Origin of the sequence: Microbacterium sp. NPDC086615 (assembly GCF_040686055.1) — a bacterium.
Classification (GTDB): domain Bacteria; phylum Actinomycetota; class Actinomycetes; order Actinomycetales; family Microbacteriaceae; genus Microbacterium.
The window spans coordinates 335,480-388,073 of record NZ_JBFBJJ010000002.1 but is presented as its reverse complement, the minus strand read 5'-3'; the positions used below and the strand labels follow the sequence as shown (position 1 = coordinate 388,073).

The window sequence follows — 52,594 nt, the reverse complement described above, 5'->3', positions numbered from 1 at the left end:
TTGCTGTTGTTGGGCTCCCTCGGGTCCCCGGCGCGGGCCGTCAAGGGGTGCCCCCGTCTCGGCCCGCTTGACTCCCCCCTGGGCGGCCCGTCGAGACCGCCGGGCGACGCGCGTCGCTTCTTTTCTGGAAGGTCTCATGCTCGTTCTCCTGCCTCCCTCGGAAACCAAGCGGCCCGGAGGGCACGGTGATGCGCTGCGTCTCGACGAACTCGCGCTGCCGGCGCTGCGCCCTCAGCGCGAGGCCGTCGTCGATGCGCTCGTGGCCCTGTCTGCCGATGAGGACGAAGCGGCGCGTGTGCTGAAGCTCAGCGCCAAGCGCCGGCACGAGATCGCCGACAACGCGGCTCTGCGCGACGCGCCGACGATGCCCGCGATCGACCGCTACACCGGCGTTCTGTTCGATGCTCTGGATGCCGCCGGCCTCGACACCGCGGCGCGGTCGTGGGTCGCGGACCACGTGCTGATCCATTCGGCGCCGTTCGGCCCGGTCGGTGCGCTCGACGGCATCCCCGCATATCGCCTGGCGGCGGGAATCTCGATACCCGGACTCCCGTCTTTGCGTCGGGTGTGGGCGGATGCCGTCACCTCCGCACTGTCCGCTCTCTCGACGCCGTTCATCCTCGATCTGCGATCCGAGGCGTACGCGGCGCTCGGGCCTGTGCCCGCGGATGTCGCGAGCGCCTACGTCCGCGTTGTGACCGGTGGGGGAGAGGCGCCGGTTCGCGCGTTGAACCACTTCAACAAACACGCGAAGGGCGACCTGGTCCGGTCACTGGCGCTCACGGCCCCGACGATCGGGTCGAGGAACGATTTCGTGGCGTGGGGACGTCGGGCCGGCTGGGACATCCGCGAGGCCGCGGACGGAGAGCTCGCCCTATTCGTCTAGCACACCCGCGCGGTGGGTGTCAGGAAACACTCAGGTTCGCTACCATGTCACCCACCGGGAAACTCCCGCTGGCGCGCGTCTGCGCCATCATCGTCCGAAAGGATCGACGTGGACACCCTTCACCTCGCATACAGCGACCCCTACGGGGCGTCGGATGCCGCCGGGCTGGCAGCCCTGGGCGCCCTGTACGCCTTCTCGGCCGTCCTCGGTCTCATCGGCTACGCCATCACCGCTTTCCTTGCCATGAAGGTCTTCGAGCGTGCGGGAGTCGAGGGCAAGTGGCGTGCCTGGGTGCCGGTGTACAACTACATGGTCTTCGCCAAGCTCGGTGACGTCTCGCCCTGGGTCATCCTCGGAATCGTGATCGCCGGGGTGATTCCGATCCTCAACTTCCTCGCGCTGCTCGCCGGCATCGTCGTGCTCATCATGGCTTCCGTGCGCGTCAACGCGAAGTTCGGCCGCGAGTGGCCGATCCTGCTGCTGTTCCTCCTGAACGGGCTCGGCGTCTGGATCTGGCTCGGCATCCTCGGCTTCAGCAGCAACCGGTGGAACCCCGCCGCTGCCTCCCCGTCGCCGTGGGGCAACTCGTTCCTCGCCGACAAGACGGTCTGGAACGGCGTGCCCGTGCAGCCCGCGCAGCAGGGCGTCGGTGCGAACGCCGCCCCGCAGGGGTACGGCGCGCCCCAGGGCTACTCGGCGCCGCCGGCCGGCTCGACCCCGCCCGCCGTGGGCGCCACCCCGCCGCCGCCGGCCCCGCCCGCGACGGGAACGACCCCGCCGCCGCCCGCACCGCCGGCCGGCCCCCAGGTCTGATCGTTCGATGGGCTCCTCACCCCGGTGAGGAGCCCATCGTCGTTCGCGCGGTCGTGCGGCGATCATCCCTCCGTGCCGCCCCGGGGTTAGCGTGGAGGGATGACGACTTCCCTTCTTCCTCAACGACCCGTTGGACGCTCCGGACTCCGGGTCTCCGCGGTCGGGCTCGGATGCAACAACTTCGGCCGGTCGGGAACCCCCACCGAGAGGCTCGAGGGGACCCGTGCGGTTCTGGACGCCGCACTCGATGCGGGCGTCACTTTCCTCGACACGGCCGACGTGTACGGCCGGGAGTACGGGCTGTCGGAGACGCTGATGGGCGAGGCGCTCCTGGGGCGTCGTGACGAGGTCGTGCTCGCGACGAAGTTCGGCCACGCCGATCTCGCGCCCGGCGTGCTCGGGGGAGCGAAGGCGTCACGGACGTCGATCCGTCGATCGGTGGAGGGCTCGCTCCGCCGACTGCGGACCGACTGGATCGACCTCTACCAGCTGCACACGCCCGATCCCTCGACCCCCATCGAAGAGACGCTCGCCGCGCTCGCTGATCTCGTCCGCGAGGGCAAGGTCCGGTACGTGGGCCACTCCAACTTCGCCGGGTGGCAGATCGCCGAGGCCGAGTTCGCGGCACGCGGCGTGAGGTTCATCTCGTCGCAGAACCAGTACAGCCTGCTCGCTCGTGCGGCAGAGCGGGAGGTGCTGCCGGCGGTGGGACGGTTCGGCCTGGGTCTTCTGCCGTTCTTCCCACTCCACAACGGCCTGCTGACGGGAAAGTTCTCACGGGAGGGAGGGCCCGAGGGAAGCCGCATCATGCGCCAGCGCCCTCACCTGTGGCGGGACGCGCCGTGGGATGCCCTCGAGCGGTACCAGGCGTTCTGCGACGAGCGCGGCATCACCATGCTCCAGGCGACGTTCGCGTGGTTCCTCGCCAATCCGCTGGTGTCGAGTGTCATCGCGGGAGCCACGAGCCCGGAGCAGGTGCGCGCGAACGCCGAGGCGGCGACCGCGTGGACGCCCACCGCGGAGGAGATCGCCGAGATCGACGGCATCCTGAGTCTTCCCGCCGACCCGGCGGCCGGATGACCCGGCCGTCTGCCGCGGCTGGGCGCGGCGCTGCCCGAGTCCGTGCGCGGGCGTCCATTAGGATGGCAGGGCCGCGCGCTCTCGCCGGCGAAGCTGTCGGCCAACCGGAGGATCTCTCGTGCCCGAGGTGACCACGCATACGCGTACCGTTCCACTCACGGGGGCGACGCTCGAGCTGGCGTGGGCTGCGGGCACCGACACCGGGAAGCGCCGTGAGGTCAATCAGGACGCGGTCCTCGCGGAGTACCCGTTGTTCGTGGTCGCAGACGGAATGGGCGGACATCTCGGTGGGGAGATCGCGAGCGCGAGCACGGTCGACCGACTGCGCGCCGTCGTCGACGGGGGGACGGTGTCGCCCCGGCACATCGAGAAGGCCCTGTCCCGCGCGGTCAAGGACATCGTCTCGCACCCCGAGACCACCGATGAGGGCACCGGGACGACGCTGACCGGGCTGTATCTCGAGACGACGACGGACGAGCCCCACTGGGTCACCCTGAACATCGGCGATTCGCGGGTGTACCTCCTGCGCGACGACGACATCGTCCAGGTGACGACCGATCACTCGGTGGTGCAGGAGTTGATCGCCGCGGGGCGGCTGAGCCCCGAAGAGGCGGAGAACCACCCTTACGGAAACGTCATCACACGTGCCGTCGGACCGAGCGACAGCGTCAAGCCGGACTACCTCCGCCTCGAAGTCGTCGACGGCGATCGGTTCGTCGTGTGCTCGGACGGGCTTACCAAAGAGCTCACCGACTTCGGTATCAAGCACTTCCTCGAGGCGAACGCCGACCCGGCCGCAGCCGTCGACGCGATGATGGCGGCGGCCCTCGAGAACGGCGGCCGCGACAACATCACGATCATCGTGCTCGACGTCAACCGCCGCTCTTCCTGAGAATTCACCCTTGACCGCGGTTGCCCGCGGATTCTACGTTCGGCATATGACTTCCGCTCCCGAACGGACGTCGGGCAAAGGACTGGCCGCCGGGACCCTCGGACTCTGGGGTTCGACCGTCATCGGACTGGCATCCACAGCCCCCGTCTACTCTCTCGTCGCCACCCTCGGCTTCGTCGTCGTCGCGGTGGGTGCCCAAGCGCCGATCGCGTTCGTCCTGGCGTTCATCCCGATGCTCTTCATCGCCTTCGCCTACCGTGAGCTGAACAACGAGGTGCCGGATTGCGGGACGACGTTCACCTGGGGGACGAAGGCGTTCGGACCGTGGGTCGGCTGGATGGGCGGGTGGGGGGTCGCCGTCGCGGGCATGGTCGTCCTCGCCAACCTGTCGCAGATCGCCGGCATCTACCTGTGGTCGCTGGTCGGTGACGGATCGCTCGCCGAGAACGTGCCTCTCGTGACCGCTACCGGCGTCGCGTTCATCGCCGCGATGACGTACGTGAGCTACCGGGGCGTCGAGATCGGCGAGCGCATCCAGAACATCCTGCTCGCCGTCCAGTACATCGTTCTCGCGCTCTTCGTCGTCGTCGCGCTGTGGAAGTTCTTCGACGGCACGGCCCCGAACCCGACCCCGTTCGACCTCGCGTGGTTCAACCCCCTCGGCTTCACCGACTGGAGCGGCTTCACCGAGGCCGTCCTGCTCGCGCTCTTCATCTACTGGGGATGGGACACGTGCCTCGCGCTGAACGAGGAGACCAAGGATCCGAAGCGCATCCCCGGACGCGCGGCCCTGCTCACCACGGTGATCCTGCTCGGCACGTACGTCACGGTCACCGTCGCGGCGATGATGTACGCCGGCGTGGGAGAGGACGGCGCCGGCCTCGCCAACGCGGAGAACGCCGACGACGTCTTCCTGGCGATGAAGGACGGGCTGTTCGGCCCGTTCGCGTGGGTGCTGGTGGTCGCGGTGCTCATCTCCGCGGTGTCATCGACGCAGACCACGATCCTGCCGACGGCACGCGGCACGCTGGCGATGGCTGCCTACAAGGCGCTTCCCGCCCGCTTCCAGACGGTGCACCCGCGGTTCCACACGCCGTCGTTCTCGACGCTCGTCATGGGGATCGTCGCGAGCGTGTACTACGTGGGCATGACCATCATCAGCGACAACATCCTCCAGGACTCCATCCTGTCGCTCGGTCTCGCGATCGCGTTCTACTACGCGATGACGGGGTACGCGTGCGTCTGGTACTTCCGACGCGAGCTCTTCACGTCCGGCAAGAACCTCGTCTACCGTGGCATCCTCCCCCTGCTCGGGGCGCTGATGCTCACGTACGCCTTCGTCCAGTCGGCGATCGACATGTACGACGTCGACTACGGCAATTCCGAGCTGCTCGGCATCGGCGGCACGTTCGTCGTCGGCATCGGCGCGCTGGCCTTCGGCGTCGTGCTGATGGTCGTGTGGTACCTCGTCCCGGCGTCCAAGCCGTTCTTCCGGGGCGAGAGCCTGAACCGGGACACCGAGGTGCTCGTTCCCGACGAGCCCATCACGTACCCGCGTTCGGTCGACGGCGGTATCTGACCACCCGGGCCGCTCTCCTGGCAGGGCGGCCCCGTCGGGGCGTCGCTCGAGCGGGGCGCGGCCCCGTCAGACCGTCGCGCGGATGAGACCGACCTCGCGGCCACCGCCCGAGATCGTCAGGGGCAGCAGGGCGAGGGTATCGGCGACCGCCTCGGGGGCGAGGGCTCCGGTGCGCTCGAGCAGACGCAGTGCCACCGCGTGCCCGGCGCGATTGGAGCCGTCGAGCATCTTCAGCGCGACCGTCGTGCCGTCGGGCGCCGTCATGACCTGGACGCCCTCGGCACCGAGCTTCGAGAAGACGCCGAGGCGCTCGATGACGACGGTGTCGGGGCGACCCGGGCCGTCGATCGTCCACGGGTGCTCTTTCACTGCGCGAACGAGCGTCCCGGCGCTGCGGTGCAGGGCGAACGGAGAGCGCTCCGACGAGGTCGCGATGCGCTGGATGGCGCGAGCGAGACCGATGAGGCTCATGGCGTACACGGGGGCGCCGCAGCCGTCGATCGCGGTCGTCGTCATGCGCTCGCCGACGAGGCGCTCGAGCACCTCGCGGATGTGTACCTGCAGCGGGTGCTCCGGGTCGAGGTAGTCCGCCGTGGACCAGCCGTTCGCGACGCACGTCAGCAGCATCGCCGCGTGCTTGCCCGAGCAGTTCATGCGCAGGGGCGAGGGCGACCCGTGATCGCGCACGAGTTCATCGCGCGCGGCGGTGTCGCTCGGCCACGCTGCGGGGCACCCCAGATCGTCTTCGGTCAGGCCGGCGGACTGCAGGATGCCACGGGCCGTCTCGACGTGGCGCTCGGTGCCGCAGTGGCTCGCCATCGCGATCGCCAGGCGCTCCTCGGCGAGGTCGGCGCCCGCGGAAAGGCACGCCAGCGCCTGCAGAGGCTTCATGCTCGAGCGGGGGAGGAACGGGGCTGTCGCCTCGCCGAGCGTGAGCTTCTCGGATCCGTCGGGAGCGAGCACGACAGCGACGCCGTGATGACGGGATTCGATGAAGCCGTTCCGTTCGACGACAGCGAGTTCGACGGAGGCGGGGGGCGTGGCGGGCATCCGTCCATTCTATGGCGACGGGACCTTCGTCCCCTGGCGTCGACGTCGGCGCTCCACGGGCCGGAAGTCGCCCTCCCACGCGGGCAGCACGGCAGACTGGGACCATGAACGGAGAGCACCACTACCGCCTGCGCTCGACCTGGACCGGGGACCGGGGGAGCGGCACCAGCGGACACCGCGACTACGACCGCGCGGTCACGCTGGAGGTCGACGGCAAGCCCGCGATCGCGGCATCCGCTGACAAGCCCTTCCGGGGCGATCCCGCCAAATGGAACCCGGAAGAGCTGCTGCTCGCGGCCCTCAGCGAGTGCCATCTGCTGTCGTACCTGCACGCGTGCGTCACGACCGGCGTCGTGGTCACGGCGTACGAGGACGACGCGTCGGGGACCATGCAGGAGGACGGCAACAGCGGCGGAGCCTTCACGGAGGTGGTCCTGCGTCCGCGCGTCCGGGTCGCTGACGAGTCGATGGTCGAAGCGGCCCGCGCCGCCCACAAGCAGGCGCGCGAGTGGTGCTTCATCGCGAACTCGGTGAACTTCCCGGTCCGACACGAGCCCGAGATCACCGTCGGCTGATCCTGGCGCGCGGTCGGGGTCCGGCGTCGTACAGTGAGCGCATGCAGCTCGAACCGGCCCTCCGTCGCCTCGATCGGATCGCGGGTGGACGCCAGGCGGACCACCGCGTGGATGTCCCCGAGGACCCGAGAGTGCATCGGGCGTTCCGCGCGATCACCCTTCTCCTCGGACTCGGGTTCGTACTGGGTGTCGCCACGGTCGTCGTCGCTCTGGTGATGACGCTGAACGGTGCCGATGTCGGGTTCGCGGTGTGGATGCGGTGCCTCGTGGTGCTCGCGATCACGACGACGCTGTTCTACTTCCTCTGGCGTGCGCGAGCCGGGTGGTACTGGGCGTTCCGGCGGTTGCAGCTGTTCAGCCGGATCTTCCCGATCGTCGCGCTCGTGCTCGCAGCGATCCCCGGCCTCTACCCGTTCTGGGTGGTGACCGAGCAGATCCTCTTCGCGATCCTGCTCATCGGGGTGTCGGACTATCTGCAGTCCGACGTGGTTCGCGCGGCGTATCCCAAGCCGCAGCGATGAGAGATCCCCTGCCGACGCGGAGACACACATCCGACTCGGCGATGATGCGAGCTTCACCGTTGCGCGCGCGAGCCGGGGGACCTGCCTCATGAGAATGACGTCGAGTCGAGCGTCGATCGCTGCCGTCAGCATCGCCGTGGCGGGGATCATCGCGGTCCTGCCCGACGGGATGCTGCGATGGACGTTCCCCAAGTACCTCGTCGTGGCCATCGCCGTGGGCGTGGCTCTCTTCGCGAGGAGGACCGGGAGGCTCCCGACCTGGGCATGGGTCGTCGCGGCTTCGGCCTTCGCCGCTCTCGTCGTCGCGGCCATCGCGGGCTCCGTCCTTTACGGCACGGACGTGTGGGTCGGCCTGATCGGCCGGTGGCCCCGCTACCTCGGTCCGCTGGTCGCGCTGCCCGTCGGTCTGGGCGTCGCTTGGCTCGCGGCTTCTCTGCTCGGATCGCGTGCCGACGGGACGTGTGTGCGGGCCTTCCTCATCTCCCTGTCGGGCGCCGCGACGGCGGTCGCCTTCGTCGGTGTCCTCGAGGCGTTCGGACTGCGTCCGTTTTCGAGCGATCTGGAGAGACCGGGATCGCTCTTCGGAAATGCGACGGACCAGGGCATCGTGTGCGCGATGATGCTGATGGTGCTCGCCGGTGCGGCCGCAGCGAGATGGGTCCGCGATGACACCGTGCTGAGGATCGTCGTCGCGGTGGGCGGTATCGGTGCGCTGATCGGCCTCGGCACGTCCGCGTCGCGCGGTGCCTATCTCGCCGCCGTCCTCGGTCTGATCGTGCTGGCTCCGCTTCTCTGGCGCACGGGCGTCCTGCGGGGCCGCACCATTGCGATCGGAGCAGCCTCGACGGGCCTCGCCCTGACGTTCGTCGTGCTCTCGGCGCCCGGTGCCCTTGACCGCCTCACCGGTGCGGACGCCGTGGCTGCGGCGACCGTCGGTGAGCGCTGGACGCTGTGGCAGTGGGGGCTGCAGGTCTTCTCGACATCCCCCGTCGTCGGGGCAGGATCCGGGAGCTTCATCGACCGCGTCCCGTCCTTTCAGGACGCGTCGTGGTACCTCGACCGCCCCCTCAACACGGTGCTCGAGTCGTCACACAGTTGGATCCTCGATGCCGCGTCCGACGGGGGACTCGTGCTGGTGGCGGTCATGGCCGTCGGCCTGGGCTTGGCCGTCCGGACCGTGACACGCAGACTTCGACGAGGCCACGATGTGAACGGCGTTTTCCTGGGGAGCATCGCGGGACTGATCGTCGCGATTGTGGCGCTGCTCGCTCACCCGACGGGCCCCGCGGCGTTCCTGCTCGTGGCGATCCTTCTCGGGATCGTCGTGGCGGAGCCCGCGTCCGTGCGCGAGGAACTCCGCGCCGTGCCGCGGATGATCGCGGCGCGCGTGGTCGGCGCCGCGGTCGTCGTGGCTCTCGCGCTGGCCACCGTGGCCGAGATCCCAATGGCCACGGCGGCGGCCCGGGTCGATGCGGGCGCGTCGCCCGACGCGGGCTTCGCCACGGCGGTGGCCTTACGACCATGGGACAAAGAGCTCGTGGCGCTGGCGGCTCAGGTGCTGACAGCCAGGTCGGATGCCGGCGACGCCGACGCCGCAGACGCGGCGCGGGTGTGGACGGCCCGAGCGGCTGCATCTTTCCCTCACACGCTCGCCGTTCTCGACGCGCGGGCCGTCACCCTCGAACTCGCGCAGGACTGGACGGCGGCGGCAGCGGTGAGAGAGCGGATGGCCGAAGTCGCCCCGCACGACATCCCGGCTCGGCAGGATCTCGCGATCGACCTCGCAATGGCAGGCGACCTCGACAGAGCGGTGCAGGTCGCCTCCGCCATCCTCGAGGAGAGACCCGACTTCGCCAACGCCCGAATTCTGATCACGCAGATCTGCGCGGATCGCCCCCGTGAAAGCTGCCCCGCAGCCACGGGATAACGGTCGCGTCACCTGTTTCGTTTTCCGGCCTTGAGCTGTGGTATTACTTGACCGCGGCTACACGAGTGTCGCCTTGGGGGAATGGTGCGGCAAGCCGCATCCGGGGGAGACGGGCGAAACGCCCGTCGCTGGAGAAGACGTGGCCACTGCAGTCGTTTCGCGCACCTTTCGTGCCATCGCCCGTGTCACGGTGATGGCCCTCTTCGTCGCCGGGGCGGTGATTGCTCCGACCAGCGCCTACGCGCAAACACCGCCGTCGCCCTCGGCAAGCTCGTCGGTCGCCGCGAGTCCCACGACGTCCGTCTCGGCGAGCCCGAGTCCCACCGCCTCGGGTCCTCGTCCTTCGGCGTCGGCGAGCCCGAGCCCTTCCGCTTCGCCCTCTGCGACTCCTCGCCCGTCGGCGTCCGCGTCGCCGAGGCCCTCCGCGTCGCCCTCCCCGTCGGCGACACCCTCCCCGTCAGCGACGCCGAAGCCTTCGGCATCCGCATCGCCGAGGCCCTCCGGGTCGCCGAAGCCGTCGGCATCCGCGACGCCGAAGCCGTCTGCGTCGCCCTCACCGACCCTCGCTCCGCCGCCTTCCTTGGTCCCCGTTGCGACGGCGGTGATCTCCGGGAAGGTGACATACCCGCAGGGCGTGAACCTCGCGGGCGGAACGACGTATGCGTCGATCCGGGCGTCGGACAACTGGTACTCCGCAACGGTGGGGAACGACGGATCGTATGCGTTCTCGGGATTGCCCGCGGGCACCTACTACATCCAGTTCCAGTCGTACGGACGCAACGTGCTCGATCAGTGGTACGGGGGGAACGGCGACTTCTCGGCAGCGACGCCCGTCACCGTCACTGCGGGCCAGACCAAGTCGGACGTGAACGTCGTGCTGGCCAAGGGCGGCGAGCTCTCGGGGACGGTGACCACGACGTCTGGCGCAGCGGTGACCTCTGCGAGAGTCGAGGTCTATCGAAAGTCCGACGGCTCGTGGATGTGGCAGAACTCGACGGGGACCGACAGCAACGGCTCGTTCTCTCTCTCCCGACTCCTGCCCGGTGAGTACACGTTGGCCTTCCGCAGCCCCGACGGTCAGAACCTGATCGGCGAATGGTGGAACGACAAGTCGACGCTCGCCGCAGCCACGTCGATTTCCGTCGCGAAGGGTCAGGCCGTCAGCGGCCTGAAAGCGCAGCTGGCGACGGCCGGCACGGTGACCGGCACCGTGGCGTATGCGGACAAGACTCCCGTGACCGGTATTGCGGTCACCGCCTACGATCGTTCCGGCAACGTGGTCGGCAGAGGGTCCACGGACGCGTCCGGCCGTTACACGATCCAGGGCCTGGGCGGCGGATCGATCGCCGTGGGTGCGTCGGCTCCTGGCGGGATGGTCTTCTCCGGCGGAACCTCATCGCTCACGGGCGCGACCTTCATCGCCGTCAAGGCCGGTGCACGGGTCAGCGTCGATATCGGTGTCGCTGGGGTGACGGTGAGCGGGAAGGTCACGGTCGCCGGAACGTCGACGCCCTTGACCTCAGGCACCGTCACGCTCACCGGGGCGTCCGGGCCGCAGGGTGCGGCCGTCGCCATCGCGGCGGACGGCTCCTACACGATCCGCGGAGTGACGGCGGGCAAGTACGTCGCCCTCGTGACGCCCACCTCGCCTTCGTACGTGCCGACGTGGTCGGACAGCGCGGCCTCGAAGGACTACGCCGATTACTTCGCCGTGTCCGCCTCGAGCGTGAAGAAGGATCTGTCCGTCATCCGCTCGGGGAAGGTGACGTTCACTGTCGCGAATGCCGGCTACGTCGGGCTGTATCGCTGGTCGTCGGCCGGGACGACGTACGTCAAGAGCGATTACGTGTCCGCGGGATCCACCTTCACGGCCGACGGCCTCGTGCCGGGCGAGTACACGGTGCTCATCGGCAGGTACTACCTCGGGGGCGTGACCGATGACGCGGCGGCGTCGCACTTCACGGTGTCGTCGGGTAAGACGAAGAGCCTCGGACTGGTCGACACCGCACCGAAGGACGGCGGGTCGATCTCGGGTCGAGTCACGGCACCCGACGCGACTTTCGCGTCCATCACCGCCTACGACGCGAAGGGACAGGCTTTCTCCTCGTACACCACGTCGTCCGGATCGGGGATGACCTACACCATCGCGAATCTCCCGGTCGGCACGTACACCGTGGCGGCGCAGATCACGGGGTACCCGACGGCCTGGTACGGGGGGCGCAAAGCGGCGACCGTCTCGGTGACGAAGGGGGCGAACAGCACGGCGAACATCGCGGCCACGCGCGCGGACGCCTCGCTCTCCGGCAAGGTCACCAAGGCCGGTGCCGCTGCCTCAGGTGCCGGGGTGCAGTTGCTCGAGGTCGTCTCGAGCACGCAGACCGGACAGATTTCGTACGCGACGGCCGCGCCCGATGGGTCCTACTCTTTCGGCAGTGTGCTGAAGTCGGGGCGGACGTACCGGATCACCGTGTGGGCATCGGGGGCCGCAGAGAAGTCGATCACTTTCACCGCATCGAGCGGGGCCATCACGAAGAACCTCGCGCTGGACGCTCTGGGTCAGTTGAGCGGTCTGGTGAGTGACCGCGGCACCGGGAAGGCCGTCGCCAACATTCCCGTCCGCGCTGTGCGGGACGGCGATGACGGTGAGGGGTACAGCACGCTCACGGATGCCGCGGGCGGATACGACTTCACCGGGCTCCGTGCCGGCACCTATCGCGTCCAATTCGGTGCGTACAGCAGCGGCTACGCCATGCCGACCGGGATCAGTGGATACGGTGCGTCCACGATGCCGTACTACGCCCCGGAATGGCTGGACAACTCCGGCACCCGAGAGGGTGCGACGGCGGTGATCGTGACCGCCGGGGGCAACACCGCGGCGAAGGCCGGCAAGGTCGAGCAGGGCGGGACCCTCACCGGTCGGGTCAGCGGGAAGACGGCATCCGGTTCGACGGTGTGGCTCAAGGATGCGACGGTGTCCGTTTACACCCTGCGGGACCAGCTCGTCGTGCGGACCAACGCCGGCGGGGGCGCCCCCGGCGGGTATGCCCTCTCGGTTCGGCCGGGCACCTACAAGATCTGTGCGTCACTGCCGGAGACGAGCGAGTACGCGGGTCTTCAACCTGCCTGTCGCACCGGGACGATCACCGTCACAGCGGGGAAGATCACCGGGAGCGTGGATCTCGCGCTGACCTCTCGGACTCCTCCGCCTCGGTCCAGGACCGGCCACTGAGACCGTCGGGATATCGGACGCTCCTCGACTCGGGTTGATCCCAGGCTTCGGGCACAGCGCGGCGCCGGTGGATGCCGAGGCTCGGACGCCTCGGCATCCGGACCCCGAGATCTCGACGAAACGACGGAACCCCGCCGGCGCGAGGCCGACGGGGTTCCGTTCTGACGGGGGCGCTCAGCGCACGTCGTCGTCGACCCAGTCCATCGACTTGGTGACGGCCTTCTTCCACAGACGCAGCTCGCGGTCGCGCTCGTCGGAGTCCATGTCGGGCTCCCAGCGCTTGTCCTCCTGCCAGTTGGCGCGCAGGTCGTCGAGGTTGTCCCAGAAGCCCACCGCCAGCCCGGCGGCGTTAGCCGCACCGAGCGCGGTGGTCTCGGCGACGACGGGGCGCACCACGGGCACGCCGAGGATGTCGGCCTGGAACTGCATGAGCGCGTCGTTGGCGGTCATGCCGCCGTCGACCTTGAGCTCGGTGAGGTCGACGCCCGAGTCGGCGTTGACCGCGTCGAGCACCTCGCGCGTCTGGAAGGCGGTGGCCTCCAGGGCGGCACGGGCGATGTGGCCCTTGTTGACGTAACGGGTCATGCCGACGATCGCGCCCCGGGCGTCGGGACGCCAGTACGGGGCGAACAGACCCGAGAACGCCGGCACGAAGTACACGCCGCCGTTGTCGTCGACCGAGCTCGCCAGCGCCTCGACCTCGGGAGCCGAGGAGATAATGCCGAGCTGGTCGCGCAGCCACTGGATGAGCGACCCCGTGACGGCGATCGATCCTTCGAGCGCGTAGCGGGCGGGCTGATCGCCGAGCTTGTAGCCCAGGGTGGTCAGCAGGCCGTTCTTCGAGTGGACGATCTCTTCGCCGGTCTGGAAGATCAGGAAGTTGCCCGTGCCGTAGGTGTTCTTGCTCTCACCCGGGTTGAAAGCGGCCTGGCCGAAGGTCGCGGCCTGCTGGTCGCCCAGGATGCCGGCGACGGGGGTCTCGCGCAGGAGCGACGACGACTCGACGGTGCCGTACACCTCGGACGACGAGCGGATCTCGGGCATCATCGAGCGCGGAACGCCGAAGTCGGCCAGGATGTCGTCGCGCCATTCGAGCGTCTCGAGGTCCATGAACAGCGTGCGGCTGGCGTTGGTGACGTCGGTGGCGTGCACGCCGCCGTCGATGCCGCCGGTGAGGTTCCACAGCACCCACGTGTCGGTGGTGCCGAAGATCAGGTCGCCGGCCTCCGCCTTCTCGCGTGCTCTCTCGACGTTCTCGAGGATCCAGACGATCTTCGTCCCCGAGAAGTAGGTGGCCAGGGGCAGACCGACGATGCTCTTGTAGCGTTCGGTGTCGCCGTCGGCGAGGCGGTCGACGATCGACTGCGTGCGCGTGTCCTGCCAGACGATGGCGTTGTAGACGGGCTTGCCGGTGTTCTTGTCCCACACGACGGCGGTCTCGCGCTGGTTCGTGATGCCGACGGCGGCGATGTCGTGACGGGTGATGTCGGCGCGGCTGAGGGCCAGGCCGATCACCTCCTGGGTGTTGCGCCAGATCTCGAGCGGGTCGTGCTCGACCCACCCCGCGCGCGGGAAGATCTGCTCGTGCTCCTTCTGTCCGACGGCGACGACGCCCCCGGACTTGTCGAAGATCATCGCGCGCGTCGAGGTTGTGCCCTGGTCGATGGCGAGGACGTAGTCGGCCATGGATGGACTCCTTTGTCTAGTAGAGGTGAGGAAGTGGTGAAGCGGAGCGCGGGGGCGGCGCAGGCCGGGTGGTTCGCACCGTCCCCGCTGAGGTGTTACTTGCCGAGGTGGAGCAGCACGGGCGCGAGCAGACCCGCGAGCAGACCGCCGACGAGGGGACCGGCAACCGGAACCCAGGCGTAGCTCCAGTCGCTGGAGCCCTTCCCCCTGATGGGGAGGATCGCGTGGGCGATACGCGGGCCGAGGTCACGGGCCGGGTTGATCGCGTAGCCGGTCGGGCCACCGAGCGAGGCGCCGATACCGACCACCAGCAGGGCCACGGGGACGGCGGCGAGGCCACCGATGCCACCGGGGACGCCGATGTCGGCGACGCCGTAGTCGGCGAACCCGAAGATCACGAAGACCAGGACGAAGGTCGCGATGACCTCGGTGAGGAAGTTGAAGCCGTACGAGCGGATGGCGGGGCCGGTGGAGAAGACGCCGAGCTTGTTCGCCGGGTCGGGTTCGTCGTCGAAGTGCTGCTTGTACGAGGCCCACGCCAGCACGGCACCGATGATCGCACCGACCATCTGCGCGGCGACCGCGACGAGGAACTGGACGAAGGAGATCTTGCCGGCGACCAGCAGGCCGATCGACACGGCGGGGTTCAGCTGGGCACCCGAGTAGGCGGACACGATGACACCGGCGAAGACCGCGAGTCCCCATCCCCAGTTCACCATCAGGGTGCCACCGGCGTTGCCCTTGGTCTTGGCCAGGGCGACGTTGGCGACCACGCCGCAGCCCAGCAGGATGAGCATCGCGGTGCCGACCACCTCCGAGAGGAAGTACAGCCCCAGATTGACTTCTTGCATGTCGTCATCGACCTTTCTGTTGTCGCCCGTCCACCTTCGGCTCGGGCGTCGTTGCGGCTCGGTGATCCGAACCTAAGACCGCCGTGCGGGCGCGCAACAGGTGACGCGCCCGCACGTTCTCTCAGATTGCGGCGACTCCGGCCTCGGCCAGATCGACGCGGTGCGCGGTGAGGAGAATCTCGCGGGTGCGCTCCACCTCGTCGTGGACACGGTCGGTGTCCCAGCCGAGGGGACCGGCGACCGCCTCGGCGACCTCGACCAGCGTGCGCTCGGTCATTCCGCCGACGAACGCGAGGTGCGTCCGGCGCAGGAGCACGTCGATCAGGTGCACGACCTGCTCGTTGCGGGCGATCCACTCGAGTTCCTCGACGTAGTAGCCGGGGGCGTGCTCGATCGGAGTGGGCTCGGCCGGGAGCGCTTCGAGAAGCAGGTCGGCACGGGTGCCGTAGCGCGTGAGGAGGGCTTCGACGAGCTCGCGGGAGTGAGCATTCGTGCGTGCGGCTACCCACCGACGGCGCGCCTCGGGGGTCGCCGGGAAGCCCGCGCCGCCGCCGATCGGCAGTCCCTGCGTGCTCACGCGGTGCGGACGACGCAGCTTCTGCAGCGTCTTCATGCTGAGGTGCTCGGCCAGCGCGCGGAACGTGGTCCACTTGCCGCCGACCAGGCTCATCGCGGGAACGCCCGCGATCTCGTCCTCGACGATGCGGTAGTCACGCGAAACGAAACCGGGAGCGGTGTCGTCGTGACGCGGGAGGGGACGGATGCCGGAGAAGGTGTAGACGATCTGCGAGCGGTCCACCGCGATGCTCGGGAAGACGTGCCCGACGAGGTCGAAGAAGTAGTCGATCTCGTCGTCGGTGCACACCACGGGCTTCGACGGGTCGGCGTCGATGTCGGTCGTGCCGACGAGGACGCGGTCCTTGAGCGGGTAGATCAGCACGATGCGGCCGTCGGAGTGCTCGAAGAAGATTTCGCGTCCACCCGTAGCGGCGAGCAGCTCGGGGTTGTCGAGGACGATGTGCGAGCCCTTGGTGCCGCCCATGAACTGGGTCTTGAGCCCCATGGCGGCGTTCGCGAGGTCGGTCCAGGGGCCGGCCGTGTTCAGGATGACCTTGGCCTTGACCGAGAACTCCTCGCCCGAGACCTCGTCGCGGACGCGCACGCCGTTCGCGTCTGCGCCGATGGCGGAGACGTAGTTGACGGCCTGCGTGCGGCCGGCTCCGGCGACGATGCCGTCGTGGAGCACGTCGAGCGCGATGCGCTCGGGGTCGTGCATCGACGCGTCGAAGTACGTCGCGGTGTAGGCGAGGTCGGGGTTGAGCTTGGGCAGAGCCTGCAGCGACTTCTTCTTCCCGAGGAAGGTGTGGCGGGGAACCGAGCCACCGTCTCGCGAGAAGGTGTCGTACATGATCAGGCCGACCTTGATCAGCAGGGCGCCGCGCTCATTGGGCTTGCCGCGACCGTGGGTCACGAGGAGGCGGAACGGCGCCGACAGGATGCCGGAGAACGTCTTGTAGATCGGGATCGTTGTCTCGAGGGGCTTCACGTAGTGCGGCGCGGTCTTGAGCAGATCGTTGCGCTCGGTCACCGCTTCCTTGACGAGACGGAACTCGCCGTTCTCGAGGTAGCGGATCCCGCCGTGCACCATGTGGCTGGAGGCCGACGAGGCGCCCGAGACGAAGTCGCCGCGCTCGACGAGGGCGACGCTCACACCCTGCAGGGAGAGGTCACGGAGAGTGGCGAGGCCGTTGATGCCCCCGCCGATGATGAGGACGTCGATGTCTTCGGCGTCACGAAGCGCCTGAACGTCGGCGCGGAGCGAAGTTGCGGGGGACGACATGTCGACTGCGACCTTTCGTAGTTGGTACGCCGACAGAATGCGCCCGTCTGCACGTTGTTGCAAGCCCCTTGAAAAAACGTGCACAATGGGGGCGGACGGGAGGGCCCATGGTGACCCAGGCAGAAGCCCGCAGCCGGGATGCTCTCCGCGCCGCGCAGCTGTATTACATGCAAGATCTGACGATGGACGCCATCGCCCATGAGATGCGCGTCTCGCGCTCCTCGGTGTCGCGCCTGCTGCAGCACGCCCGCGACGTCGGGCTGGTGACGATCTCGATCAGCCCGCCCGACGACGCCCGCGGGCAGATGGCGCAGCGCATCGCCGACCGCTTCGGCATCGCCGCGCACGTGGTGCCCACGCCCGCACGCACGACGGAGGCCGATCGCCTCGAACGCACGGCCCTGACCGCCGCGCGCATCCTCACCGAGCGGGTCGAGTCCTCGATGACGGTGGGGATCGCGTGGGGGTCGACGCTCTCGGCGATCGCCCGCCACGTCCCCGCCAAGGACGTGCACGACACCCACATCGTGCAGATGAACGGTGCCGCCAACGTCCGCACCAGCGGCATCCCGTACGCGGGAGAGATCCTGTCGCGGTTCGGGACCGCCTGGTCGTCGTCGGTGCACCAATTCCCGGTTCCCGCGCTCTTCGACGATCCCCAGACGAAGCGTGCGATGTGGCGGGAGCGCTCGGTGCGTTCCGTCCTCGAGATCCAGGACCGCGTCGGGCTCTTCGTCTTCGGCCTGGGTTCGCCGCAGGCCGACGTGCCCTCGCACGTCTACAGCAGCGACTACTTCGACGAGCGTGATCGGGCGGTGATCGAGCGCGAGGGCGTGGTCGGCGACTGCGCGACGGTGTTCTACCGCGTCGATGGGTCCAGCGACATCCCCGAGCTGAACGCCCGCTCGAGTGGCCCCGACCTCGACACCGTCCGGCGCATCCCGCGGCGGTTCTGCGTGGTGTCGAGTCTGTCGAAGCTCGACGCCCTGCGCGGCGCCCTCGCGGCGGGACTCGTCACCGAACTCGTCGTCGAAGAGGCCCTCGCGCGTCGGCTGTTGAGCGTCACGCGCTGAGCCTCACGCGCTGAGACTCAGCGCTCGCCGAAGCCGTCCTCGATCAGAGCCCGGAGGTCGTCCAGGGCCTCTCGCGCCTCGGGGCCGGTCGCGCTGACGCGGACGCGTGATCCCTGACGCACGCCCAGCGCCATCAGCGCCAACAGGCTGCGCGCCGAGATCTCTTCCGAACCCGTGTCGAGATCGATGAGACGCACGTCGGCGTCGTACCGCGACGCGGTCTTGACGAAGGTCGCGGCCGGCCGAGCGTGGAGGCCCGACGGGTTCGTGATCATCGCCTCGAAAGCCGCGCCTTCCGCGGCCTTCGCGGTTTCGGATGCCGCACCCGCACCGGCGCTGTCCGTGTCCGCCCCCAGCTGTCGGCGCTTCGCGTCGCCCGCCGTCGCGCATTCCGTCGCGACCGCGTCGAGTCCTGCTCCGCCCGCGGCCGTCACGACCGCCGCCACGAGACCCTCGACGAAGGGTGCCGCGCTGAGGCGGACACGATCCGGTTCGGCGACGAACTCCAACGCCGTCTCGGCACTGAGGATCGCGGAGCCGAGATCCATCAGAACGAGCACCCCGTCGCCGCCGTCGGCCTCGTCGATCGCGGAAGCGATGGCCACGGCATCCGTTCCGAGGTCTCCCTCGGGACCGCCCGCGGCGACGCGGACGGTGGGCGGATTCTCACCACCCATCTGCAGCGCCAGCTCGACCGCGGCCTCGGCGAGGACGCGCGAGTGCGAGACGGCCACGAGACCGATCACGCGGCATCCGTCAGCGTGTCGCGCAGGGCTTCGATCAGGAGCGTTGCCGAGGTGGCGCCCGGGTCGAGGTGTCCCGCGCTGCGCTCACCGAGGTAGCTCGCCCTCCCCTTCCGGGCGACGAGCGGCTCGGTGGCATCCCGGCCGCGAGCGGCGGCATCGGCCGCTGCCCGCGCGGCTCCGGCGGCATCGGAGCCGTCGGCGACGGCCGCATCCCACGCGTCGAGCGCGGGGGAGAGGGCGTCGATCATCGTCTTGTCGCCGAGTTCCGCCTTGCCGCGGGCGACGACCCCCTCCACGCCCGCGCGGAGCGCAGCGCCCAGGGTCGTGGCATCCACCTCGTCCGCGGACAGGGCCGGGCCCATCCGGAGGAAGAACGTTCCGTACAGGGGACCGCTCGCTCCGCCGACGGAGGAGACGAGCGTCATGCCGACGGTCTTGAACAGGTCGCCGGCGCTCGCCGGAGCGGGATCGAGCTTCGCGACGACGGCATCCAGACCCCGTGCCATGTTCGAACCGTGATCGGCGTCACCGATCTCGGAGTCCAGGCGCGTGAGCTCGTCCTTGTGCTGCTGGACGGCGTCGCGGAACGCATGGATCCAGGCGACGAGATCGTCGATCGAGACGGCGCCGCTCATGCGCCCCACCGCAGTCCCGGGGTCACGACCGGCGCGTCCCACAGGCGCAGCATCTCATCGTCGGCCTTCACCACCGTGAGCGACGCTCCCGCCATGTCGAGGCTGGTGATGTAGTCGCCGATGAGCACGCGCTGCACGACGACGCCCGCGTCGGCCAGCAGGGGAGCGATCTCGCCGTAGAGCAGGTATTGCTCGATCAGCGGCGTTCCGCCGAGCCCGGACAGCAGCACGATGGCCGGCCCGACCGGGTCGCGGAAGTCGTGGACGATCGGGTCGACCATGAGCTTCGCGATCTCGTGAGCGGATGCCAGCTTCACGCGCGACCGACCGGGTTCGCCGTGGATGCCGACCCCGACCTCCATCTCGTCGTCGGGCAGCTCGAAGGTGGGTCGGCCCGCAGCGGGGACCGTGCAGCTGGTCAGCGCCACTCCCATCGAGCGGCCGGCCGCGGACACGCGGCGCGCGAGCTCGGCGACGGTGGCGAGGTCGGCTCCCTCTTCGGCCAGGGCGCCGACGATCTTCTCGAGGATGACCGTGGTGCCGGTGCCACGGCGGCCCGCGGTCCACGTCGAGTCCTGGACCGCGACGTCGTCAGCCACGACGACCGCCTCGACCTGCACCCCCTCAGCCGCCGCCAGCTCGGCCGCCATCTCGAAGTTCAAGACGTCGCCGGTGTAGTTCTTCACGATGTGCAGCACACCCGCACCCGCATCGACGGCCTGCGTCGCCGCGAGCACCTGATCGGGCGTGGGGGAGGTGAAGACCTCGCCTGCCGCCGCCGCGTCGAGCATTCCGCGTCCGACGAAGCCTCCGTGCAGTGGCTCGTGGCCCGAGCCTCCACCCGAGACGAGGGCGACCTTGCCGGCGCGGATCGGCTCCGCCCGCAGGATCACGCGATTCTCCGCGTCGACGCGGAGCTCGGGGTAAGCGGCTTCGATGCCGCGCAGGGCCTCGGCCAGCACGTCGGCCGGGTCGTTGACGAACTTCTTCACGGTGCCTCCTCGTCGTGGCGGTGACGGTTCGGGGCCGTCACTCCCGACCCTGCTCGCCCCGCGTCGCCGCGTCAAGCAGCAACTCGAGGAGGCGAGCGTCAGAGGCGCTCGTGCGGGAGCACCTGCTTGATGCGCTCGAGGGGGTTCTGCGCGGGGGCCTCGTTGTACGCGTTCGCGAGCTCCTGCTCGCTGAGGGCGTGGATCGCGGCCATGATCTCGTCGGTCGCGCCGCGACGCGCCCGGCCCGAGGTGGCGGGCCCGTGGGGGGAGAGGTCGATGGGCTCGCCGAAACGGACCGTGATGCGCTCTTTCGTCGTCGGGATCTTCGCGCCGACCGGCATGACCTTGTCTGTGCCGATGAGGCCGACCGGGACGACCGGAGCGCCCGTCTGCAGGGCCAGGAAGGCGACTCCGGTGCGTCCTTTGTAGAGGCGGCCGTCGAGGGAACGCGTGCCCTCGGGGTAGAGCGCGACCGCGCGACCGTCCTCGAGCAGCGCGCGCTGCTGCTCGAGGGCGTCGAGGGCTTTCTGCCCGGCGCCGCGTTCGACGGGGATCGCGCCGATCGCGGTGAAGAACTGCCGCGAGGCCCATTTCTCGAAGTACGCCGACTTCGCCATGAAGTGAACGGGGCGAGGAGCCGCGACGGGGATCGCGATGGAGTCGATGAACGACAGGTGGTTGCTCGCAAAGATGACGGGGCCCGTGCGCGGGACGTTCTCGCGTCCTTCGACGCGCGGGCGGTACACGGCGCGGGCGAGGGGGGCGATGAGCGAACGCCCGAGGACGTACGTCGCACCCATCTGCTGCGGCACGGCGGCGGGGGTCTCGGCGGGCACGTCGGAACTCACCCGTCGAGATTACTCGCCGCCGCATGCCGGGTCGCGCATGGGGACTCTCAGCCGCGCCTAAGACGGATGCGCGAGGATGGGGGTTCCCTGTCTTCTCTCGAGAGGTTCTCCGTGCGCTTCCGCCCGATCGCTTCCCTGTCCGTCGCCGCCGTCGCGGTGCTGCTTCTGGCTGGGTGCGCCGGTTCGTCCGATGACAGCCAGACGCCGGACGCCAGTGCGAGCCCCGACGCCGGACAGTGCCAGACGCCGTTCACGGGCGACGTTCCCGCGGGCCTCGAGGTGTCCGGCGACTTCAAGGGCGAGGTCACGGTGACCCGGCCCGACGGATTCGCGCCGAGCGCGATCCAGCGCAGCACTCTCATCGAGGGCACCGGCGACGAGGTGAAGGCCGGCGATCTCGTCAAGGCGAACTACACCGTGATCGACGCGTCCACCGGCGAGGTCGCGCTCGACTCGCTCAAGAGCGATCCCTCGGGCATGGACATGATCGTCAACGCCCAGCAGATCTTCGGTGCCGCGGTGTCGTGCGTGCCGATCGGCTCGCGCACCGTCTCGACATTCCCCGCGGGAACGCTGGGCGAGGGCTCGCCGGCCTACATCCTCGTCGCCGACTCGATCTCCGAGCTGCCCACGCGTGCCGAGGGCACCGAGGTGGCGCCCGTCGAGGGCATGCCGACCGTGACCTTCGCCGACAACGGTGCTCCGACGATCACCGTGCCGACAACGCCGGCGCCCACCGAAACCCGCATCGAGAACCTCCGTCAGGGAACGGGCGACGTCGTGAACCCCGGCGACACCGTGATCGTTCAGTACACCGGCGTCCTCTACGACGGCGGCACCGTGTTCGACTCGAGCTGGGACAAGGGTGCGCCGACGCAGTTCGCGACGACCGACGTCGTCCCGGGCTTCAAGCAGGCGCTCGAGGGTCAGACGGTCGGCTCGCAGGTCGTCGCCGTGATTCCTCCCGCCGACGGCTACGGCGACCAGGCAAAGGGCTCGATCCCGGCCGGGTCCACGCTCGTGTTCGTCGTGGACATCCTCGGCGTCCAGCACGCAACTCCCGCCGCTCAGTAGGCTGACGGGATGCGCCGCGTCCTCCTCCTCGGTTCCACCGGTTCGATCGGCACGCAGGCGCTCGACGTCATCCGCGCGAACGCGGACCGCTTCGAGGTCGTCGGCCTCGCCGCCGGTTCCGACCGTGCGGGGGTCGAGGCGCAGGCGCAGGCGTTCGGTGTTGAGCACGTCGCCCTCGGCGCGATCGAGGCGGAGCAGCTCATCCGCGACGTCGAAGCCGACGTGGTCGTCAACGGCATCACGGGCTCGGTGGGACTCGGTCCCACCATCGCCGCTCTCGAAGCGGGGCGCACCCTCGCCCTGGCGAACAAGGAGTCGCTGATCGTCGGCGGCGACCTCGTCACCGCGCTCGCCGCCCCGGGCCAGATCGTGCCGGTCGACTCCGAGCACTCGGCGATCGCGCAGGCGCTGCGATCCGGAGAGGCGCACGAGGTGCGCCGGCTGGTGCTCACGGCATCCGGAGGCCCTTTCCGCGGTCGTTCGCGCGAGCAGTTGCGGGGCGTCACGCCCGCCGAGGCGCTCGCGCACCCCACGTGGGACATGGGACGCGTCGTGACGACCAACTCGGCGACGCTGGTCAACAAGGGGCTCGAGGTCATCGAGGCGCATCTGCTCTTCGACGTGCCGTACGACCGCATCGACGTCACCGTCCATCCGCAGTCGATCGTGCACTCCATGGTCGAGTTCGTCGACGGATCGACCATCGCGCAGGCGTCGCCGCCCGACATGCGGTTGCCGATCTCTCTCGGCCTCGACTGGCCGCGCCGCGTGGCCGGCGTCGGGGCGCCGCTCGACTGGACGACCGCGAGCCGGTGGACTTTCGAGCCGCTCGACGAGGAGGCCTTCGGGTCCGTCGCGCTCGCGAAGAAGGTCGGGCGTGCGGGAGCGACGTATCCCGCCGTCTTCAACGCCGCGAACGAGCAGGCCGTCGATGCGTTCCACGAGGGGCGGCTGAGCTTCCTCGGCATCCTCGAGATCATCGAAGCGGTCGTCGACCGCCACGAGGCGCCCGCGACGCTCACGCGCGAATCGCTTGCCGACGCCGAGGTCTGGGCTCGTCGGACGGCGGATGCCGTGATCGCGGCGCGCTGACCGACTCGAGCCGCGTGCGGGGGACCCTGAGCCTGTCGGAGGGACCGGGCTGACGTGGGTTCCGGTGGCTTCGACAGGCTCAGCCACCTCGCGACGGGTGGCTGAGGCGTGAACGCGGCGCTGCCGTCTCAGGCGGGGAACTCCACCGGGCGCTCGGGGTCGGACGAGGGCGTCTCATCGAGTGGGTAGGGCACCGGCCACTGTGGGTCGGGCACAGCCCAACCGGCGGCGCGCAGTGCTCGGCGCGACAGCTCGCGCGCCGAGTAGGGCGTACGGACACCGCGGATGTCGCGGTAGTCCTGGTGTCCGGGGCCGGCCCACAGGATCGCGTCGCCCTCGCCCACGAGCCTCACGGCCTCGAGGATCGCGCGCTCAGGCGGGGTGAACTCGAGGATCTCGGCGTCAGGCCGCGCGCGGCGCGCACCCTCGATCAGGACTTCGCGGATGGCATCCGGATTCTCGTGCCGGGGGTGGTGGTCGGTGACGACGAGGATGTCGCTGCCGAGCACAGCCGTGCGCCCCATGTCGTGGCGCTTGGTGGCGTCGCGGTCGCCGTCGGCGCCGAAGAGCATGACGACCTTGCCGGGGGTCACCCGGCGGACCGCCGCAAGGGTCTTCTCGAACGCGTCGGGGGAGTGGCCGAAGTCGACGTACACCGCCGGGCCCTCGGGGCCGGAGACCAACTGGGTTCGCCCGGGGAGGGAGGCGTCGATGCGGCCGCCGTCGAGAGCATCGACGAGATGTTCCCACGCGTAGCCGGTCTCGAGCAGCATCACGATCGCGAGACCGGCGTTGGCGGCCATGTGCCGACCGATCACCGGAACGACGGTGGTGAGCGTCCGACCGTCACGGGCGCGGAGGGTGAACTCGGTGCCCTCCTGCCGCTCGTCGACGATGTCGACCGTCCAGTCGGCGTCGGCGGCGGGATCCGAGGCGATGGCCGGGGTGACGATCGTGACGACGGGGATCTCGGCGCGCGCGGCGATCTCGGCACCGGCGGGGGAATCCAGGCAGACCACGCCGCGACGCGCGCGATCGGCGCGGAAGAGCGGCAGCTTCGCCTCGAAGTACTCGCGCATGTCGGCGTAGTCGTCGAGGTGGTCGTGCGTGAGGTTGGTGAAGCCCGCGACGTCGAACACGAGGCCGTCGACGCGGTGACGGGTGAGAGCCTGGGCGCTCACCTCGACCGCCACGGCCTCGACCCCGCGTTCGCGCATGAGGGCGAGAAGGGCGTGGAACTCGGATGCCTCGGGGGTAGTGAGCCGCGAGACGATCACCTCTCCCGCGATGTGGCGCTCCGCCGTCGATGACAAGCCCGTGACCACGCCGAGCTGACCGAGGATCCCCTCGAGCAGGTGAGACACGCTCGTCTTGCCGTTGGTGCCGGTCGTCGCCAGCAGCTGCGGGATGTCGTCGCCCGGTCCCGTGCCGTACACCCACGCGGACAGGTCGCCCAGCAGCGCACGCGGGTCGTCGACGACCACGGTCGGAAGACCCGTAGATGCCGCGATGTCAGCGCCGTCGGCGTCGGTGATCACGGCGACGGCGCCGCGCTCGGCGGCGGTTGCGGCGAACTCCGCCCCGTGCCGGTTCACGCCGCGGATGGCGACGAACGCCTCACCTGCGCGCAGGTCGGCGGTCGCGAGCGTGATGCCCGTGAGGGTCGTCCCCTCGACCTCCCCGACGGTGCGGACGCCGAATCGGCGGGCGAGCTCGGCGAGGTCGCGCTGGGGCGGACGCTCGGGCCGGAGCACGGGCGGGAGGTTCGGGGCAGCGTCGGTCGGCATCCCGTCCATTGTCTCATCCGGTCTCGCACAGACAGGGCATCGCCGCCGCACGGGCGCTTCAAAGGAGTGCGGCGGTATCGTCGGCGGGTGACTGTCATCGCGTTTGTCATCGGCGTCCTCGTGCTCGTGGTGGGACTGGCCGTCTCGATCGCGCTGCACGAGATGGGTCACCTTCTGCCGGCGAAGATCTTCGGCGTGCGGGTCGGCCAGTACATGATCGGCTTCGGGCCGACGCTGTGGTCGCGTCAAATCGGCGAGACCGAGTACGGGTTCAAGGCTCTGCCCCTCGGCGGCTTCATCTCGATGGCCGGCATGTACCCGCCCGCTCCCGAGGGCGAGGAGCCGTCCAAGCGACGCTCGCGGTTCTTCGCCACGATGGTGCAGGACGCCCGGGATGCCAACGCCGAGACGCTCATCGGGGGCGACGATCGCGCGTTCTATCGGCTCCCCGTGTGGAAGCGCATCATCATCATGCTCGGCGGGCCGGCGATGAACCTCGTGCTCGCGGTCGTGCTGTTCACGATCGCATTGAGCGCGATCGGCATCCAGCAGGGCACGACGACCGTCGCCTCCGTCTCGGAGTGCGTGATCCCGGCGAGTCAGCAGCGGCAGGACTGCGAGCCGTCCGACCCGGTCGCTCCCGCCAAGGCCGCGGGCATGCAGCCGGGCGACACGATGATCTCGATCGACGGCACCCCCGTCTCGACCTTCAACGAGGCGGCGGCGATCATCCAGGCGTCGCCGGGCAAGGCGCTGTCGATGGTCATCGAGCGCAACGGTCAGGAGCAGACCGTTCAGTTCACCCCGCAGTCGACCGACCGGGCGGTGACGAACGCGCAGGGCCAGCCGGTGACCGATGCCTCCGGCGCCCAGGAGTACGAGACCATCGGGTTCGCCGGCCTCAGCCCGCAGGTCGCGTTCGAGCCGCAGCCGATCTGGACCGGACTCGAGGCGACGGGCCAGTACATCGGGCAGGTTGCGACGATCATGTCGCAGCTGCCCGTGCGGGTCTACGACGTCGCCGTCGACACGATCACGGGTCAGCCGCGAGACGCCGACAGCCCGATGAGCGTCATCGGCGCTGGCCGGATGGCGGGCGAGATCGCCGCGGTGAACGCTCCGATTCTCGAACGCGTCCAGCAGATCGTCCTGCTGCTCGGCGGCCTGAACATCGCCCTCTTCGCCTTCAACCTCATTCCCCTGCTCCCGCTCGACGGCGGGCACGTCGTCGTGGCGCTCTGGGACGGGCTGAAGAAGCTCGTCGCGCGCGCCCGCGGGCGGATTGCCAAGCCCGTGGATGCCACGCGCCTGGTGCCCGTGACCTTCGTCGTCGTCATCCTGCTGGTGGGCGTGGGCAGCGTGCTGTTCCTCGCCGACATCTTCAACCCGGTGAAGCTGCTCTAGCGTCGCGTGGTCCCGGTGGCTTCGACGGGCTCAGCCACCCGGGCCGCGCGGGTCGAGGGGCGTCGACGGGCTCAGGCACCCCTGCCCGGGTGGTCCCTGAGCCTGTCGAAGGGACCGGAACGTCAGAGGACGTGAGCGATCAACCGCTCCAGCGTGCGCATGCCGTCGCGCGACAGGATCGACTCGAGGTGCCCCTGCACGCTCGCGAAGCCCGGACCCCGGAGGGCGTAGACGTCGCCGGTCTCGGCATCCGCGGCGATCTCGACCTCCTCGGGAGTCGCTTCCGGCGCGCGGGCGGTGAAGGTGTTGTAGAAGCCGATCGAGGCGGGCTCGCCGAACACGTCGACGGTCTTCTGCAGGCCCTGGTGCGGCCGGGCCAGGGGCCGCAGGTCGATCCCGAGCGAGTCGGCGAGGATCTGGTGGCTCAGGCACACCGCGAGCAGCGGCGCACCGGCCGCGCGTCGGCGGCCGACGACGTGGCGCATCGCCGCCATCCGCGGGCTGTCGTCGCGCGGGTCACCCGGGCCCGGGCCCGAGACGACCAGGTCGGCCGCGTCGAGCTCGGCGTCGGTCACCTCGGACCAGTGCACGATCCGGGCGTCCAGGCCCAGGTGGCGCAGCTGGTGCGCGAGCATCGTGGTGAAGCGGTCCTCGGCATCCACGACGAGGGCCGTACGGCCCGCGAACGGGCCGGTGCCGTCGGGATCCTGCGGGTTCATCCAGAACGGCGCCAGACGCTCGTTGCGGGAGGCCAGCAGCTCGGCGATCGCGGGATCCTCGGCGAGCGGGCGGCGCTCGGCCACCGGGGCGTCGGGGTCCGCGTCGGCCGGGAGAGCCGGCACGTCGCGGGGGATCGCGCCGATCGCGCCGAGCACCCCGGCGGCCTTGCCGTGCGTCTCACCGACCTCGCCGTACGGGTCGGAGTGGCGCACGAGCGTCGCGCCGACCGGCACGCGCAGGCGGCCGTCGACGAGATAGGCGGTGCGGATGAGGATGGGGGCGTCGAGATCGTGCGTGGGACCTTCGATCGCTCCGTTCGGCGTGAACAGGGCGGCGACGCCGGAGTAGTACCCGCGCGGGGTCGTCTCGTGACGGGCGATCACCGTGCACGCGTTCTGCATCGGGGAACCGGTCACGGTCGGCGCGAACATCGTCTCGCGCAGGATGTCGCGCGGGTCGAGCGTGCTCCGGCCGCGCAGCATGTACTCGGTGTGCGTGAGGCGCGACATCTCCTTGAGGTGCGGACCCGTGATGCGCCCGCCGTCGCTGCAGACGGCGCTCATCATCTTGAGCTCCTCGTCGACGACCATGAAGAGCTCCTCGGTCTCCTTGGTCGAACGGAGGAACTCCGCGAGGGTCTCCGCCGTCGCGCCGCCCTGCGGATGCCGGAACGTGCCCGAGATGGGGTTCATCGTCACGATGCCGTCGCGGGCGCTCACGTGCGCCTCGGGGCTCGCGCCCACCGCGACATGACCGGGCGTCACGACGGCGAACGTCCAGTACGCGCCCTTCTCGTGCTCGAGGAGCGCGCGGAACCACGTCAGCGCGGCCACGCGCGGGTCGGCGTCGACCCCGGCGACGAAGTCGCGACGGATGACGAAGTTCGCCCCCTCGCCCCGGCCGATCTCGTCCGCGATCACCCGGCGCACGATGTCGGCGTACGCCTCGTCGTCTATGTCGAACCCGGCGTCCTGCAGGGCGACGGGGGCGGAGGGGAGGGATGCCATGACCTCGGCGCGGGGGAGTGGCATCCGTTCCTCGATCACGAGGCAGCGCAGCGGGGCGCCGTCGTCGTGGCAGACGAACCCGCGCTCGCGCACCTGCCGGAAAGGCACCAGCGCGAGGACCTCTCGGGGTGCGCCGTCGGCGTCGACGAGCGGGATGTCGGCCAGCAGCTCCACGTCGACGACGGTGCCCGTGAGCACCTCGACCGTCGCGTGGTCGCGGGCGATCAGCGCGAAGGGCGCGTCGCCCGCGAGGAGGTCGTTGATCAAGGAGGAGGGGTCGGGCCCGGTCATCGAAATACTTCCGTCAGTGATCGAGGGTCCGGAGCGGCCGCCGGAAACACGAAGACCGCCCCGATCCCGAGGGAGGGCGGTCTGTCGCACGCGTGCTCACCGCCTAGACGGTGGGCCACCAGCCGGTATACGCGCGCATGGCGCCGAACCTATCACAGAGCGCCCTCAGCCCCCGAGGAGGTGTGGCGGCGTAGGCTGGTCGCGTGCCTGCAGTGAACATCGGGATGCCCCGCGTGCCGGAGGTCCTCGCGCCTCGTCGCAAGACCCGTCAGATCAAGGTCGGCAAGGTGCTCGTCGGCGGCGACGCCCCCGTGAGCGTCCAGTCGATGACGACGACCCCCACGACGAACATCAACGCCACTCTCCAGCAGATCGCCGAACTCACGGCATCCGGCTGCGAGATCGTGCGCGTGGCCGTTCCGTCGCAGGACGACGCGGATGTGCTGCACATCATCGCGAAGAAGAGCCAGATCCCGGTCATCGCCGACATCCACTTCCAGCCGAAGTACGTCTTCCAGGCGATCGACGCCGGCTGCGGTGCGGTGCGCGTGAACCCCGGCAACATCCGCAAGTTCGACGATCAGGTCGGCGCGATCGCCGCCGCCGCGAAGGCTGCGGGTGTGTCGCTGCGCATCGGCGTGAACGCCGGATCGCTCGACCGCCGCCTGCTCGAGAAGTACGGCAAAGCCACGCCCGAGGCGCTTGTGGAGAGCGCCGTCTGGGAGGCGTCGCTGTTCGAGGAGCACGACTTCCACGACTTCAAGATCTCGGTCAAGCACAACGACCCGATCGTCATGGTCAAGGCCTACCGCCTGCTCGCCGAACGGGGCGACTGGCCGCTTCACCTCGGCGTGACCGAGGCGGGACCGGCGTTCCAGGGCACGATCAAGAGCGCGACGGCCTTCGGCATCCTGCTCTCCGAGGGCATCGGCGACACCATCCGCGTCTCGCTGTCGGCACCCCCGGCCGAAGAGGTCAAGGTCGGCCACCAGATCCTGCAGTCGCTCAACCTGCGCGAACGCAAGCTCGAGATCGTGTCGTGCCCCTCGTGCGGTCGTGCGCAGGTCGACGTCTACACGCTCGCCGACGACGTCACCGAAGGCCTGAAGGACATGACGGTGCCGCTGCGCGTCGCCGTGATGGGCTGCGTCGTCAACGGCCCCGGTGAGGCGCGCGACGCGGACCTCGGTGTCGCGTCGGGCAACGGCAAGGGCCAGATCTTCGTCAAGGGCGAGGTCATCAAAACCGTGCCCGAGGCCGAGATCGTCCGCACGCTCATCGAAGAGGCCAACCGCCTCGCCGACGAGATGGGTCCCGACGCGGCTCCCGGCACGGCGCAGGTCATCACGGTCTGATCGAGGCATCGCGTGGTCCGCGCGAGCGCGAGTGGACCACTGCCGTTCCGCTAGCGTCGGGAGTCTCATGATCGAGACTTCGCACGCCTCCCTCGCCCGTCCCCTCATCGCTGGTGTGGTGACCGCCCTGGTCGGCTTCACCAGCACGTTCGCCGTGGTGCTCACGGGTCTTCGCTCCGTCGGGGCCACGCCCGAGCAGGCGGCGAGCGGACTGCTCGCCGTCACGCTCATGGTCGGGGTCGGGTGCATCCTCCTCGCCTGGCGCTACCGGATGCCGATCACGATCGCCTGGTCGACCCCCGGTGTCGCGCTGCTCGCGGCTACCGGTGCCGTCGAGGGCGGGTGGCCCGCGGTCGTCGGCGGCTTCCTCGTCTCGGGTGCGCTGATCCTGTGCACCGCCCTCTTCCCGCCGCTGGGGGCGTTGATCGCGCGCATTCCGCCGTCGATCGCGCAGGCGATGCTCGCGGGTGTCCTCTTCCCTCTCTGCATCCAACCGTTCGTCGGGCTCATCGCCGACCCGTGGGGCGTGGCGCCGGTGCTGATCGTGTGGCTCGTGGCATCCCGCCTTCTTCCGCGCTGGGCCGTGCCGCTCGCGTTCGTCGCGGCGATCGTCGTCGTGGCGGTCTCGCTCGGACGAACCGGGGCGGAGCTGGATGCCGCGAGCCTCGTGCCGCAGCTCGCCTTCACCGCTCCGACGCTCACCGTCGGGTCGGTGGTCGGGATCGCGCTCCCGCTGTTCGTCGTGACGATGGCCTCGCAGAACGTTCCCGGCGTCGCCGTGATGCGCAGCCTCGGGTACACGATCCCGTGGCGCCCGGCGATGCTCGTGACCGGCGCGGGCTCGATGCTCGCGGCGACCGCCGGGGGACACGCGGTCAACCTCGGCGCGATCAGCGCGGCGATCGCCGCAGGCCCCGACGCGCACCCCGATCCGAAGCGACGCTGGGTGGCGGGAGTCTCGGCCGGGAGCACCTACCTCGTGCTCGGCGCGCTGTCGGCCGCGTTCGCCGCAATCGTGCTGCTCGCCCCCGCGGGGGTCATCCCGGCCGTCGCGGGCGTGGCGCTCTTCGCGGCCTTCGGCTCCGCCGTGCAGCAGGCGATCGACGATCCGGGCGAGCGGACCCCGGCGGTCGTGACGTTCCTCATCGCGGCATCCGGAATCGCCATCGCGGGCGTCAGCGCGGCCTTCTGGGCGCTGGTGGCGGGGCTGATCGTGCGGACGGTCCTGCACCTCGGGCGGCGCGCGGCCTGAGCCCCCGCCGTCAGTGCAGGGTGCCGGCCGGGGAGGCGAGGTCGTCGCGCACGTCGAGGGCGGTGCGCACGGTGAGCTCGACGGCGCGCACGATGTCGTCGAAAGGCAGGGATGCCACGCCCTCGGGGGCGCTCTCGCGCGCAGAAGGCACGTGTACGAAGCCGGCGCGCACGTGGGGGTCGGCGGCATCCAGGGCGGTGAACATCACGTGGTTGCACACGAAGGTCCCCGCCGAGTGCGACACCGCGGCCGGAATGCCGGCGTCGCTCAGCGCCGCCGCGATCGCCTTGACGGGCAGGGTCGCGAAGTAGGCGGTCGGACCGCCCTCGACCACGGGGAGGTCGACCGGCTGCGCACCGTCGTTGTCGGGAATGCGGGCGTCGGCGAGGTTGATCGCCACGCGCTCGGGGGTGACCTGCGCGCGTCCCCCCGCGAGGCCCGTGGCGATCACGACATCGGGGTGGTGCTCGTCGAGGAGCTGTCGGAGCCGCGTCCCGGCCGCGTCGAACGCGACCGGAAGGACGTCGACGATCAGTCGTTCGGCGCCGGTCCAGCGCTCGTAGACGGCTCGGACGGCGTCGCCGGACGGATTCGTGGCGTCGCCGCCGAAGGGCTCGAATCCGGTGAGGAGGACGGTCGTCATCGCTCCAGGCTATGCCGGGGTCGCCTGTTCAGACGCGTGCGGGGACCGCGGCGCCCGCGTCTCGTCGTTCGAGGTTCTCGACCTCGGTGATCCAGCGGGCGCGTGTGCGGTCGTCGGAGGAACGGACGGAGGGGAAGCGCGTCGTGCGGACGCGGCGGACCCCGCAGAACTTCAGCGTCTGATTGCGGACCTGGCGCACGGCGGGGTCCCCCGTCCACCGGAGGAACCAGGTGGGGGAATCGCTCGTCAGGAGGAGGCGCCCGGTGCGGGCGGGGAGGAGTCCCTGCGGGAGCCCGTTCGGGCGGTAGCGGTACGTCTGCTTCGGAAGGAGGACGCGGTCGAAGAAGCCCTTGAGGAGGGCGGGGGTCCCGGCCCACCAGACCGGTGTGGCCACGACGATGTGCGTCGCGGCGAGGAGGGAGGCGAGGGCGCGCTCGAGGTCGGGCTCGAGCGGCTGCACCGCCCGGTACCCGCCCCGCAGGATGGGGTCGAAGTCGAGGTGTCGCACGGCGACGAGCTCGGCGTCGCCGTGCGCCTGCGCGTACCGTCGCGCGAGCGTCGCGGTGAGCGAGTCGGGGGAGGGGTGGCCGTCGAGGATGAGGGCGGTCATGGCGGAGCTCCAATGTGGACACTGTCAAGAAACTGGACAGGAGCAAGATATCGTGCCGCGGCCGGGGTTGTCGAGGCGCGATTCGCGCCGTCGTTGCCGATCCGTTACCTGGTGCGGGAACTTCTGGCGTGATCGCGGACACTACGGGGTGTGGAAGATGATGACGCGGGGCTGTGGGCTCGGGTACTCAGGGGCGATGAACTTGCGTTGGCGGCGTTGTTCGATCGGTATGACGCGCGGTTGTTCCGTCATGCGTCGCGGTTGTTGACGCATCGGGAGGATGCGAAGGATGCCGTGACGGTGGCGTTCTTCGAGTTGTGGCGTAAGCGGGCGTCGGTGCGGGTGGTGGAGGGGTCGCCGTTGCCGTGGTTGTTGAACACGGTGGCGCACTGCGCGCGGAATTTGGAGCGGTCGGGGCGGCGATACCGCGCTCTGTTGGACCGGGCCCCCGTGACGGAGCCGATGCACCGCGCTCACGAGGAGAGCGGCGTGTTGGCCGCTCTGCGGAAGCTGCCGGAGCGGGAACAGGCGGTCGTGGTCCTGTCGGTGCTGGAGGGGTATTCCGAGCGCGAAGTCGCGCAGGCCCTCGGCATCCCGGCGGGAACGGTCAAGTCGCGGCTCTCCCGAGCGAAGACGAAGCTCCGCGACGATCTGGCCCAGGAAGGGGTGCAGGCATGAACGAGGAACTGACTCCCGACGAGCGCGCGGCGATGCGCTCTCGCATCGTCGGCGGTGCGCGCGACATCAAGCCTGCCGGTGCACATCGGAACGCGTGGATCGCGGGCTCGATCGCGGCAGTGCTGGTGGTGGCGATCGCGGGTGGGGCGGTGGCGACGTCGACGTTGTCGGCGCCGCAGATCGCGAACATGCCGTCGCCAACGGTCACGGCGACGACGGTGCCGACACCGACACCTACCTCGACGCCGACCTCGATACCCACGCAGACGACGCCGGTGGTCGCGTTCGGGGGAGACTGCTCGGCCGTGCTCGGTGATCCCGAGGTGTCGGACATCCTCGGGGTCCCGATGACGGGTGTGCCCGTCATCACCGGGGACGCACGAGTCCTCGGAGGGATCTCCTGCGAGTGGCGAGCGCTCGACTCGGCAGATTTCACGAGCATGAGTGTGACGGTGGTGCCGTGGGCCGACATCCCGGATTCTGTGCGGCAAGACGTGGGTGTCGTCCCCGAGTGCCCCGTCGGGTTCACCTGCAGCTACAGCGAGCGTCATGGAGACGCGTGGGTGAGTGCGGAGGCCACCGATGCGAGTGAGGCCATCGCGGCGGTGAAGGCAGTCGGGTCGCGTGCGGCGGACGCCCCGCTGTCCGCGCGAACCCTGCCCGCAACCGCGTGGTCGATTCCGGACTGTGACGGCGTCGTCATCGAGGCTGTCCGATCGGCGCTGACCCGCGATGTCTCGAAGACCACCGGCACGGACTACTTCCCCCACGGTCCCGTGTGGGACGTGATGACGAGCAACGGTGCGGCGGGATGGTGCGACTTCTTCGGACCGGAAGACGACGGCCAGGCCTTCTTCTCGCTGGACGTGACGTTCTGGCCGGGCGCGTCGCTGGACCCGGCCGGAGCCATCGCGAGGGGGGAGCAGCAGGTGTCGCTGACAGGAGCCACCTCTGCGTGGATGCTGCCGGCCTCCGATCTGGGAGGGGGACGGGTGGATGCCGAAGCGCCGGGGGGAGTGGTGACCCTCATCGGAGACAAGCTGGACGACGCGGAGATGCGTGCCGCGGCGGAGGCCCTGCTGGAGCGAATGGCGCAGTGACACGAGTCGATCCCGTTGCGTACCGAACTGCGGGATCCCCTCGGACTTGTCCGCGAGCCGTCTAGCATCGTGCCTGTGCCCACCTCGACGAAGTACCACCACGGGGACCTCGGCCCGGCGCTCCTCGCCGCCGCGGACGAGTTGCTGGTGGAGGGCGGGGTCGGTGCACTGAGCCTGCGCGAGGTCGCTCGCCGCGCGGGCGTCAGTCACAACGCGCCGTACCATCACTTCGCCGATCGGAAGGCGCTGCTCAAGAGGCTGTCGGAGCGCCACATGGGGCACCTGCTCGACGCGCAGCGAGCGGCGCACGCGGCTGCGGCCCCAGGAGTCCCGGCGTTGCGCGCGATCGCCGCGGCCTACCTCGCCTACGCCGTCGCGCACCCCCAGGGCTTCGCCCTGGTCTTCGACCCGGAGATCTGCGTGCCGGGGTCGCCGTCCGACGAGATGGCTCCGTTGATCCGCGCGAACGAGGATTTGCTGGCGGAGGTTCTGGCGACGATCGATCCGTCGCTACGGGGTGCCGACCTCGAGGCCGCGGTGGCCGCGGTCTGGTCGTTCGCTCACGGGATGGCGACACTCGTCGTGGCGGGTCACCTGCCGCCGGGAGGAATGGCATCCGGGCTCGAAGCGCTGTTGTCGCTGGCCCGGTCCGTCCCGGGGGAGTGACCGCGAGGGTCAGCCGAGGTCGAACTCCGCGCGCAAACGCTCGCGCACGAGGACGTAGGGCGGGTACTCCGCGAAGAATCGCAGCTTGCCGGCCACCGGGCCCTGGCCCGTCGGCTGATCCTCCATCACGTACGCCATGAAGCTCTCGGCGAAGTCCTCGGTGACGTTCGTGGCCGCGTACGCGTCGACGAAGTCCTCCTCGTGCGCGGCGTAGAACGCGTCGGCGACGTCGACATCGACGTTGTCGCCCTCCGGGGCGTCGATGTAAGCGCTCCAGAACCGGTCGGAGAATGCGTACAGGGCCGTCTCGGGTAACAGGCACCCCTGCCCGGTCCAGATCGTGTCGCACGTGTCGGTGTACGCGTCGACCGATTCCGGCCCCAGGCTCAGCACGTGGGCGTACTCGTGGACGAGTGTGCCCAGCCAGAGCTCATCGTCGTCGGCATATGCGACATTGGCGGCGAACGTCCAGTACTCGGGGGCGGTGTCACGCGACACCCACGCCAGGGTGTCGCTGGCGGGGTCGTCGCCCACCTCGAGCCGGCTGATCCGCGTCGCCGCGACGCGGGGCGTGAACACGCGCTCGATCTCGGCCCAGACCGCGGCCGCCTCGGCACTCGGCTCCGGAGACAGGATGCCGTCGGCCCCGACGTCGTAGACCTCGGTGACGCGGAAGTCGTCGTCGACGGGCGGCGGGTCGTCGAGCGGGGAGATCCCTCCGCCGAAGGAGGTCGATGCGTCGGCAAGGGTGGCAGACCACACGACCAGGCCGGCCGTGCTCCAGAAGACCACGCCGAGCACGAGCGCGACGCCGCTCGCGATCACGGCGATCCATCGGGGGTGCACGCCCTCACCTTAGGGGCACGCGGTCGATCGGAGGTCATCCGCGCGCGAGGGTGAAGGCCGTTATCGACGTGTGACCGATGTGGCGTCGATTCCGGGAACTTTTGTCGTGATTGCGGACACTACGGGGTGTGGAAGTCGTCGCCCCGGTAGCCGAAGCCATCTTCCGGCCGGTCTACCGGTGAGATGCGCGGGCGGGTGATGCGGTTCTGCCCCCGCCCGCGTCTGCCCGTGGCATCCACCGTTCTAGACTCGATGATCGTGGTCACCCGTCTCTCGAACTACTTCCTCCGCACGCTCCGCGAAGACCCCTCGGATGCCGAGGTCACGAGCCACCGTCTGCTCGTGCGCGCCGGTTACATCCGCCGCAACGCCCCGGGCATCTTCGCGTGGCTGCCGCTCGGTCTGAAGGTCAAGGCCAAGATCGAGACGGTCGTGCGCGAAGAGATGGCGAACGCTGGAGCCTTCGAGGTGCACTTCCCGGCCCTGCTGCCGCGTGAGCCGTACGAGGTCACCGGCCGCTGGGAGGAGTACGGCGACGCGCTGTTCCGCCTGCAGGACCGCAAGGGCGCCGACTACCTGCTCGCGCCCACGCACGAGGAGATGTTCACGCTCCTGGTGAAGGACATCTACTCGTCGTACAAGGACCTGCCGCTGACGATCTACCAGATCCAGGACAAGTACCGCGACGAGGCGCGCCCCCGCGCCGGCCTCCTGCGCGGCCGCGAATTCACGATGAAGGACGCGTACTCGTTCGACGCGACGGATGCCGGATTGGATGCCTCGTACCAGGCGCAGCGCGATGCCTACGAGCGCATCTTCCAGCGCCTGGGCCTCGAGTACGTCATCGTCGCCGCCGACGCCGGCGCGATGGGCGGCTCGAAGTCGGAGGAGTTCCTGCACCCGACCCCCATCGGCGAGGACACGTTCGTGCGCTCGGCCGGCGGATACGCGGCCAACGTCGAGGCGTTCACCACCGTCGCCCCGGAACCGCTCGCCGTCGAGGGGCAGCCCGCGCCGGTCGTCTTCGACTCGCCGAACACCCCGACGATCGCGACCCTCGTCGATCACGCGAACGCGCACCTCGACGCCCCGGCCCCCGGCATCGCCGGCCCGGCCACCGCCGAGGCCACCGAGTGGACCGCCGCGCACACGCTGAAGAACGTCGTCCTCGCCCTCACGCACCTCGACGGCACGCGAGAGCTGGTCGTCGTGGGGCTGCCCGGCGACCGCGACGTCGACGACAAGCGCGTCGAGGTCGCCTTCGCTCCCGCCGAGGTCGAGGCCGCGACCGAGGCCGACTTCGCGAAGAACCCGCTGCTGGTCAAGGGCTACATCGGCCCCTGGTCGCCCACCGGTCCCGTGCTGGGCGAGGAGTCGGCGACGAACATCCGCTACGTGCTCGACCCCCGCGTGGTCGACGGCACCGCGTGGATCACGGGTGCGAACATCGACCAGAAGCACGTGCACTCGCTCGTCGCCGGCCGCGACTTCGTCGGCGACGGTTTCGTCGAGATCTCGACCGTGCGCGCGGGCGACCCGGCCCCCGACGGCTCGGGCCCCGTGGAACTCGCACGCGGCATGGAGATCGGCCACGTCTTCCAGCTCGGTCGCAAGTACGCCGAGGCCCTGGGCCTGAAGGTGCTCGACGAGAACGGCAAGCTCGCGACCGTCACGATGGGTTCGTACGGCATCGGCGTCACCCGCATCCTCGCAATCATCGCCGAGCTCAACAACGACGAGAAGGGCCTCATCTGGCCGGCGTCGGTCGCGCCGTTCGACGTGCACGTCGTGGCCACCGGGCGCGATGCCGCGGCGTTCGAGCTCGCGGCATCCGTCTCCGACCAGCTCGAGTCCGCCGGCCTCGACGTCCTCTACGACGACCGCCCCAAGGTCTCGCCCGGCGTGAAGTTCGGCGACGCCGAGCTCGTCGGCATCCCGCGCATCCTCATCGTGGGCCGCGGCGCCGCCGAGGGTCAGGTCGAGCTGTGGGACCGCCGCACGGGCGAGCGCGAGACCCTTCCGGTCGCCGATGCCCTGGCGGCGCTCACGCGCTGACGTTCACGCGCCGACGTTCACGCGCTGACGTTCACCGAGACGGCATCCGTCCCGCATCCGCCGGGAGGGGTGCCGTTTCGTCGTCCCCGCGGTGCTCGGCATCGGTAGCGTAGATGCCATGATCTCGGCCCCTCGCCTGTCGCTCCGCGACGGCTCCACGATCCCTCAGCTCGGTATCGGCACGTACAAGGTGCCCGCGGATCTCACCGCCGGCCTCGTCGAGGGCGCGCTCGCCGCCGGCTACCGCCATATCGATACGGCCGCCCTGTACGGCAACGAGACCGAGGTGGGGGAGGGACTGCGCGCGTCGGGTCTCGACCGGGACGACGTCTTCGTGACGACGAAGGTGTGGAACGACGACCAGGGCTTCGACGAGACGCTGCGCGCCTTCGACGCGAGTGCGCGACGCCTCGGCCTCGACCGTGTCGACCTGTACCTCATCCACTGGCCGATCCCCAGCGCCGGCCGCTACGTCGACACCTGGCGCGCTCTCATCCGCCTGCAGCAGGAGGGGCGGGCGACCTCGATCGGCGTGAGCAACTTCGCAATCCCGCACCTCGAGCGCCTGCGCGACGAGACCGGCGTCCTCCCGGCCGTCAACCAGATCGAGCTGCACCCCCGCTTCCCGCAGAACGAGCTCGTCGACTGGGATGCCGCGAACGGGATCGTCACCGAGTCATGGGCCCCGCTCGCCCGGGGTGGTCTGCTCGGCGAACCCGCCCTCGCGCGGATCGCCGCGCGCTACGGCAAGACCCCCGCGCAGGTCGTCGTGCGCTGGCACCTCGATCGCGGACTCGTGGTCTTCCCGAAGTCGGTGGCGCTGGAGCGGATCCGCGAGAACGGCGACGTCTTCGACTTCACCCTCGATGCCGACGACCACGCCGCGATCGCCGCTCTCGACACCGGTGAGCGCACGGGCCGCGATCCGTCGCTGGACTGAGGCCGGTCAGACGTCGAGGCGCGCGTAGCGCGCGCGGAAGACGGTGAAGACGCCGTAGGCGAGGAAGCCGAGGCCCACGAGGGCCGCGAGCAGAGGCCCCGCGGGCAGGGCCATGAGCGCCGACACGGCTCCGTCCAGCCCTCCGGCCGTGTCGGGTTCGACGCGGATGGCCGCGATCGTGACCAGCACGCCGACCACGCCGAGGGCGATGCCCTTCGCCACGAATCCCACGGCGCCGAGGGCGCTCAGCGCGTGTCCCGCCGCGCCCTCGGGGATGCGGACCTTGTCGTGGAAGGAGCGTCGCACGCCCATCCACACGAAGCCGACACCGACTCCCGCGACGATCAGCCCCGCCGTTCCCAGCACGAACCCGCCGATCGGGAGCGTGAGCACGCTCTGGCTGAGGTCTTCCGTGGTCTGTTCCGCGTGCGGTCGGGCACCGAGTGCGACCGCCGCCGAGATCACGCCGATCACGACGAAGACGATGCCCTGCGGTGCCTCGGCCGCGATGCGCGCGATACGTTTGCGCCCGGACAGCCCGCGCGGCGCGATCGCCTGCAGCAGGTGCCACCCGCCCAGCGAGACCAGTCCCGCCGCGAGACCCCAGAGCGCGACGGCGCCCAGCGGCAGGGCAGCCACCGCACGAAAGGCACCGGTCTGGTCCGTGTCTTCGGCCGCACCGAAGCCCACGGCGAGAACGAGGCCGCCCACGAGCAGGTGCAGGATGCCGTTGGCCACGTAGCCCGCCCGAGCGGCGACGCGCAACGCGGGGTTTGCCTCGGCCTCGCGAGCGGCGGAGCGGGCGGAGGACGGCATCCCGGAACCGTATGCGCTCCGCGTCTGGAAAGACAGCCGGTTGCGCGTGGCGTCCGAGGCGCTGTTTATCATGGCCTGATGCCCGCTTCCCGCCGACCGTTCGTGCGTCGGTGGAACGCCCTTCCCGCGCTCACGCGCAACGCGCCGCCGCGTGTCCTGCTCGTCGTCGGTGCCGTGGTGGTGCTGCTCGGCGCGCTCATCGTCTCGCGACCCCTCACCTCGATCGTGCTGCTCGGGGTGTACGTCGGCGCGAGCGCCGTGGTCATGGGCGTGTTCGAACTGTTCGGCCGGTCGACGAGATGGTGGGCGCGGGCCGTCGCCGTGGCCTGGATCGTGGCGGGCGTCGCCGTCCTGGTGTGGTTGGGGCGCAGCCTCGAACTGTTGCCGTCAGTCCTCGCCGTTCTCCTGGTGATCGGTGGGCTGGCCTCGGTCGGCCGGGCCGTCACGGGCGGCGCGGTCAGCGCTCGGGTGCTGTCGCTCGCGTGGGGCATCGCGCAGATCGCTTTCGGAGTGCTGTCGTTCACCTGGCCGGATGTCACCGTGCTGGTGCTGGCCGTCGTGTTCGGTGTGCGCACCATCGTGTTCGGAGTCGGGGTCTTCGGGCGCGGGGTGGCCGGCATCCGTCGTCGTCCGCGAGCGACGCCGTTCGACGCCGACCAGGCCGTCCGTCGCCGTCGGCGCCGCGCCCGCTGGACCGCCGTCGGCCGCTACGCGCTCTCGCTCGTCCTCGTGGCGACCGCCGCCGGAGGGTGGTGGCTCAACGACTGGCTGCACGACGGTGCCCCCGTGGTCGACGCGTTCTACAACCCGCCCGCCGAGGTGCCGAGCGGCCACGGACGGTTGATCCGTTCCGCCGCCTCGCCCTGGCGCGCCCCGCAGAACGGCGACGTCACGCGGATCCTCTACACGACACGGGATGCCGTGAGCCGCCCCGCCGTGGCGAGCGCCATGGTCATCACCCCCAAGGATCCTCCGCTGGGACCGCGCCCCGTGATCATCTGGAATCACGGCACGACCGGGGTCGCTCAGGGCTGCGCGCCGAGCCTGCGCGACTCGACGGCCACCCGCTGGGCGATCCCCGCACTCGAGCAGGCATTGAAGGCCGGATGGGTCGTCGTCGCGTCGGACTTCTCGGGACAGGGCGCCCCCGGCGCCTATCCGTACCTCATCGGCAAGGGTGAGGCCCGCTCGTCGCTCGACGCGGTGCTGGCCACGGCCGAACTCCGCAGCGACCTGACCCTCTCGCCCGACACCGTGGTCTGGGGACACTCCCAGGGCGGGCACGCGGCTCTGTGGACCACCGCGATCGCCGACGACTACGCCCCGGGCATCGACGTGCTCGGAACGGCCGTCGTCGCCCCGGTCGCCGATCCGCCCGCCCTCGCGCGTGAACTGCTCTCGGGTCCGCCGAACGCGATGCTCTCGGTCATCACGTCGTGGGTGCTGGTGCCGTACTCCGAGACCTACGCCGACGTCCACCTCGACGACTACATCGCCGAGGGCTCGCGCTCGATCGTGCTCGAGATGACGCAGCGGTGCCCCACCGAACCGGGTGTGGTCGTGTCCGTCCTCACGGCCCTGGGCGTCTCGGAGGACCGGCCGCTCTACAACGCCGATCTCACCGACGGCGCTCTGGGTCGGCGCCTCGAGGAGAACGCCATGACCGAGCCGCTGGGCACGCCGATGCTCGTGGCGTGGGGAGCGGACGATGAGGTCATCGCGCCGAGACTCCAGCGCGAGTACATCGAGAAGCTCTGCGCCGAGGGACAGCCCGTGAGATGGGCGAGCTACGCGGGCTATGGCCACCTGCGTCCGATCCAGCCGAAGTCGCGCTTCCTGCCCGTGCTCTACGACTGGACCAAGAACCTCATCGAACGCAAGCCGCAGGTCGTCGACGGGTGCGGCCTGCGTTGACCCGGGGCGCGCAATACGGCGTCCGGGTGAAGATCATGTGTCAGAGCCATTGCCGTCTTGGCAGGGCAGCGCGCGACTGATTACGGTCGAGGGGTGCCCGAGAACACGTCAGAGCTCCGCCCGACCCACCCGCTCGCCATCGCGCCCGTCGTCGCCCCCGCGGCGTCCGTCGACGGCTTCACGAAGCAGTTCCTCCAGAATCTGAATTTCGACCAGGGCGTGACGCTGTCGACCTCCGACGTGAACGACCAGTACCTCGCTCTCGCCTACACGGTGCGCGACTACCTGATGGCGCGCTGGTTCGACGACCGGGCGAAGCAGAAGACCCAGCAGGCGAAGACCGTCTGCTACCTGTCGGCGGAGTACCTGCTCGGGCGTCAGCTCGACAACAACCTCCTCGCCGCGCGCCTCACCGACATCGCGACCGAGGCGCTTGCGCAGTGCGGGATCGACATCGACGCCGTGCGCGCCGTCGAGATCGAGCCGGGGCTCGGCAACGGCGGCCTGGGTCGCCTCGCGGCCTGCTTCATCGACTCGCTCGCGACCATGAGCGTTCCCACCATCGGGTACGGCATCCGGTACGAGTACGGCATCTTCCGTCAGAGCTTCGCGGACGGCCAGCAGATCGAGCAGCCCGACGCGTGGACGCGCATGGGCTCGCCGTGGGACTTCGCCCACCCCGAGGCCGCGCAGACGATCTCGTTCGCCGGTCACACCGAGACGTACGACGACGAGGGGGTCACGCGCAGCCGCTGGATCCCCGAGTGGAACGTGCTCGCGGTGCCCTACAACATGATGGTTCCGGGCTACCACAACGGTCGCGTGAACACCCTGCGCCTGTGGCGCGCGGTGGCCACGAACGCCTTCGACCTGCACACCTTCAACTCGGGCGACTACGTCCAGTCGGTGCGCGCGCAGACCTTCGCCGAGAACATCTCGAAGGTCCTGTACCCCGAGGACTCCACCCCGCAGGGCAAAGAGCTGCGTCTGCAGCAGCAGTACTTCTTCGTCGCGGCATCCATCGCCGACTTCATCGAGAACGTGCTGCCCGCCGACTTCGATCTCGAAAAGCTCCCCGAGCGCGTGATCTTCCAGCTGAACGACACGCACCCCGTGATCGGTGTGCCCGAGCTGATGCGCGTGCTCGTCGACGAGAAGAAGCTCGAGTGGGATGCCGCGTGGGCCATCACCCAGAAGTGTTTCGCCTACACCTGCCACACGCTGCTGCCCGAGGCGCTGGAGGTCTGGCCGGTCGACCTGCTCGGCCGCCTGCTGCCCCGGCACCTCGAGATCATCTACCGCATCAACGACGAGTTCCTGCTCGAGGTGCGCGAGCGCTTCGGCGACGACGAGATGCTCATCCGCAACATGTCGATCATCGGCGAGCACCCCTCGCGCTCGGTGCGCATGGCGTACCTCGCCACGGTCGCGGGCTCGAAGGTCAACGGCGTCGCCGAGCTGCACTCGCAGCTCCTGCGCGACAACGTCCTGAAGGACTTCGCCGCGATGTGGCCCGACAAGTTCACCAACGTCACCAACGGCGTCACTCCCCGCCGCTTCCTGCGTCTTGCGAACCCCGAGCTGTCGGCGCTCATCACCGAGGCGCTCGGCGCCGGCTGGACCGTCGACCTCGAGCGCCTGCGGGGTCTGGAGGCCCTCGCCGACGACGCCGACTTCCGCGAGCGCTTCGCGGCCGTGAAGGCGTCGAACAAGCGGCGCCTGAGCCGTGTGCTCGAGGCGCGCGGCGAAGCTCCGCTCGACGACGGTCACCTGCTCGACGTCATGATCAAGCGCCTGCACGAGTACAAGCGCCAGACGCTCAAGGTGCTGCACATCGTCAGCACCTACGAGGGCATCGTCTCGGGTCGCCTGGATGTGGATGCCGTGCAGCCGCGCACCTTCCTCTTCGGCGCTAAGGCGGCTCCGGGCTACGGCATGGCCAAGCGCATCATCCACCTCATCAACGCCGTCGGCGACGTCGTGAGCGCCGACGAGCGCGTGCAGGGCAAGCTGAAGGTGCTCTACCCGGCGAACTACAACGTCACCCTCGCCGAGAGCATCATCCCGGCCGCCGACCTGTCGGAGCAGATCTCGCTCGCCGGCAAAGAGGCGTCCGGCACCGGCAACATGAAGCTCGCCCTCAACGGCGCGCTCACCATCGGCACCGACGACGGTGCGAACGTCGAGATCCGCCAGCTCGTGGGCGACGACAACTTCTTCCTCTTCGGCATGAGCGAGCCCGAGGTCGAGGCGCTGTGGGCCGAGGGGTATCGTCCCGCCGACTTTTACCAGGAAGACGACGAGCTGCGCCGTGCGATCGACCTGATCGCGTCGGGGGCGTTCTCGGACGGAGACCGCTCGGTATTCGAGCCGCTCGTGTCCAACCTCCTCTACGACGACCGGTTCATGGCGCTCGCGGACTTCCGCTCGTACCTCGACGCGCAGGACCGGGTCGACGCGGCCTACGCCGATCAGGACGGCTGGGTGCGCTCCGCGATCCTCAACGTCGCGCGCAGCGGATACTTCTCGTCCGACCGCGCGATGCGCGACTACCTCGACCGCATCTGGCACGCGACGCCGATCAGCTGAGGGGTTCCGGATGCCGCGGCCCCGGGGGTCAGACGACGAGCTCGACTGTTACGCCCACCGCTTCGTAGGTGCCGCGCGCGCGGGCGTCGCGCGTTGCAAGGGGGATCGTGTGCACACGTGCGGCGAGAGCGACGAGACCGTCATACGTTGCTCCGCCGGCGATGCCGCAGCCGGAGAGATCGCGGTGGGCTGACGCCGCCTCGCCGGGGGAGAGCGTGAGCGGATCGCCGAAATTGTGATCCATGACGGTGATGGCGTCGGCTCCGTCGACACGGGCGTCGCCCGGCAGGCGCGTGAGGACGGAGTACGTCTCGATCGCGGCGTGGCCGCTCAGGCGAAGCTCTCGACCGCGCGCCCACGCGCGCACGCGCTCATGGTTTTCGTGCGAGCGGACGAGGAGGGGGACCGCGACGCTCGTGTCGACGGCGATCGGGGATGTCGACCGATCCGACGGCCTCATCGACGGCCGCTGTCGAGCAGCGCCGACACAACCTCGTCGGTCACCGGGGTGTTGCCGCGTGAAACGAGCCGGCCATCGTCGTCGCGCTCGAGGTGCGCGGTGCGGCCTCCGGGGGTGATCTGCAGGCCACTGCCGTATGCCGACACATCGACCACCGTGCCGGGAAGGAGTCCGTACACATCCCGAAGCGCCTTCGGGAGGACGATGCGTCCCCCGCTGTCGATCGTGAGCTCCATGGGAAAACGATACCATCGTGATCCCATATGCGTCCGCCGGGCAAGGGAGTCGCCTCCGAAACACCTGTGCGATCGCAACCGTAGGCCTGATGCGGTCGCAGGGTGCGTGGCATCCCGGGTATCGTAGGGGGGTTGTCGGCGCCGGTCGCGCCGACGAAAGCTGAACAACGGAGGGCCTTGTGGACATCGATCTCGCACTTCTGAAGACGATCGAACGCGAGAAGGAGATCCCCTTCGACGAACTCGCGCGCATCATCGAGCAGGCGATCCTCACCGCCTACGCCAAGCACATCTCGCCCAGCGGCGAGATCCCCGCGGGGGCGCGCGCCTCGCTCGACCGGAAGACCGGGCACGTGGGCATCTTCACGCCCGTCACCGACGAAGAGGGCGCCGTCATCGGCGAAGAGGAGCAGGCTCCCGACGATTTCGGCCGCATCGCCGCTTTCGCCGCGAAGCAGGTCATCAGCCAGCGTCTGCGCGACATCGCCGACGACGCCGTTCTGGGCGAGTTCCGTGGCAAAGAGGGCGACATCGTCGCGGGCGTCGTGCAGCAGGGCCCGAACCCCCGCATGGTGCACGTCGACCTCGGCACGGTCGAGGCGATCCTCCCGCCCGAGGAGCAGGTTCCCGGCGAGACCTACGCTCACGGCTCGCGTCTGCGCGTCTACGTGACCTCGGTCGCCAAGGGCAACAAGGGTCCGCAGATCACCGTGTCGCGCACCCACCCCGGGCTCGTCCGCAAGCTCTTCGCCCTCGAGGTGCCCGAGATCGCCGCGGGCCTCGTCGAGATCGTGTCGCTGGCTCGCGAGGCCGGTCACCGCTCGAAGATCGCCGTCAAGGCGAACGACCCGACGGTCAACGCCAAGGGCGCCTGCATCGGCGAGCTCGGCCGCCGCGTGCGCGCGGTCACCGAAGAGCTCGCGGGCGAGAAGATCGACATCATCGACTACGACGCCGAACTGCCCCGCTTCGTCGCGAACGCCCTGTCGCCGGCCAAGGTCACCTCGTCGTTCGTCCTCGACGCGTCGACCAAGGCCGTGCGCGCGCTCGTCCCCGACTACCAGCTGTCGCTGGCGATCGGCAAGGAAGGGCAGAACGCGCGCCTCGCCGCCAAGCTCACCGGCGCCAAGATCGACATCCAGCCCGACAGCATCCTCGAAGACAACTGAGCCGCCGTCGCTGCGCGACGGCGAGGTGTACGATGGAACCTGTACGAACGTGCGTCGGATGCCGCGCACGCGCCCCCCGATCTTCGCTTCTGCGTGTGGTCGCGGACGGGTCGGTCCTCGTCAGAGACGAGAGAGCGGTCCTGCCCGGGCGGGGAGCGTGGGTGCACGAGACGGACGCCTGCGTGGGAAAAGCTCTCGCGCGTCGCGCCTTCGTACGAGCATTGCGTGTGTCAGGCCCGCTTGACACGCAGACCTTCGAATCAACCCTCCAGCGAAAAGGCTGAACGGCTATGGACACGAAGTGAACGGCTCGAAATGAGACCCGTCCGCAACTAACGGTCTGCCCTGTCCGGGGTAGGCCCCAGACAGGAGAATTGTGGCAAAACCACGCGTGCACGAGATCGCTTCCGAGCTCGGCGTCGACAGCAAGGTCGCGCTTGCGAAGCTGAAGGAGCTCGGCGAGTTCGTCAAGAGCCCTTCATCCACCATCGAGCCTCCCGTGGCTCGTAAGCTCCGCGCCGCCCTGGCGGCCGAGGGCTCTTCCGGTTCCTCGGACGCCAAGCCCGCCGCGCCCGCGGCGCGCCCCGGCTCCGGTGCCCGCCCCGGTCCCGCGCGTCCCGCGGCGACCCCCGGCGCGCGTCCCTCGGGCCCGACGCCCGGACCCGCGAAGCCCGCCGCCCCGGCCGCTCCCGCAGCGGCCACTCCCGCGGCATCCACTCCCGCGCCTTCGGCTCCGGCCGAGAAGACCGCGGCTCCCGCAGCGAAGACGCCGTCCTCGCCGCCGAGCCCCGGCTCCACCGCGCCGAAGCCCGGTCCCGCCGGCAACACCCCCCAGGCTCCGCGCCCGGGCGGCGGTGCCCCGCGCCCCGGAAACAACCCCTTCGCCTCCTCGCAGGGCATGGGCCAGCGTCCCGCCGGTCCCCGTCCGGGCAACAACCCCTTCGCCTCGGCGCAGGGCATGGGCCAGCGTCCGACCCCCGGCAACATCCCGCGTCCGCAGGCGCCGCGTCCCGGTGCTCCGCGTCCCGGCGCCCCGCGTCCCGGTGGCGCCGGTCGTCCCGGTGGCGGCGGTCGTCCCGGCGCTCCGTTCCAGCAGCGTCCCGGCGGTCCCGGTCGTCCCGGCGGTGCCGGCGGCGGTTTCCAGCGCCCCGGTGGCGGTGCTCCCGGCGGCGGCGGTTTCGCCGGTCGTCCCGGTGGCGGCGGTGGCCGTGGCCGTGGTCCCGGCGGTGGCACCGCGGGTGCCTTCGGCAAGGGCGGCGGCAAGTCCAAGCAGCGTAAGTCGCGTCGGGCGAAGCGGCAGGAATTCGAGATGCGGTCGGCGCCGGTCGTCGGCGGCGTCAACGTCTCGAAGGGTAACGGCGAGATCATCCGCCTGCGTCGCGGTGCGTCCATCGCAGACTTCGCGGACAAGCTCGAGGCGCTGCGCGGCTACACCGTGCAGCCCGGCACGCTCGTGACCATTCTGTTCAACCTGGGCGAGATGGCCACCGCGACCGAGTCGCTCGACGAGGCGACCTTCGAGGTTCTCGGCGCCGAGCTCGGCTACAAGATCCAGATGGTCTCGCCCGAGGACGAAGACAAAGAACTCCTCGAGGGCTTCGGTCTCGACCTCGACGCCGAGCTGGAGGCTGAGAGCGAGGACGACCTCGAGATCCGTCCTCCCGTGGTCACCGTCATGGGCCACGTCGACCACGGTAAGACGCGACTGCTCGACGCCATCCGCCAGACCAACGTGGTCGCGGGCGAGGCCGGCGGCATCACGCAGCACATCGGTGCGTACCAGATCTGGACCGAGCACGAGGGCATCGAGCGCGCGATCACCTTCATCGACACCCCGGGTCACGAGGCGTTCACCGCCATGCGTGCCCGTGGTGCGCAGGTGACCGACATCGCGATCCTCGTGGTCGCGGCCGACGACGGCATCATGCCCCAGACGGTCGAGGCGCTGAACCACGCCCAGGCGGCGAACGTGCCGATCGTGGTCGCGGTGAACAAGGTCGACAAGCCCGACGCCAACCCGGCCAAGGTGCGCCAGCAGCTCACCGAGTACGGTCTGGTCGCCGAGGAGTACGGCGGCGACGTCATGTTCGTCGACGTCTCGGCTCGCCAGGGCACGAACATCCAGGAGCTCCTGGACGCCGTGCTCCTGACCGCCGACGCCGGCCTCGACCTCACGGCCAACCCGAACAAGGCCGCTCGTGGTGTCGCGATCGAAGCGAAGCTCGACAAGGGCCGCGGTTCGGTTGCCACGGTGCTCATCCAGTCCGGAACGCTGCGCGTCGGTGACGCGATCGTCGCCGGAACGGCGTACGGCCGTGTCCGCGCGATGATGGACGAGAACGGCGAAGCGGTCGAAGAGGCCTACCCGTCGCGTCCCGTGCAGGTGCAGGGTCTCAACTCGGTTCCCCGCGCCGGCGACGTCTTCATCGTCACCGAAGAAGACCGGACCGCGCGCCAGATCGCCGAGAAGCGCGAAGCCGCCGAGCGCAACGCCCAGCTGGCCAAGGCCCGCAAGCGCATCTCGCTCGAGGACTTCACCCGTGCTCTCGAAGAGGGCAAGGTCGAGTCGCTCAACCTCATCATCAAGGGTGACGTGTCGGGTGCCGTCGAGGCCCTCGAAGAGTCGCTGCTCAAGATCGAGGTCGACGACAGCGTTCAGCTGCGCATCATCCACCGCGGTGTGGGTGCGATCACCGAGTCGGACATCAACCTGGCCACGATCGACAACGCGATCGTGATCGGCTTCAACGTCCGTCCCGACACGAAGGCCCGTGAGCGTGCCGCCCGCGAGGGTGTCGACGTGCGGTTCTACTCGGTCATCTACAACGCGATCGACGACGTCGAGCAGTCGCTCAAGGGCCTGCTCAAGCCGGAGTTCGAAGAGGTGCAGTCGGGTGTCGCCGAGATCCGCGAGGTGTTCCGCTCCTCGAAGTTCGGCAACATCGCCGGTGTCATCGTGCGGTCGGGAACGATCACGCGCAACGCCAAGGCTCGCGTCATCCGCGACGGTGTCGTGCTGGCCGACGGCCTGCAGATCGAGTCGCTGCGTCGCTTCAAGGACGACGTCACCGAGGTCCGTACGGACTTCGAGGCCGGTATCGGTCTGGGCAAGTTCAACGACATCCAGATCGGCGACGAGATCGAGACGACGGAACTCGTCGAGAAGCCGCGAGGCTGATCGTCGTGCGGGAGTCGCGCCACTGTGCGCGGCTCCCGCTTCGGCCTGCGGGGGTGTGCATCTCCCCGAGCAGAGCGGGGCCCCTACCCCGATGCTCGTGGAGATGCACACCCCCTCCGGCCTACGCTGGTGCGGCTGCCCGTGACGGGACTCCCGCCCGGCGATGAGCCACGGGGGCACTCGTACTCGCGGCGGTATGAAAAGAAGGAGAAGGCTGTGGCAGGGGAACGACAGGCCCGTGTGGCCGACCGCATCCGCGTGGTGCTCGCGGAGCGCCTCGAGAAGGGGCTGCGCGACCCGCGCCTCGGATTCGTGACGATCACCGACGTGCGCGTCACGGGCGACCTCCAGCATGCGTCGGTGTTCTACACCGTCATGGGCGACGAGGCGCACCGCAACGACACCGCGGCGGCGCTGAAGTCGGCGACCGGCATGCTCCGCAGCGAGGTGGGGAAGAACCTCAACACGCGACTCACCCCGACGCTCGAGTTCATCCTCGACGCGATCCCCGAGAACGCCGACCACATCTCGGCGCTGCTGCGCGAGGCGCGTGAGCGTGACGAGTCCGTCGCGGGTCTCGCGGCTTCCGCCAGCTATGCCGGTGAAGCCGATCCGTACGTGAAGCCGCGCGAGCACGACGGCCTCGAGGACGACGACGAGGACGAGGACGACGAGCAGGGCGAGGAGGAGCGCGGCGACCGCGCCTGAACCCGCTGAGACGACGGCCGGATCCCACACCCCGAGGGGGTGGCATCCGGCCGTCGTCGTTCGACCGGGCTGACCTCCGTCTCACGGGGGAGGTGCCGGGAGAACCCTCGTCCTACGGTCGAGGTATGCACGTGCAGACTCGACCCGATTGGCCGGCGATCGCCGTGTTCGCGGTGACCTCGCTGGTTCTGTCCTGGCTGGTCGCCCTTCCCCTCTGGTTGGGAGGGCGGGGGCTTCACGACCCCTTCTTCGGGCTGGTCGCGGCGGCGATGATGTTCACTCCCGCGCTGGCCTCGCTCGCGGCCCTCCTCGTGCAGCGGCGCACGCGCGGGCGCAGAGGCGCGCGCGTCGTCCTGCGCGAACTCGGGATGTGGCCGCTGCGTCCCGCCGCACGGACGATCTGGACGTGCGTCGCGGTCATCTTCGCCGCTCCCGTCCTCGTGGCGCTCGGGCTCTTCGTGATGTCGGTGACCGGCATCCTGCGTCTCGATCTCGTGGGGTTCTCGGGGTTCGCGCAAACCCTCCAGGCTGCCGTCCCCGCCGGGACGCCCCTTCCGCCCATGGGCGTTCTCGTCGTGGTGCAGCTGGCGACCATCCCGCTCGGGGCGCTGTTCAATGCCCCGCTGGCCTTCGGCGAAGAACTCGGCTGGCGCGGCTGGCTGCTGCCCGCCCTGCGCCCGCTCGGAACCTGGCCCGCGCTTCTCATCTCGGGCGCGTTCTGGGGACTGTGGCACGCGCCGCTGATTCTGCTCGGCTACAACTTCGCCGAGCCGAACGCGCTGGGCGTGCTGCTGATGATCGTCGGCTGCGTGTTGTTCGGGATCCTGCTCGGGTGGACGCGTCTGCGCACCGCCTCGGTGTGGCCGGCGGTGTTCGCGCACGGGGCCTTCAACGCCTCGGCGGGAATGGTCGCGCTCTTCCTCGCCGGGGGCGCGCCCACGCCCCCGTTGATGGTGATGTCGCCCCTCGGCATGGTCATGTGGGGTGTCTTCGCGGTCGTCATCGCCGTGCTGGTCGTGCTCGGGCAGTTCCGTCCCGCGCGCCTGGCGGCCGAGCTCGGACCCGACCGTGGGCGGGCGACCGCGGGGGTCTCGTCGACGGCATCCTGAGTCGCCGGGCCGTGCCGTGCCGTGCCGTGCCGTGCCGGGCCGTCAGGCGGAGTCGGGGGACGACACGCCGCGGGGCAGGGCCCGGTCACGGCGTGTCGGCGACGGACTCCGCGCGACGGTACAGCGCGGCTGCGGCCCCGCCCCCGCGGCTGCGGCTGGACGCCGGGCGGGGAGCGGCGGGACGTCAGCGCGGCAGGTGGAGCAGGTCGTCCTCGGCCTCGACGAGACCGTCCGAGATCAGCGAGTCGATCGCGCGGTCGCGCTGGGACACGTCGGGCCAGTCAGGCAGCACCGCGAACAGCGGCACGGGCGTCGGCGCCGCCTCTCGCAGGGTCTTGAGCACCGCTCCGCGCGCCTGCCGGTCGCTGCCCTCGTAGGTGGCCTGCTTACGGCGGCGGTCCTCGGACGCGGGGTAGCCGGCCGCGCGCCACGCGCACTGCGCGGCCAGCGGGCAGACATCGCACTTCGGCGACCGGGCCGTGCAGACGATTGCTCCGAGCTCCATGGCGGCGGCGTTCACGACCGCCGCTTCCGCGATGTCGGCGGGGAGTTCGGCATCCATTCGTTCGAGATCGCGCCGGTGCGGCGGGCCCGGTTGCGCGCGACCTTCGACGGCGCGGGCGAGCACGCGCCGGGTGTTGGTGTCGACGACCGGATGCCGATCCCCGTACGCGAAGACCGCGACAGCGCGCGCGGTGTAGTCGCCGATTCCGGTCAGCGCGAGGAGGGCGTCGACGTCCCGCGGGACGACGCCGTCGTGGCGGTCACGGATCTCGACGGCCGCGCGGTGCAGCCACAGCGCGCGCCGGGGGTAGCCGAGATTCGCCCATCGGGTCACCGCTTCCGCGGGCGGGGAGGCAGCGAGATCGGACGGCGTGGGCCACCGTTCGAGCCACGCCTCGAGGTGCGGGATGACGCGATTCACCGGTGTCTGCTGCAGCATGAACTCGCTGACGAGGGTGCCCCACGCGCCGAACCCTTCGCGGCGCCAGGGGAGGTCGCGCGCCGCGTCGCGGTACCACGCGATGAGCGGGGCGGCGAGTCCTGGCATCCGTCCAGCCTACGAGGGAACCCGTTCGCCGCGACGCCCGTCGGCCCGCGACGGCCGCAGGGGTCTCGATCCGTTCGTGGGAGCGCGCCAGGGGCGATCCTGCGCCGTCGCGGCGAGCCTCGGTGTCGACGGACGCGGGAGGGTGTAATTAGTTGAAGTGGATACGAACATCGTTACCGAACCTGCTGTCGCGACGTTTCTCGCTCGTTGGACCTCCATGGACCGCGTGGACGAGCTGATCACGGATCCGCTCCTGGTCGCCACCCCCACCGGTACGGCGCTCGTTCCCCGGGCCCTGTTCTCCGCGGCGGTCGCCGCACGGACCGACGCGCTTCCCGGTGCCGCCCCGGTTCTCCTCGACTGGAGCACCCGAACCGTCGGGCAGGCGACGCTGCTCGTGACCGCCGTGTGGCGCCTCACCGTGGACGAGCGAGAACTCGACCTGGTCTCCGACCTCCTCATCCAGCCTGGGCCCGCCGGTGTCGAGTGCGTGGCCTACCTGCCGCGACAGGATCCGACCCGGATGTGACTCGCGCGGGCACGGGGTTCGGTGGAGCTGCAGGGACCCGGTCTCCCCGCGAGGGGCAGAAGGTCTCGACGCCACCGGGAGCGATGCGGGTG

Annotated in this window: 46 protein-coding genes; 28 read left to right on the top strand and 18 right to left on the bottom strand. The window is 69.9% G+C overall.

All coding sequences use genetic code 11. From position 1 onward, the window contains the following. The first annotated feature begins 136 nt into the window (after positions 1–136). The 5 genes from yaaA to AB0O24_RS04070 all read left to right on the top strand — a co-directional run bounded on the left by yaaA (position 137) and on the right by AB0O24_RS04070 (position 5,250). Positions 137–886 carry a peroxide stress protein YaaA gene (gene yaaA / locus AB0O24_RS04090; RefSeq protein ID WP_363372732.1) on the top strand — a complete coding sequence of 250 codons (750 nt, stop codon included), beginning with the start codon at positions 137–139 and terminating at the stop codon, positions 884–886. Positions 887–994: 108 nt separating this feature from the next. Further along, positions 995–1,699, top strand: a complete 705-nt coding sequence (locus tag AB0O24_RS04085; protein ID WP_363372729.1) for a large exoprotein — start codon at positions 995–997, stop codon at positions 1,697–1,699. A 99-nt stretch (positions 1,700–1,798) separates the two neighbouring features. Beyond that, on the top strand, positions 1,799–2,779 hold the full coding sequence (locus tag AB0O24_RS04080) for an aldo/keto reductase (protein WP_275797963.1): 981 nt from the start codon (positions 1,799–1,801) through the stop codon (positions 2,777–2,779). 118 nt (positions 2,780–2,897) lie between these two features. Beyond that, entirely contained in the window at positions 2,898–3,671 is a 774-nt protein-coding gene (locus AB0O24_RS04075) for a protein phosphatase 2C domain-containing protein (RefSeq protein ID WP_275797962.1), read from the top strand. 46 nt (positions 3,672–3,717) lie between these two features. Continuing rightward, positions 3,718–5,250, top strand: a complete 1,533-nt coding sequence (locus AB0O24_RS04070) for an APC family permease (RefSeq protein WP_275797960.1) — start codon at positions 3,718–3,720, stop codon at positions 5,248–5,250. A 66-nt stretch (positions 5,251–5,316) separates the two neighbouring features. On the opposite strand, the gene AB0O24_RS04065 is transcribed toward AB0O24_RS04070, so the two are convergent. Further along, complete coding sequence (locus tag AB0O24_RS04065; RefSeq protein WP_275797959.1) at positions 5,317–6,300, bottom strand: asparaginase; 984 nt, start codon at positions 6,298–6,300, stop codon at positions 5,317–5,319. Positions 6,301–6,404: 104 nt separating this feature from the next. Between AB0O24_RS04065 and AB0O24_RS04060 the strand changes: the two genes are divergently transcribed. From AB0O24_RS04060 to AB0O24_RS04050, 3 genes are all read left to right on the top strand, one after another. Then, on the top strand, positions 6,405–6,875 hold the full coding sequence (locus AB0O24_RS04060) for an OsmC family protein (RefSeq protein ID WP_275797958.1): 471 nt from the start codon (positions 6,405–6,407) through the stop codon (positions 6,873–6,875). A 41-nt stretch (positions 6,876–6,916) separates the two neighbouring features. Next, the gene (locus AB0O24_RS04055) at positions 6,917–7,396 is read left to right on the top strand and encodes a hypothetical protein (RefSeq protein WP_058597030.1); all 480 of its coding nucleotides are present in this window, start codon (positions 6,917–6,919) and stop codon (positions 7,394–7,396) included. A gap of 94 nt (positions 7,397–7,490) precedes the next feature. Continuing rightward, complete coding sequence (locus AB0O24_RS04050) at positions 7,491–9,323, top strand: O-antigen ligase family protein (RefSeq protein ID WP_275797955.1); 1,833 nt, start codon at positions 7,491–7,493, stop codon at positions 9,321–9,323. A gap of 237 nt (positions 9,324–9,560) precedes the next feature. Here the strand turns inward: AB0O24_RS04050 and AB0O24_RS04045 are convergent, their stop codons facing one another. Beyond that, a complete protein-coding gene (locus AB0O24_RS04045) occupies positions 9,561–10,007 on the bottom strand; it encodes a hypothetical protein (RefSeq protein ID WP_275797953.1) in 447 nt (148 codons plus the stop codon). On the opposite strand from AB0O24_RS04045, the gene AB0O24_RS04040 reads away from it, so the two are divergent. Further along, positions 9,925–12,552 carry a carboxypeptidase-like regulatory domain-containing protein gene (locus tag AB0O24_RS04040; RefSeq protein ID WP_275797951.1) on the top strand — a complete coding sequence of 876 codons (2,628 nt, stop codon included), beginning with the start codon at positions 9,925–9,927 and terminating at the stop codon, positions 12,550–12,552. The two genes, AB0O24_RS04045 and AB0O24_RS04040, sit on opposite strands and share 83 nt — an antisense overlap. A gap of 174 nt (positions 12,553–12,726) precedes the next feature. On the opposite strand, the gene glpK is transcribed toward AB0O24_RS04040, so the two are convergent. The 3 genes from glpK to AB0O24_RS04025 all read right to left on the bottom strand — a co-directional run bounded on the left by glpK (position 12,727) and on the right by AB0O24_RS04025 (position 16,929). Beyond that, a complete protein-coding gene (gene glpK / locus AB0O24_RS04035; protein ID WP_363372723.1) occupies positions 12,727–14,238 on the bottom strand; it encodes a glycerol kinase GlpK in 1,512 nt (503 codons plus the stop codon). A 95-nt stretch (positions 14,239–14,333) separates the two neighbouring features. Next, the gene (locus AB0O24_RS04030; RefSeq protein WP_363372721.1) at positions 14,334–15,089 is read right to left on the bottom strand and encodes an MIP/aquaporin family protein; all 756 of its coding nucleotides are present in this window, start codon (positions 15,087–15,089) and stop codon (positions 14,334–14,336) included. A 121-nt stretch (positions 15,090–15,210) separates the two neighbouring features. Then, a complete protein-coding gene (locus AB0O24_RS04025) occupies positions 15,211–16,929 on the bottom strand; it encodes a glycerol-3-phosphate dehydrogenase/oxidase (RefSeq protein ID WP_363372718.1) in 1,719 nt (572 codons plus the stop codon). Positions 16,930–17,036: 107 nt separating this feature from the next. On the opposite strand from AB0O24_RS04025, the gene AB0O24_RS04020 reads away from it, so the two are divergent. Continuing rightward, positions 17,037–18,002 (top strand): sugar-binding domain-containing protein, encoded by a 966-nt coding sequence (locus AB0O24_RS04020; RefSeq protein ID WP_275799326.1) that lies wholly within the window; start codon positions 17,037–17,039, stop codon positions 18,000–18,002. A 17-nt stretch (positions 18,003–18,019) separates the two neighbouring features. Here AB0O24_RS04020 and dhaM read toward each other — a convergent pair whose 3' ends face one another. The 4 genes from dhaM to AB0O24_RS04000 form a co-directional block, all read right to left on the bottom strand. Continuing rightward, on the bottom strand, positions 18,020–18,748 hold the full coding sequence (gene dhaM, locus AB0O24_RS04015; RefSeq protein WP_363372717.1) for a dihydroxyacetone kinase phosphoryl donor subunit DhaM: 729 nt from the start codon (positions 18,746–18,748) through the stop codon (positions 18,020–18,022). Then, positions 18,745–19,383: a dihydroxyacetone kinase subunit DhaL gene (dhaL, locus tag AB0O24_RS04010; RefSeq protein WP_363372714.1), complete on the bottom strand. Its 639-nt coding sequence runs from the start codon at positions 19,381–19,383 to the stop codon at positions 18,745–18,747. Before dhaL ends, dhaM begins: the two co-directional genes overlap by 4 nt. Beyond that, entirely contained in the window at positions 19,380–20,375 is a 996-nt protein-coding gene (dhaK, locus tag AB0O24_RS04005; RefSeq protein ID WP_275799330.1) for a dihydroxyacetone kinase subunit DhaK, read from the bottom strand. Before dhaK ends, dhaL begins: the two co-directional genes overlap by 4 nt. A 98-nt stretch (positions 20,376–20,473) precedes the next feature. Further along, positions 20,474–21,175 carry a lysophospholipid acyltransferase family protein gene (locus tag AB0O24_RS04000; RefSeq protein WP_153001368.1) on the bottom strand — a complete coding sequence of 234 codons (702 nt, stop codon included), beginning with the start codon at positions 21,173–21,175 and terminating at the stop codon, positions 20,474–20,476. Positions 21,176–21,334: 159 nt separating this feature from the next. Between AB0O24_RS04000 and AB0O24_RS03995 the strand changes: the two genes are divergently transcribed. Both AB0O24_RS03995 and dxr read left to right on the top strand, forming a co-directional pair. After that, a complete protein-coding gene (locus AB0O24_RS03995) occupies positions 21,335–22,297 on the top strand; it encodes an FKBP-type peptidyl-prolyl cis-trans isomerase (RefSeq protein ID WP_275799332.1) in 963 nt (320 codons plus the stop codon). 9 nt (positions 22,298–22,306) lie between these two features. Then, positions 22,307–23,389: a 1-deoxy-D-xylulose-5-phosphate reductoisomerase gene (dxr, locus tag AB0O24_RS03990; RefSeq protein WP_275799333.1), complete on the top strand. Its 1,083-nt coding sequence runs from the start codon at positions 22,307–22,309 to the stop codon at positions 23,387–23,389. A 128-nt stretch (positions 23,390–23,517) separates the two neighbouring features. On the opposite strand, the gene AB0O24_RS03985 is transcribed toward dxr, so the two are convergent. After that, complete coding sequence (locus AB0O24_RS03985) at positions 23,518–25,176, bottom strand: UDP-N-acetylmuramoyl-L-alanyl-D-glutamate--2,6-diaminopimelate ligase (protein WP_363372711.1); 1,659 nt, start codon at positions 25,174–25,176, stop codon at positions 23,518–23,520. Positions 25,177–25,263: 87 nt separating this feature from the next. On the opposite strand from AB0O24_RS03985, the gene AB0O24_RS03980 reads away from it, so the two are divergent. Next, complete coding sequence (locus AB0O24_RS03980) at positions 25,264–26,580, top strand: site-2 protease family protein (RefSeq protein ID WP_363372708.1); 1,317 nt, start codon at positions 25,264–25,266, stop codon at positions 26,578–26,580. A gap of 122 nt (positions 26,581–26,702) precedes the next feature. Here the strand turns inward: AB0O24_RS03980 and AB0O24_RS03975 are convergent, their stop codons facing one another. Beyond that, the gene (locus AB0O24_RS03975) at positions 26,703–28,598 is read right to left on the bottom strand and encodes a chorismate-binding protein (protein WP_363372706.1); all 1,896 of its coding nucleotides are present in this window, start codon (positions 28,596–28,598) and stop codon (positions 26,703–26,705) included. A 203-nt stretch (positions 28,599–28,801) separates the two neighbouring features. On the opposite strand from AB0O24_RS03975, the gene ispG reads away from it, so the two are divergent. Continuing rightward, the gene (ispG, locus tag AB0O24_RS03970) at positions 28,802–29,953 is read left to right on the top strand and encodes a flavodoxin-dependent (E)-4-hydroxy-3-methylbut-2-enyl-diphosphate synthase (RefSeq protein ID WP_193751290.1); all 1,152 of its coding nucleotides are present in this window, start codon (positions 28,802–28,804) and stop codon (positions 29,951–29,953) included. Positions 29,954–30,020: 67 nt separating this feature from the next. Beyond that, a complete protein-coding gene (locus tag AB0O24_RS03965; protein ID WP_363372704.1) occupies positions 30,021–31,205 on the top strand; it encodes a benzoate/H(+) symporter BenE family transporter in 1,185 nt (394 codons plus the stop codon). A 10-nt stretch (positions 31,206–31,215) separates the two neighbouring features. Here the strand turns inward: AB0O24_RS03965 and pcp are convergent, their stop codons facing one another. Next, complete coding sequence (pcp, locus tag AB0O24_RS03960) at positions 31,216–31,848, bottom strand: pyroglutamyl-peptidase I (protein ID WP_275799340.1); 633 nt, start codon at positions 31,846–31,848, stop codon at positions 31,216–31,218. Positions 31,849–31,876: 28 nt separating this feature from the next. Further along, positions 31,877–32,458 carry an NAD(P)H-dependent oxidoreductase gene (locus AB0O24_RS03955; protein ID WP_363372701.1) on the bottom strand — a complete coding sequence of 194 codons (582 nt, stop codon included), beginning with the start codon at positions 32,456–32,458 and terminating at the stop codon, positions 31,877–31,879. A gap of 150 nt (positions 32,459–32,608) precedes the next feature. Here AB0O24_RS03955 and AB0O24_RS03950 point away from each other — a divergent pair, with 150 nt between their 5' ends. The 3 genes from AB0O24_RS03950 (at position 32,609) to AB0O24_RS03940 (ending at position 34,902) form a co-directional block, all read left to right on the top strand. Further along, on the top strand, positions 32,609–33,136 hold the full coding sequence (locus tag AB0O24_RS03950) for a sigma-70 family RNA polymerase sigma factor (RefSeq protein ID WP_275799342.1): 528 nt from the start codon (positions 32,609–32,611) through the stop codon (positions 33,134–33,136). Then, positions 33,133–34,236 (top strand): hypothetical protein, encoded by a 1,104-nt coding sequence (locus AB0O24_RS03945; protein ID WP_363372698.1) that lies wholly within the window; start codon positions 33,133–33,135, stop codon positions 34,234–34,236. Before AB0O24_RS03950 ends, AB0O24_RS03945 begins: the two co-directional genes overlap by 4 nt. A gap of 75 nt (positions 34,237–34,311) precedes the next feature. Continuing rightward, complete coding sequence (locus AB0O24_RS03940) at positions 34,312–34,902, top strand: TetR/AcrR family transcriptional regulator (protein WP_275796505.1); 591 nt, start codon at positions 34,312–34,314, stop codon at positions 34,900–34,902. Between the two features lie 9 nt (positions 34,903–34,911). Here AB0O24_RS03940 and AB0O24_RS03935 read toward each other — a convergent pair whose 3' ends face one another. Further along, positions 34,912–35,748 carry an NADH:ubiquinone oxidoreductase subunit 4 (chain M) gene (locus AB0O24_RS03935; RefSeq protein WP_275796507.1) on the bottom strand — a complete coding sequence of 279 codons (837 nt, stop codon included), beginning with the start codon at positions 35,746–35,748 and terminating at the stop codon, positions 34,912–34,914. Positions 35,749–36,006: 258 nt separating this feature from the next. On the opposite strand from AB0O24_RS03935, the gene AB0O24_RS03930 reads away from it, so the two are divergent. Further along, positions 36,007–37,803 carry a proline--tRNA ligase gene (locus tag AB0O24_RS03930; RefSeq protein WP_363372694.1) on the top strand — a complete coding sequence of 599 codons (1,797 nt, stop codon included), beginning with the start codon at positions 36,007–36,009 and terminating at the stop codon, positions 37,801–37,803. A 118-nt stretch (positions 37,804–37,921) separates the two neighbouring features. Continuing rightward, the gene (locus AB0O24_RS03925; RefSeq protein ID WP_275796511.1) at positions 37,922–38,743 is read left to right on the top strand and encodes an aldo/keto reductase; all 822 of its coding nucleotides are present in this window, start codon (positions 37,922–37,924) and stop codon (positions 38,741–38,743) included. A 6-nt stretch (positions 38,744–38,749) separates the two neighbouring features. On the opposite strand, the gene AB0O24_RS03920 is transcribed toward AB0O24_RS03925, so the two are convergent. Further along, the gene (locus AB0O24_RS03920; RefSeq protein ID WP_275796512.1) at positions 38,750–39,559 is read right to left on the bottom strand and encodes a DUF1206 domain-containing protein; all 810 of its coding nucleotides are present in this window, start codon (positions 39,557–39,559) and stop codon (positions 38,750–38,752) included. A 78-nt stretch (positions 39,560–39,637) separates the two neighbouring features. On the opposite strand from AB0O24_RS03920, the gene AB0O24_RS03915 reads away from it, so the two are divergent. Together AB0O24_RS03915 and AB0O24_RS03910 are read left to right on the top strand one after the other, a co-directional pair. Next, positions 39,638–41,473 (top strand): alpha/beta fold hydrolase, encoded by a 1,836-nt coding sequence (locus tag AB0O24_RS03915; protein WP_307381977.1) that lies wholly within the window; start codon positions 39,638–39,640, stop codon positions 41,471–41,473. 93 nt (positions 41,474–41,566) lie between these two features. Beyond that, entirely contained in the window at positions 41,567–44,062 is a 2,496-nt protein-coding gene (locus tag AB0O24_RS03910; protein WP_363372689.1) for a glycogen/starch/alpha-glucan phosphorylase, read from the top strand. A 28-nt stretch (positions 44,063–44,090) separates the two neighbouring features. Here the strand turns inward: AB0O24_RS03910 and AB0O24_RS03905 are convergent, their stop codons facing one another. Both AB0O24_RS03905 and AB0O24_RS03900 read right to left on the bottom strand, forming a co-directional pair. After that, positions 44,091–44,522: a type II toxin-antitoxin system VapC family toxin gene (locus tag AB0O24_RS03905; protein WP_363372687.1), complete on the bottom strand. Its 432-nt coding sequence runs from the start codon at positions 44,520–44,522 to the stop codon at positions 44,091–44,093. Then, positions 44,519–44,758: an AbrB/MazE/SpoVT family DNA-binding domain-containing protein gene (locus AB0O24_RS03900; protein ID WP_275796520.1), complete on the bottom strand. Its 240-nt coding sequence runs from the start codon at positions 44,756–44,758 to the stop codon at positions 44,519–44,521. Before AB0O24_RS03900 ends, AB0O24_RS03905 begins: the two co-directional genes overlap by 4 nt. A gap of 179 nt (positions 44,759–44,937) precedes the next feature. Here AB0O24_RS03900 and nusA point away from each other — a divergent pair, with 179 nt between their 5' ends. The 5 genes from nusA (at position 44,938) to AB0O24_RS03875 (ending at position 50,922) form a co-directional block, all read left to right on the top strand. After that, positions 44,938–45,927 (top strand): transcription termination factor NusA, encoded by a 990-nt coding sequence (nusA, locus tag AB0O24_RS03895; protein WP_058597057.1) that lies wholly within the window; start codon positions 44,938–44,940, stop codon positions 45,925–45,927. 32 nt (positions 45,928–45,959) lie between these two features. Next, positions 45,960–46,211, top strand: a complete 252-nt coding sequence (locus AB0O24_RS03890; protein WP_275796524.1) for a YlxR family protein — start codon at positions 45,960–45,962, stop codon at positions 46,209–46,211. A 92-nt stretch (positions 46,212–46,303) separates the two neighbouring features. Beyond that, entirely contained in the window at positions 46,304–49,105 is a 2,802-nt protein-coding gene (gene infB / locus AB0O24_RS03885; RefSeq protein ID WP_275796526.1) for a translation initiation factor IF-2, read from the top strand. A gap of 216 nt (positions 49,106–49,321) precedes the next feature. After that, on the top strand, positions 49,322–49,813 hold the full coding sequence (rbfA, locus tag AB0O24_RS03880; RefSeq protein WP_275800070.1) for a 30S ribosome-binding factor RbfA: 492 nt from the start codon (positions 49,322–49,324) through the stop codon (positions 49,811–49,813). Positions 49,814–49,938: 125 nt separating this feature from the next. Further along, complete coding sequence (locus AB0O24_RS03875) at positions 49,939–50,922, top strand: CPBP family intramembrane glutamic endopeptidase (protein WP_275800068.1); 984 nt, start codon at positions 49,939–49,941, stop codon at positions 50,920–50,922. A gap of 184 nt (positions 50,923–51,106) precedes the next feature. On the opposite strand, the gene AB0O24_RS03870 is transcribed toward AB0O24_RS03875, so the two are convergent. Beyond that, complete coding sequence (locus tag AB0O24_RS03870) at positions 51,107–51,973, bottom strand: A/G-specific adenine glycosylase (protein ID WP_363372681.1); 867 nt, start codon at positions 51,971–51,973, stop codon at positions 51,107–51,109. 217 nt (positions 51,974–52,190) lie between these two features. On the opposite strand from AB0O24_RS03870, the gene AB0O24_RS03865 reads away from it, so the two are divergent. Beyond that, on the top strand, positions 52,191–52,502 hold the full coding sequence (locus AB0O24_RS03865; protein WP_275800065.1) for a hypothetical protein: 312 nt from the start codon (positions 52,191–52,193) through the stop codon (positions 52,500–52,502). The last annotated feature ends 92 nt before the right edge of the window (positions 52,503–52,594 follow it).

What these genes read in the sequence shown, in the direction of transcription:
- yaaA (WP_363372732.1), top strand. Translation starts at nt 137, where the DNA reads ATGCTCGTTCTCCTGCCTCCCTCGGAAACCAAGCGGCCCGGAGGGCAC.
- AB0O24_RS04080 (WP_275797963.1), top strand. Translation starts at nt 1,799, where the DNA reads ATGACGACTTCCCTTCTTCCTCAACGACCCGTTGGACGCTCCGGACTC.
- AB0O24_RS04070 (WP_275797960.1), top strand. Translation starts at nt 3,718, where the DNA reads ATGACTTCCGCTCCCGAACGGACGTCGGGCAAAGGACTGGCCGCCGGG.
- AB0O24_RS04065 (WP_275797959.1), bottom strand. Translation starts at nt 6,300, where the DNA reads ATGCCCGCCACGCCCCCCGCCTCCGTCGAACTCGCTGTCGTCGAACGG.
- AB0O24_RS04060 (WP_275797958.1), top strand. Translation starts at nt 6,405, where the DNA reads ATGAACGGAGAGCACCACTACCGCCTGCGCTCGACCTGGACCGGGGAC.
- AB0O24_RS04055 (WP_058597030.1), top strand. Translation starts at nt 6,917, where the DNA reads ATGCAGCTCGAACCGGCCCTCCGTCGCCTCGATCGGATCGCGGGTGGA.
- AB0O24_RS04050 (WP_275797955.1), top strand. Translation starts at nt 7,491, where the DNA reads ATGACGTCGAGTCGAGCGTCGATCGCTGCCGTCAGCATCGCCGTGGCG.
- glpK (WP_363372723.1), bottom strand. Translation starts at nt 14,238, where the DNA reads ATGGCCGACTACGTCCTCGCCATCGACCAGGGCACAACCTCGACGCGC.
- AB0O24_RS04030 (WP_363372721.1), bottom strand. Translation starts at nt 15,089, where the DNA reads ATGCAAGAAGTCAATCTGGGGCTGTACTTCCTCTCGGAGGTGGTCGGC.
- AB0O24_RS04025 (WP_363372718.1), bottom strand. Translation starts at nt 16,929, where the DNA reads ATGTCGTCCCCCGCAACTTCGCTCCGCGCCGACGTTCAGGCGCTTCGT.
- AB0O24_RS04020 (WP_275799326.1), top strand. Translation starts at nt 17,037, where the DNA reads ATGGTGACCCAGGCAGAAGCCCGCAGCCGGGATGCTCTCCGCGCCGCG.
- dhaL (WP_363372714.1), bottom strand. Translation starts at nt 19,383, where the DNA reads ATGAGCGGCGCCGTCTCGATCGACGATCTCGTCGCCTGGATCCATGCG.
- AB0O24_RS04000 (WP_153001368.1), bottom strand. Translation starts at nt 21,175, where the DNA reads ATGGGTGCGACGTACGTCCTCGGGCGTTCGCTCATCGCCCCCCTCGCC.
- dxr (WP_275799333.1), top strand. Translation starts at nt 22,307, where the DNA reads ATGCGCCGCGTCCTCCTCCTCGGTTCCACCGGTTCGATCGGCACGCAG.
- AB0O24_RS03985 (WP_363372711.1), bottom strand. Translation starts at nt 25,176, where the DNA reads ATGCCGACCGACGCTGCCCCGAACCTCCCGCCCGTGCTCCGGCCCGAG.
- AB0O24_RS03975 (WP_363372706.1), bottom strand. Translation starts at nt 28,598, where the DNA reads ATGACCGGGCCCGACCCCTCCTCCTTGATCAACGACCTCCTCGCGGGC.
- AB0O24_RS03965 (WP_363372704.1), top strand. Translation starts at nt 30,021, where the DNA reads ATGATCGAGACTTCGCACGCCTCCCTCGCCCGTCCCCTCATCGCTGGT.
- pcp (WP_275799340.1), bottom strand. Translation starts at nt 31,848, where the DNA reads ATGACGACCGTCCTCCTCACCGGATTCGAGCCCTTCGGCGGCGACGCC.
- AB0O24_RS03955 (WP_363372701.1), bottom strand. Translation starts at nt 32,458, where the DNA reads ATGACCGCCCTCATCCTCGACGGCCACCCCTCCCCCGACTCGCTCACC.
- AB0O24_RS03945 (WP_363372698.1), top strand. Translation starts at nt 33,133, where the DNA reads ATGAACGAGGAACTGACTCCCGACGAGCGCGCGGCGATGCGCTCTCGC.
- AB0O24_RS03925 (WP_275796511.1), top strand. Translation starts at nt 37,922, where the DNA reads ATGATCTCGGCCCCTCGCCTGTCGCTCCGCGACGGCTCCACGATCCCT.
- AB0O24_RS03920 (WP_275796512.1), bottom strand. Translation starts at nt 39,559, where the DNA reads ATGCCGTCCTCCGCCCGCTCCGCCGCTCGCGAGGCCGAGGCAAACCCC.
- AB0O24_RS03915 (WP_307381977.1), top strand. Translation starts at nt 39,638, where the DNA reads ATGCCCGCTTCCCGCCGACCGTTCGTGCGTCGGTGGAACGCCCTTCCC.
- AB0O24_RS03905 (WP_363372687.1), bottom strand. Translation starts at nt 44,522, where the DNA reads ATGAGGCCGTCGGATCGGTCGACATCCCCGATCGCCGTCGACACGAGC.
- AB0O24_RS03900 (WP_275796520.1), bottom strand. Translation starts at nt 44,758, where the DNA reads ATGGAGCTCACGATCGACAGCGGGGGACGCATCGTCCTCCCGAAGGCG.
- AB0O24_RS03890 (WP_275796524.1), top strand. Translation starts at nt 45,960, where the DNA reads ATGGAACCTGTACGAACGTGCGTCGGATGCCGCGCACGCGCCCCCCGA.
- AB0O24_RS03875 (WP_275800068.1), top strand. Translation starts at nt 49,939, where the DNA reads ATGCACGTGCAGACTCGACCCGATTGGCCGGCGATCGCCGTGTTCGCG.
- AB0O24_RS03870 (WP_363372681.1), bottom strand. Translation starts at nt 51,973, where the DNA reads ATGCCAGGACTCGCCGCCCCGCTCATCGCGTGGTACCGCGACGCGGCG.
- AB0O24_RS03865 (WP_275800065.1), top strand. Translation starts at nt 52,191, where the DNA reads ATGGACCGCGTGGACGAGCTGATCACGGATCCGCTCCTGGTCGCCACC.